The organism is Bradyrhizobium sp. LTSPM299 (genome assembly GCF_000938235.1).
In the GTDB taxonomy this organism is placed as follows: Bacteria; Pseudomonadota; Alphaproteobacteria; order Rhizobiales; family Xanthobacteraceae; genus Bradyrhizobium.
This window is the reverse complement of the sequence record NZ_JYMU01000013.1, coordinates 283,704-340,249: the sequence shown is the minus strand read 5'-3', so window position 1 is coordinate 340,249 and position 56,546 is coordinate 283,704. Positions and strand designations below refer to the sequence as shown.

52 protein-coding genes and 1 other RNA gene (2 of these 53 cut by a window edge) are annotated in these 56,546 nt (G+C 65.0%); 23 read left to right on the top strand and 30 right to left on the bottom strand.

The features are described from left to right. The 7 genes from murD to rsmH form a co-directional block, all read right to left on the bottom strand. Positions 1-1,162, bottom strand: partial view of a UDP-N-acetylmuramoyl-L-alanine--D-glutamate ligase gene (gene murD, locus UP10_RS09625; protein WP_044587076.1) — the 5' portion only. 239 nt of this gene lie to the left of the window's left edge; 1,162 of the gene's 1,401 nt are visible here — the first part of the coding sequence; its start codon is at positions 1,160-1,162; the stop codon falls past the left edge of the window. Between the two features lie 107 nt (positions 1,163-1,269). After that, the gene (gene mraY, locus UP10_RS09620; RefSeq protein WP_044536051.1) at positions 1,270-2,376 is read right to left on the bottom strand and encodes a phospho-N-acetylmuramoyl-pentapeptide-transferase; all 1,107 of its coding nucleotides are present in this window, start codon (positions 2,374-2,376) and stop codon (positions 1,270-1,272) included. A 10-nt stretch (positions 2,377-2,386) separates the two neighbouring features. Continuing rightward, positions 2,387-3,820, bottom strand: a complete 1,434-nt coding sequence (locus UP10_RS09615) for a UDP-N-acetylmuramoylalanyl-D-glutamyl-2,6-diaminopimelate--D-alanyl-D-alanine ligase (protein WP_044587075.1) — start codon at positions 3,818-3,820, stop codon at positions 2,387-2,389. Continuing rightward, a complete protein-coding gene (locus tag UP10_RS09610) occupies positions 3,817-5,277 on the bottom strand; it encodes a UDP-N-acetylmuramoyl-L-alanyl-D-glutamate--2,6-diaminopimelate ligase (RefSeq protein ID WP_044587074.1) in 1,461 nt (486 codons plus the stop codon). The genes UP10_RS09615 and UP10_RS09610 overlap by 4 nt, the downstream gene beginning before the upstream one ends. Before the next feature lie 76 nt (positions 5,278-5,353). Then, complete coding sequence (locus tag UP10_RS09605) at positions 5,354-7,111, bottom strand: peptidoglycan D,D-transpeptidase FtsI family protein (RefSeq protein WP_044587073.1); 1,758 nt, start codon at positions 7,109-7,111, stop codon at positions 5,354-5,356. Between the two features lie 11 nt (positions 7,112-7,122). Beyond that, positions 7,123-7,560, bottom strand: coding sequence for a cell division protein FtsL (gene ftsL / locus UP10_RS09600; RefSeq protein WP_044587072.1), 438 nt, complete (start codon positions 7,558-7,560; stop codon positions 7,123-7,125). A 1-nt stretch (position 7,561) separates the two neighbouring features. Beyond that, positions 7,562-8,554, bottom strand: a complete 993-nt coding sequence (rsmH, locus tag UP10_RS09595; RefSeq protein WP_245321700.1) for a 16S rRNA (cytosine(1402)-N(4))-methyltransferase RsmH — start codon at positions 8,552-8,554, stop codon at positions 7,562-7,564. Between the two features lie 485 nt (positions 8,555-9,039). Here rsmH and UP10_RS09590 point away from each other — a divergent pair, with 485 nt between their 5' ends. Further along, positions 9,040-9,897: an N-acetylmuramoyl-L-alanine amidase gene (locus tag UP10_RS09590; protein WP_082077033.1), complete on the top strand. Its 858-nt coding sequence runs from the start codon at positions 9,040-9,042 to the stop codon at positions 9,895-9,897. A gap of 154 nt (positions 9,898-10,051) precedes the next feature. Here UP10_RS09590 and UP10_RS09585 read toward each other — a convergent pair whose 3' ends face one another. Continuing rightward, positions 10,052-11,287 (bottom strand): RNA polymerase sigma factor, encoded by a 1,236-nt coding sequence (locus UP10_RS09585; protein ID WP_044587069.1) that lies wholly within the window; start codon positions 11,285-11,287, stop codon positions 10,052-10,054. A gap of 138 nt (positions 11,288-11,425) precedes the next feature. After that, on the bottom strand, positions 11,426-11,776 hold the full coding sequence (locus UP10_RS09580; protein WP_044587068.1) for a YciI family protein: 351 nt from the start codon (positions 11,774-11,776) through the stop codon (positions 11,426-11,428). 149 nt (positions 11,777-11,925) lie between these two features. Here UP10_RS09580 and rnpB point away from each other — a divergent pair. Both rnpB and UP10_RS09575 read left to right on the top strand, forming a co-directional pair. Beyond that, positions 11,926-12,340, top strand: an RNA gene (gene rnpB / locus UP10_RS42000) — RNase P RNA component class A. 153 nt (positions 12,341-12,493) lie between these two features. Then, positions 12,494-14,149 (top strand): tetratricopeptide repeat protein, encoded by a 1,656-nt coding sequence (locus tag UP10_RS09575; protein WP_044587067.1) that lies wholly within the window; start codon positions 12,494-12,496, stop codon positions 14,147-14,149. A 183-nt stretch (positions 14,150-14,332) separates the two neighbouring features. On the opposite strand, the gene UP10_RS09570 is transcribed toward UP10_RS09575, so the two are convergent. The 3 genes from UP10_RS09570 to UP10_RS46475 all read right to left on the bottom strand — a co-directional run bounded on the left by UP10_RS09570 (position 14,333) and on the right by UP10_RS46475 (position 16,178). Next, the gene (locus UP10_RS09570; RefSeq protein ID WP_245321699.1) at positions 14,333-15,187 is read right to left on the bottom strand and encodes an SDR family NAD(P)-dependent oxidoreductase; all 855 of its coding nucleotides are present in this window, start codon (positions 15,185-15,187) and stop codon (positions 14,333-14,335) included. A gap of 285 nt (positions 15,188-15,472) precedes the next feature. Further along, entirely contained in the window at positions 15,473-15,961 is a 489-nt protein-coding gene (locus UP10_RS09565) for an alpha/beta hydrolase (RefSeq protein ID WP_349643961.1), read from the bottom strand. A 16-nt stretch (positions 15,962-15,977) separates the two neighbouring features. Next, entirely contained in the window at positions 15,978-16,178 is a 201-nt protein-coding gene (locus UP10_RS46475; protein ID WP_349643960.1) for an alpha/beta fold hydrolase, read from the bottom strand. 157 nt (positions 16,179-16,335) lie between these two features. Between UP10_RS46475 and UP10_RS09560 the strand changes: the two genes are divergently transcribed. Together UP10_RS09560 and UP10_RS09555 are read left to right on the top strand one after the other, a co-directional pair. Next, entirely contained in the window at positions 16,336-17,079 is a 744-nt protein-coding gene (locus UP10_RS09560) for a sulfite exporter TauE/SafE family protein (RefSeq protein WP_044587066.1), read from the top strand. Between the two features lie 74 nt (positions 17,080-17,153). Further along, positions 17,154-18,065, top strand: coding sequence for a DMT family transporter (locus UP10_RS09555; RefSeq protein ID WP_044587065.1), 912 nt, complete (start codon positions 17,154-17,156; stop codon positions 18,063-18,065). Here the strand turns inward: UP10_RS09555 and UP10_RS09550 are convergent. The 5 genes from UP10_RS09550 to UP10_RS09530 all read right to left on the bottom strand — a co-directional run bounded on the left by UP10_RS09550 (position 18,010) and on the right by UP10_RS09530 (position 25,368). After that, a complete protein-coding gene (locus UP10_RS09550; RefSeq protein WP_063775370.1) occupies positions 18,010-18,810 on the bottom strand; it encodes a class I SAM-dependent DNA methyltransferase in 801 nt (266 codons plus the stop codon). The genes UP10_RS09555 and UP10_RS09550 overlap by 56 nt on opposite strands. Beyond that, positions 18,803-20,200, bottom strand: a complete 1,398-nt coding sequence (locus tag UP10_RS09545) for an MATE family efflux transporter (protein WP_044587064.1) — start codon at positions 20,198-20,200, stop codon at positions 18,803-18,805. The genes UP10_RS09550 and UP10_RS09545 overlap by 8 nt, the downstream gene beginning before the upstream one ends. A 63-nt stretch (positions 20,201-20,263) precedes the next feature. Continuing rightward, positions 20,264-22,066 carry an ABC transporter ATP-binding protein gene (locus UP10_RS09540; protein ID WP_044587063.1) on the bottom strand — a complete coding sequence of 601 codons (1,803 nt, stop codon included), beginning with the start codon at positions 22,064-22,066 and terminating at the stop codon, positions 20,264-20,266. A gap of 341 nt (positions 22,067-22,407) precedes the next feature. Continuing rightward, the gene (locus UP10_RS09535; protein ID WP_044587062.1) at positions 22,408-23,997 is read right to left on the bottom strand and encodes a DHA2 family efflux MFS transporter permease subunit; all 1,590 of its coding nucleotides are present in this window, start codon (positions 23,995-23,997) and stop codon (positions 22,408-22,410) included. Between the two features lie 51 nt (positions 23,998-24,048). Next, positions 24,049-25,368, bottom strand: coding sequence for an HlyD family secretion protein (locus UP10_RS09530; RefSeq protein ID WP_044587061.1), 1,320 nt, complete (start codon positions 25,366-25,368; stop codon positions 24,049-24,051). Between the two features lie 190 nt (positions 25,369-25,558). Here UP10_RS09530 and UP10_RS09525 point away from each other — a divergent pair, with 190 nt between their 5' ends. Both UP10_RS09525 and UP10_RS09520 read left to right on the top strand, forming a co-directional pair. After that, the gene (locus tag UP10_RS09525) at positions 25,559-26,200 is read left to right on the top strand and encodes a TetR/AcrR family transcriptional regulator (protein ID WP_044587060.1); all 642 of its coding nucleotides are present in this window, start codon (positions 25,559-25,561) and stop codon (positions 26,198-26,200) included. Between the two features lie 173 nt (positions 26,201-26,373). Continuing rightward, a complete protein-coding gene (locus UP10_RS09520; protein ID WP_044587059.1) occupies positions 26,374-26,667 on the top strand; it encodes a hypothetical protein in 294 nt (97 codons plus the stop codon). Positions 26,668-26,747: 80 nt separating this feature from the next. Here UP10_RS09520 and UP10_RS09515 read toward each other — a convergent pair whose 3' ends face one another. The 4 genes from UP10_RS09515 to UP10_RS46330 form a co-directional block, all read right to left on the bottom strand. After that, the gene (locus UP10_RS09515) at positions 26,748-29,423 is read right to left on the bottom strand and encodes a flavin-containing monooxygenase (RefSeq protein WP_044587058.1); all 2,676 of its coding nucleotides are present in this window, start codon (positions 29,421-29,423) and stop codon (positions 26,748-26,750) included. A gap of 145 nt (positions 29,424-29,568) precedes the next feature. Beyond that, positions 29,569-30,273, bottom strand: coding sequence for an SDR family oxidoreductase (locus UP10_RS09510; RefSeq protein ID WP_044587057.1), 705 nt, complete (start codon positions 30,271-30,273; stop codon positions 29,569-29,571). Positions 30,274-30,366: 93 nt separating this feature from the next. Then, on the bottom strand, positions 30,367-30,561 hold the full coding sequence (locus tag UP10_RS09505; protein ID WP_156179728.1) for a hypothetical protein: 195 nt from the start codon (positions 30,559-30,561) through the stop codon (positions 30,367-30,369). Positions 30,562-30,697: 136 nt separating this feature from the next. After that, entirely contained in the window at positions 30,698-30,829 is a 132-nt protein-coding gene (locus tag UP10_RS46330) for a hypothetical protein (RefSeq protein WP_283807646.1), read from the bottom strand. On the opposite strand from UP10_RS46330, the gene UP10_RS09500 reads away from it, so the two are divergent. Genes UP10_RS09500 through UP10_RS09490 form a run of 3 tightly spaced genes read left to right on the top strand, consistent with a single transcriptional unit; the run spans position 30,821 to position 33,733 of the window. Next, entirely contained in the window at positions 30,821-31,468 is a 648-nt protein-coding gene (locus UP10_RS09500; protein WP_082077032.1) for a MarR family winged helix-turn-helix transcriptional regulator, read from the top strand. The two genes, UP10_RS46330 and UP10_RS09500, sit on opposite strands and share 9 nt — an antisense overlap. A gap of 17 nt (positions 31,469-31,485) precedes the next feature. Beyond that, positions 31,486-32,700 carry an ABC transporter substrate-binding protein gene (locus UP10_RS09495; protein ID WP_044587056.1) on the top strand — a complete coding sequence of 405 codons (1,215 nt, stop codon included), beginning with the start codon at positions 31,486-31,488 and terminating at the stop codon, positions 32,698-32,700. A 25-nt stretch (positions 32,701-32,725) separates the two neighbouring features. Then, positions 32,726-33,733 (top strand): methyltransferase, encoded by a 1,008-nt coding sequence (locus tag UP10_RS09490; RefSeq protein ID WP_044587055.1) that lies wholly within the window; start codon positions 32,726-32,728, stop codon positions 33,731-33,733. A gap of 39 nt (positions 33,734-33,772) precedes the next feature. On the opposite strand, the gene UP10_RS09485 is transcribed toward UP10_RS09490, so the two are convergent. The 4 genes from UP10_RS09485 to UP10_RS42870 form a co-directional block, all read right to left on the bottom strand. After that, positions 33,773-34,156: a response regulator gene (locus UP10_RS09485; RefSeq protein ID WP_044587054.1), complete on the bottom strand. Its 384-nt coding sequence runs from the start codon at positions 34,154-34,156 to the stop codon at positions 33,773-33,775. 112 nt (positions 34,157-34,268) lie between these two features. Further along, positions 34,269-35,483: an extensin-like domain-containing protein gene (locus UP10_RS09480; RefSeq protein WP_044587053.1), complete on the bottom strand. Its 1,215-nt coding sequence runs from the start codon at positions 35,481-35,483 to the stop codon at positions 34,269-34,271. 494 nt (positions 35,484-35,977) lie between these two features. Next, positions 35,978-36,319: a hypothetical protein gene (locus UP10_RS09475; protein ID WP_156179727.1), complete on the bottom strand. Its 342-nt coding sequence runs from the start codon at positions 36,317-36,319 to the stop codon at positions 35,978-35,980. Between the two features lie 102 nt (positions 36,320-36,421). Continuing rightward, a complete protein-coding gene (locus UP10_RS42870; protein ID WP_156179726.1) occupies positions 36,422-36,991 on the bottom strand; it encodes a DUF2147 domain-containing protein in 570 nt (189 codons plus the stop codon). Here UP10_RS42870 and UP10_RS42865 point away from each other — a divergent pair. The 8 genes from UP10_RS42865 to UP10_RS09435 all read left to right on the top strand — a co-directional run bounded on the left by UP10_RS42865 (position 36,984) and on the right by UP10_RS09435 (position 45,356). Then, entirely contained in the window at positions 36,984-37,301 is a 318-nt protein-coding gene (locus tag UP10_RS42865) for a hypothetical protein (RefSeq protein WP_156179725.1), read from the top strand. The two genes, UP10_RS42870 and UP10_RS42865, sit on opposite strands and share 8 nt — an antisense overlap. Positions 37,302-37,428: 127 nt before the next feature. Then, positions 37,429-38,172 (top strand): DUF2147 domain-containing protein, encoded by a 744-nt coding sequence (locus tag UP10_RS09465; RefSeq protein WP_044587050.1) that lies wholly within the window; start codon positions 37,429-37,431, stop codon positions 38,170-38,172. A 321-nt stretch (positions 38,173-38,493) separates the two neighbouring features. Further along, positions 38,494-39,477: a helix-turn-helix domain-containing protein gene (locus UP10_RS09460; RefSeq protein WP_502692173.1), complete on the top strand. Its 984-nt coding sequence runs from the start codon at positions 38,494-38,496 to the stop codon at positions 39,475-39,477. 92 nt (positions 39,478-39,569) lie between these two features. Beyond that, positions 39,570-40,649, top strand: coding sequence for an alpha/beta hydrolase family protein (locus UP10_RS45725; RefSeq protein ID WP_245321698.1), 1,080 nt, complete (start codon positions 39,570-39,572; stop codon positions 40,647-40,649). Between the two features lie 4 nt (positions 40,650-40,653). Further along, on the top strand, positions 40,654-42,543 hold the full coding sequence (locus tag UP10_RS09450; RefSeq protein WP_050043606.1) for an outer membrane protein assembly factor BamB family protein: 1,890 nt from the start codon (positions 40,654-40,656) through the stop codon (positions 42,541-42,543). Positions 42,544-42,604: 61 nt separating this feature from the next. Continuing rightward, the gene (locus tag UP10_RS09445; protein WP_044587047.1) at positions 42,605-43,219 is read left to right on the top strand and encodes an inner membrane-spanning protein YciB; all 615 of its coding nucleotides are present in this window, start codon (positions 42,605-42,607) and stop codon (positions 43,217-43,219) included. Between the two features lie 160 nt (positions 43,220-43,379). Next, a complete protein-coding gene (locus tag UP10_RS09440; RefSeq protein ID WP_245301717.1) occupies positions 43,380-43,706 on the top strand; it encodes a hypothetical protein in 327 nt (108 codons plus the stop codon). 165 nt (positions 43,707-43,871) lie between these two features. Next, positions 43,872-45,356 carry a FecR domain-containing protein gene (locus UP10_RS09435; RefSeq protein WP_349643959.1) on the top strand — a complete coding sequence of 495 codons (1,485 nt, stop codon included), beginning with the start codon at positions 43,872-43,874 and terminating at the stop codon, positions 45,354-45,356. A gap of 13 nt (positions 45,357-45,369) precedes the next feature. Here the strand turns inward: UP10_RS09435 and UP10_RS42525 are convergent, their stop codons facing one another. Both UP10_RS42525 and asd read right to left on the bottom strand, forming a co-directional pair. Continuing rightward, positions 45,370-46,131: an NUDIX hydrolase gene (locus UP10_RS42525; RefSeq protein WP_063775369.1), complete on the bottom strand. Its 762-nt coding sequence runs from the start codon at positions 46,129-46,131 to the stop codon at positions 45,370-45,372. A gap of 81 nt (positions 46,132-46,212) precedes the next feature. Then, complete coding sequence (gene asd, locus UP10_RS09425) at positions 46,213-47,082, bottom strand: archaetidylserine decarboxylase (protein ID WP_044587044.1); 870 nt, start codon at positions 47,080-47,082, stop codon at positions 46,213-46,215. Positions 47,083-47,116: 34 nt separating this feature from the next. Between asd and UP10_RS09420 the strand changes: the two genes are divergently transcribed. Continuing rightward, positions 47,117-48,781: an aminotransferase class III-fold pyridoxal phosphate-dependent enzyme gene (locus tag UP10_RS09420; protein ID WP_044587043.1), complete on the top strand. Its 1,665-nt coding sequence runs from the start codon at positions 47,117-47,119 to the stop codon at positions 48,779-48,781. 333 nt (positions 48,782-49,114) lie between these two features. Here UP10_RS09420 and UP10_RS09415 read toward each other — a convergent pair whose 3' ends face one another. The 3 genes from UP10_RS09415 to UP10_RS09405 all read right to left on the bottom strand — a co-directional run bounded on the left by UP10_RS09415 (position 49,115) and on the right by UP10_RS09405 (position 51,678). Then, a complete protein-coding gene (locus UP10_RS09415; RefSeq protein WP_044587042.1) occupies positions 49,115-49,732 on the bottom strand; it encodes a hypothetical protein in 618 nt (205 codons plus the stop codon). A 174-nt stretch (positions 49,733-49,906) separates the two neighbouring features. Beyond that, a complete protein-coding gene (locus UP10_RS09410; protein WP_044587041.1) occupies positions 49,907-50,596 on the bottom strand; it encodes a class I SAM-dependent methyltransferase in 690 nt (229 codons plus the stop codon). A 26-nt stretch (positions 50,597-50,622) separates the two neighbouring features. Next, positions 50,623-51,678, bottom strand: coding sequence for a glycosyltransferase family 4 protein (locus UP10_RS09405; RefSeq protein ID WP_044587040.1), 1,056 nt, complete (start codon positions 51,676-51,678; stop codon positions 50,623-50,625). 138 nt (positions 51,679-51,816) lie between these two features. Between UP10_RS09405 and UP10_RS09400 the strand changes: the two genes are divergently transcribed. The 4 genes from UP10_RS09400 to UP10_RS09385 all read left to right on the top strand — a co-directional run. Beyond that, complete coding sequence (locus UP10_RS09400) at positions 51,817-53,211, top strand: TAXI family TRAP transporter solute-binding subunit (protein WP_044587231.1); 1,395 nt, start codon at positions 51,817-51,819, stop codon at positions 53,209-53,211. Positions 53,212-53,308: 97 nt separating this feature from the next. Then, positions 53,309-54,091 (top strand): sulfite exporter TauE/SafE family protein, encoded by a 783-nt coding sequence (locus UP10_RS09395; protein ID WP_044587039.1) that lies wholly within the window; start codon positions 53,309-53,311, stop codon positions 54,089-54,091. Between the two features lie 177 nt (positions 54,092-54,268). Beyond that, positions 54,269-54,955 (top strand): L,D-transpeptidase, encoded by a 687-nt coding sequence (locus UP10_RS09390; RefSeq protein WP_044587038.1) that lies wholly within the window; start codon positions 54,269-54,271, stop codon positions 54,953-54,955. Positions 54,956-55,158: 203 nt separating this feature from the next. Beyond that, positions 55,159-56,546: the 5' portion of a DUF4403 family protein gene (locus tag UP10_RS09385; protein WP_044587230.1), read on the top strand. It continues 181 nt past the right edge of the window; only the first 1,388 of its 1,569 coding nucleotides appear in the window; it begins with the start codon at positions 55,159-55,161; its stop codon lies off the right edge, out of view.

The following is a 56,546-nucleotide window of genomic DNA, read 5'->3' as shown; positions in this document are numbered from 1 at the left end:
CGCCAATCAGATATGCCTTGCGGATGCGCGGGAAGTAGCCTGACAGGCCCGTGATGCCCCCAGCCTTCGGCTTGCCGCCGGCGATCCAGAAGATGTCGTTGAACGACGACAGCGCATGCGCGGTCGCATCGGCATTGGTGCCTTTGGAGTCGTTGACGAACAGCACATTGCCGCGGCGGCCGACCTGCTCCATGCGATGGGCGAGGCCGGGAAAGCTGCGCAAGCCCTTCTGCAGCACCTCGGTGGAGATTCCCATCGCGAGCGCGCAGGCCGACGCACACGCCGCGTTCTGCGCGTTGTGCAGGCCACGCAGCGAACCGATGCCGCCGAGCCGCGCCACCTCGCTGCGCGCCGCGCCCGATGCGCGCACGATGGTCTCGTGCTCGACATAGAGGCCGTCGGGCAGCGGGTTCTTCACGGAAATGCGGACCACGCGCTTGCCATTGCGATCGAGCCGGTCGGCGATGTCGCGGCACCAGCCGTCGTCGACGCCGACAATGGACGTGCCATCCGCCTGCACGCCGCCGACCAGCCGCTCCTTCACTGCGGCGTAATGCTCCAGCGTGCCGTGGCGATCGATATGGTCTTCGCTGACATTGAGCAGGATGCCGACCGACGGATCGAGCGAGGGCGCGAGATCGATCTGGTAGGACGACATCTCGACCACATGCACCCGTCCTATCCGTGGCGGCTCCAGCGACAGGATCGCGGTGCCGATATTGCCGCCCATCTGGGTGTCGTAGCCGGCGACCTTCATCAAATGCGCGATCAGCGCCGTGGTGGTCGACTTGCCGTTGGTGCCGGTGATGGCGACAAACGGCGCATTCGGCGCGTGACGCCGCCGCTCACGACAAAACAATTCGATGTCGCCGATCACCTCGACGCCGGCCTGGCGCGCCAGCAGCACACTCCAGTGCGGCGCCGGATGGGTCAGCGGCGCGCCGGGAGTCAGGATCAGCGCGGCGAAATCCGTCCACGACACCGTGCGCAGGTCGGCGATGATGAAGCCGGCCTCGGCTGCCTTGGCGACATTGTCGGCATTGTCGTCGGCAGCGATCAGTTCGGCACCGCCGGCCTTCAGCGCATGGCAGCTCGCAAGGCCGGAGCCGCCGAGGCCGAACACTGCGACCGTCTTGCCCGCGAAGGAGGTGACGGGGATCATGGTTTACCTCGTCATTCCGGGGCTCGCGCAGCGAGAACCCGGAATCTCGAGGTTCCGGGTTCGTGCTTCGCACGCCCCGGAACGACAAATGGTGGGAGGTCGCATCATCAGCGCAGCTTCAGCGTGGAGAGGCCGGCCAGCGCCAGCATCACCGCGATGATCCAGAACCGGATCACGATCTGCGGCTCGGTCCAGCCCTTCTGCTCGAAATGATGGTGCAGCGGCGCCATTCGGAACACGCGCTTGCCCGTCAGCTTGAACGACGCGACCTGCACGATGACCGAGACCGCCTCCAGCACGAACAGGCCGCCGATCACCGCGAGCACAATCTCGTGCTTCACCGCGACCGCGATGGCACCCAGCATGCCGCCGAGCGCGAGCGATCCGGTATCGCCCATGAAGATCGAGGCCGGCGGCGCGTTGAACCAGAGGAAGCCGAGGCCTGCGCCGAGCACCGCGCCGCAGAGCACCGCGAGTTCGCCGGTGCCGGCGACATAGTTGATCTGCAGATAGTCCGAGAATACCACGTTGCCGGTCAGATACGAGATCATGCCGAAGCTCGCCGCCGCGATCATGACCGGCACGATGGCAAGGCCATCGAGGCCGTCGGTCAGGTTCACCGCATTGCCGGCGCCGACCATCACGAAGGCGCCGAAGATCACGAAGAACCAGCCGAAATTGATCACGGTATCCTTGAAGAACGGGATCGCAAGCGAGGTCGAGGACACGTCGCGCCCGAGCCGGACCAGCGCATAGCAGGCGGCGAGCGCGATCACCGCCTCGATCAGCAGCCGCAGCTTGCCGGCGAAGCCGTTGTGTGACTGCTTTGTGACCTTCAAATAGTCGTCATAGAAGCCGACAAAGCCGAAGCCGAGCGTCACCGCCAGCACGATCCAGACATAGGGGTTGAGCGGATTGGCCCAGAGCAGCGTCGACACCACCAGACCCGACAGGATCATCAGGCCGCCCATGGTCGGCGTGCCCTTCTTGGAGATCAGATGCGACTGCGGGCCGTCGGTGCGGATCGGCTGGCCCTTGCCCTGCCGCAGCCGCAGATGATCGATGATCCAGGGCCCGAACAGGAACACGAACAGCGCGCCCGTCACCATCGCCCCGCCGGTGCGGAACGTGATGTAGCGGAACACATTCAAACCGCTGCGGAATGCCCCGAAACCTGGAACGGTATTGGAGAGATCAATCAGCCAGTAAAACATTCAAAAAGCCCTATACCGCTTCTTCGTGCGCGGCTTTGCCGGGGAAACGCTTTTCCAGCGCGCTGACGATGATTTTCATCTTCGAACCCAGCGATCCCTTGACCATGATCGCGTCACCGGCGCGGACCGCGGCGACCGCCTGCGCCTCAAGCGCCGCCGAACTCTCGGCATAGCCTCCCCGCTTGCCGCTGGAAAGGGCATCCCACAGATTCCGCATCAGCGGACCACAACAATATACGAGATCGACACGGTTGGCGGTGATGGCCTCGAGCACGCCGTGGTGCAGCGCGGGACCGGTCGGCCCGAGTTCGAGCATATCGCCGAGAACGGCGATGCGGCGGCCGTGCGGGCCGATCCGGGCCTGGCCAAGTACGTTGAGCGCAGCCGCCATCGAAGCCGGATTGGCGTTGTAGCTTTCGTCGATCAGCGTCGCCTCGCCCTGGCCGACCTCGAGCGCGCGGCGGACGCCGCGTCCCGACGGCGCCTCGAGTTGCGACAGCGACAGCGCCGCGCGCGCGATGTCGGCGCCGAGCAGCGAGGCGCCCGCCAGCACGGCCAGCGAATTCATCGCCATGTGGCGGCCGGGCATGCCGAGCTTGTAGGTAATGTCGTGGTCAAGAATGTCGGCATGCACCGCCGAGCAGGTCGCATGCAGCGAGACGTCGATCAGCCGCGCCTCGGATTTCTTGTGGGTCCCGAACGTGACGATACGGGAGATGCCGGCCTTTTTGGCGCGCCGCTGCAGCCGCGCGAACTGCGCATTGTCGCGGTTGAGCACGACCGCGCCGCCGGGCTCGACGCCTGTAAAAATCTCCGCCTTGGCATCCGCGATCGCCTCGATGCCGGCGAAGAATTCCAGATGCACCGGCTCGACCGTGGTGACGATGGCGACATGCGGCCGCACCATCTTGACCAGCGGCGTGATCTCGCCAGCATGGTTCATGCCGATCTCGAACACCGCAAAGCGTACGTCCGCCGGGCAGCGCGCCAGCGACAGCGGCACGCCCCAATGGTTGTTGAACGAGGCAGCGGAGACATGCGTTTCGCCCTGCGCCGAAAGCACGCAGCGCAGCGCCTCCTTGGTCGAGGTCTTGCCGACCGAGCCGGTCACCGCGATGATCTGCGCGCCGAGCCGCGCGCGCGAGGCATGCGCCAGCTCGACCAGCGCGGCGAGCACGTCATCGACAACGAGCAGCGGCGCATCGGCGGGAAATTTGGTGCGTTGCGCGGCCTCGACAACCGCGAGCCCGGCGCCGGCCTTCAGCGCGGCCTCGACAAAATTGTGGCCGTCATGGACGTCGCCCTTGATCGCGAAATAGGCCTCGCCGCGCCCGATGGTGCGGCTGTCGATCGAGAGACCAGTGACGCCCTCCGGCAGCGCGCCTTGGGTGGCGGCGCGTATCGCCTGCGCCATCGCATCCGACGTCCACAATAGTTTGCTCATGCGCCCCTCGCTGCGAGTGCGGCAGCCACCGCATCGTGATCGCTGAACGGCAACGTCGTGTCGCCAATGATCTGCCCGATCTCGTGGCCCTTGCCGGCGACCAGCAGCGCATCGCCGGGCTCAAGCTGCGCGATGCCGGCGCGGATCGCCTCGGCGCGATCGCCGATCTCCCGCGCGCCCTTCGCAGTCGCAAGGATGGCGGCGCGGATCGCTTCCGGTTTCTCGCTGCGCGGATTGTCGTCGGTGACGATGACGGTATCGGCGTTCTCGGCCGCGATTGCGCCCATGATCGGGCGCTTGCCGGCATCGCGGTCGCCGCCGGCGCCGAAGATCACGACAAGCTTGCGTTTTGCATAGGGCCGCAGCGCCTGTAGCGCCTTGGCGAGCGCATCGGGCTTGTGCGCGTAATCGACGAAGATCGGCGCGCCATTGCGTTCGCCGACGTGTTCCAGCCGGCCCTTGGCGCCTTCGAGATGTTCGAGGCTGCCAATGACGTCGTCCGCGACGCTGCCGGTGCCGATCGCAAGGCCGGCTGCGACCAGCGCGTTCTCGATCTGGAATTCGCCGACCAGCGGCAGCCGGATCGTGTGCGTGCGGCCGCGATGTTCGATCACGAGCGTCTGCGCAAAGCCCTTGATCGTGGCGTCGACCAGCCGAATGCCATCACCGGCACCGTCCGCGTTGCGACCGACCGCGATGATCCGGAGTTTTCGCGCACGCGCTGTATCGACTACGGCCTGCGAGCAATCATGATCGGCCGAGATGACGGCGGCGCCGCCGTCGTCGACGAGGTCGCGGAACAGCCGCAGCTTTGCATTGAGGTAATGCGCGACGTCAGGATGATAATCCATGTGGTCGCGCGACAGATTGGTGAAGCCGCCGGCGGCGATGCGCACGCCGTCGAGACGGTACTGGTCGAGGCCATGCGAGGAGGCCTCGAACGCCAGATGGGTGACGCCGTCGGCCGCGATCTCGTCGAGCTGGCGATGCAGCGCGATTGGATCGGGCGTGGTCAGCGAGCCGTAGACGGTGCGCTTGTCCGACACCAGGCCGATGGTGCCGATGCTCGCGGACGTGAGGCCGAGCCGCTGCCATATCTGGCGCGTGAAGGCCGCGACCGAGGTCTTGCCGCTGGTGCCGGTCACCGCCGCGATCGTCTGCGGCTGCCGCGGATAGAATTTTGCCGCCGCCAGCGCCAGTGCGCGGCGCGCATTCGTCGTAATGACGAAGGGCACGCGGGCCTCGCCTTGCGGCAGATGGTCGCTGGCGACGGCGACCGCGCCGGCCTTGATCGCAGCATCGATGAAGCGCGCGCCGTCGGTCCTGCTGCCGGTCAGCGCAAAGAACAGATCGCCCGGCTTCACCGCGCGGCTGTCGACCGCAAGTCCGCCGACGACAACAATATCGGCACTCGGATCGATCGTGGCGTCATCGCTGAAGAGGTCGCGAAGTCTCATGATCTTCCAGTTGGCTGGCGCTGCTGACGCCGTGGTTCGAGCATGAACGTTTCCGGATCATGCTCCGGGGTACGCCTTACTGGGTTGTCCTGGATGCCGCAAGAATAAGGCGGTCGGACGGCGGCAGGTCGAATCGCGGTTCGATGCCCAAAAGCGGCGCAATTCTGGCGATCACCTTGCCCCCGGTCGGCACCGCGTTCCAGCCCGAGGTGATGAAGCCGTAGGTCTCCTTCAGCGACTGCGGTTCGTCCAGCATGATCAGAAGCTGGTATTTCGGATTGTCAGCCGGCAGGATCGCGGTGAAGGCCGTGAGCACCTTCTTCTTGGCGTAGCGGCCGTTGATGACCTTTTCGGCCGTGCCGGTCTTGCCGCCGATATAATAGCCTTTCACATCGGCCTTCCGCGCGGTGCCGACCTCGGCATTCAGCCGCATCAGGAACCGCATCTTCTCGCTGGTTTCAGGCTTGATGACCCGCTTGGCGATCGCCATCGCTTCCTGCTCGGTGCGCTTCATGAAGGTCGGCGGAATCAGATAGCCGCCATTGACCAGCGCATCGATGCCCATCACCGCCTGCAGCGGGGCCACCGCGACACCATGGCCGAACGCGATCGTCACCGTGTTCAGTTCGCTCCAGCGTTTCGGCAGGATCGGCGAAGCGCTCTCTGGCAGCTCGGTGCGCAGCCGATCGAGTTGGCCCATCTTGCGCAGAAATGCCTTATGCGCCTCGACGCCCTGCGACAGCGCGATGCGCGCCGCGCCGACGTTGGACGAAAACGTGAAGACCTCCTTCATGCTGATGAAGCGGCCCTTCGGCTCGTCGTCATGGATCGTGAACTTGCCGTAGTGCAGCGGCCCGCGCGCGTCCCACAGCGAGTTGAGATCGGATTTGCCGGAATCCAGCGCCATCGCCAGCGTGAACGCCTTGAAGGTCGAACCCATCTCGTAGACGCCGGTGGTCAAGCGATTGATGCGATCGGGGTCGTGCGCTTCTTTCGGATCGTTTGGGTCGAAGTCGGGCAGCGACACCATCGCAACGATTTCGCCGGTCCTGACATTGGAGACCAGGCCTGAGGCCGCCTTGGTGTGGAATTTTTCCTTGGCCTTGAGCAGTTCGTCGCGCAGCGCGTGCTCGACACGCAGGTCGACCGACAGCTCGATCGGCTTTTGCAGCCGGTCGGTGGCGAAGCCCGCGCGATGCAGATCGGCCAGACCGTTATTGTCCAGCCACTTCTCCATGCCGGCGATGCCCTGGTTGTCGATATTGACCAGGCCGATCAGATGGGCGACTTCCGAGCCGGTCGGATAGACGCGCTTGTTCTCGCGCACGAAGCCGATGCCGGGAATGCCGAGGCGATGGATGTCGAGCTGCTGCTTCGGCGTGATCTCGCGCTTCAGCCAGACGAAGCCCTTGCGCGACGCCACGCGGTCGCGGACCTCGCCGGTGTCGAGATCGGGCAAGGTCGCGGTGAGAAGCTCGATCGCCTCGTCCTTGTCGATGATGCGGCGCGGTTCGGCGAACAGGCTCGGCGCCTTGACGTCGGTGGCGAGGACCGCGCCGTTGCGGTCGATGATATCGGGCCGCGCGGTCGCGATCGCGTCCTGAGAGGCGGCGCGGCGCGCGCCGTGGCTGTCGGCGCCGACCGCGAACAGCACGAGGCGTCCGGCAAGCACGGCATAGATGGCGGCAAAGGCCAGGATCGCGAAGCCGACGCGCGCGCGCGCCTTCGCGGCACGGTCGACATTGCGCCCGTACAGCAAGGTGCGGATCAGCCGCTGGCGCCAGGGCTCAGTGGGCTTCCCGGCGGGCTTTTTGGCGGTTGCCGGATCGGTCATTGCTGATCCGGTCATTGCTGGTCTCCCGGGTCCTGCTCGGGCTCTGCCGCTTGTGCCGGCTGCTGCGTCGCGGGCGCGGCAATCGAGCCGGTCGCGCTGTCCGGCTCGGCGGCGGCCTCGATGGTGTCGAGCATCGCGCCGATCGGATCGCGTGCGCCGGGCCGGGTGAAGTTCGGCGGCCGCTCGGGCAGGTTCTTCAGGCTGTCGTACTGGTTGGCATTGACCGGCTTGAGCGGCAGATGCCGCTCGGCAAGGCCCTGCAGCCGTAACGGCGCGTCGAGCTTGGCCCATTGCGCGCGCAGCGTCGCGATCGCGTCGCGCTGCTCGCGAATCTCCGCATTCAGCCGCAGCACGCGCTCGACGCGCGCCGTCGATTCCATCTTGATGCGATAGACGTAGGACGCCGCGAAGATCAGCATGCCGATAACGAGGATATGGAGGATGCGCATGTCAGCCTCCCCGCATCACATCGGCGAGACGCGGCCATGACGGCAAGGTGTTCGCCTCGTGCACCGGCGCGTCGGTCCGTTCGGCGGCGCGCAGCTTTGCCGACCGCGACCGCGGATTGGCTGCGACCTCGGCATCATCTGCTGTGACCGGGCGCTTGGTCAGGATCTGGAAGCTCGGCGCTGATTGCGCGACCTCGGGCCGATGCCGCGATCCGGTACTTGCCTTGCCGCGCGCGATGAAGAAATTCTTGACGATGCGGTCTTCCAGCGAATGGAACGACACTACGACAAGCCGGCCGCCCGGCTTCAGCACGCGTTCTGCGGCCGACAGCGCCAGATGCAGCTCGTCGAGCTCTTCATTGACGAAGATGCGCAGCGCCTGGAAGGTCCGCGTCGCCGGATGGATCTCGTTCGGCTTGGCGCGCACCACCTTGGCGACGATGCCGGCGAGCGCTTCGGTCGTCGTGATCGGCGCCTCTTTCCGCGCAGCCACGATGGCGCGCGCGACGCCGCGCGAATGGCGCTCCTCGCCGAAGATGTAGATGATGTTGGCGAGATCGCTCTCGGAGGCCTTTGCGACCACGTCGGCGACGGTCGGTCCGCTCTGCGCCATCCGCATGTCGAGCGGGCCGGCGAGCCGAAACGAAAAGCCGCGCGCCGCCTGGTCGATCTGCATCGAGGAGACGCCGACGTCCATCACGACGCCGTCGACCGCCTCCAACCCCTGCGTGGCGCAGACATCGGCGAGATTGGAGAAGCGGTCCTCGACCAGCGTCAGGCGGCCGTCGGAACCATCGACCAGATCGAATCCATCAAGGATCGCGGTGCGGTCGCGGTCGATGCCGATCACGCGTGTACCGGCAATATCGAGGATCGCGCGGCTGTAGCCGCCGGCGCCGAAGGTGGCATCGACATAAATACCGCCGATGCGCGGCGCGAGAAAATCCACCGCCTCGCGGCCAAGTACGGGAACATGACGGGCATGCGCGCTCATGCGCCGCCCCCGACCGGGACTGCGCGGATCAGATCGAAAATGGACGCGCGCAGGCTCATTGCGCCTCGAATCCTCGCGCCTTGCCAGGCTGTTCCGGTCAGAAAGCCGCTGCGAGATGCGTGCGCTGGTTCCCATCGTCGGCGGCAAACCCTGATGTCCGACCGGAATTTGCTGGGCTTCCATGGAATTTCGCGCAAAAGCGGACCTCGCCGTCCCCAAACCGGTTCGGCTCTTCACCCCTCAGTAACGGCACTTAGCGTTAAGAAAACGTTGATGATCCGTTAGCGGAATCCGGTGCCTTTTAGCCATTCCCTGTTAGCCGTTCCCTGGGTGATGCGCTCGGCACACACCCCGGCAAAAAATGCGCCTGATGGAACCGGCGGACGATTGCGCGGGGCACAGGGTAAAGGAATAGTAAACGCATATCGTTTACCAATCGTATTACCGCTCATATTGCCGCTCTCTTGCCGGGTTTAGGTTATCCAATGGCATCTGGTGCCGACTCTGATTCGAAGCGTCAACGCGCCCTTCCCATTCCAAGGGCTGTTGCCGACATGAAGACGTTCACGCCCGATTCCTCGATCGCCTCGGACGTGATTCCGTCGACGAATTTCGGCGAGCGCGCCGGCGGCCGGCAGCCCGACATGATCGTGCTGCACTACACCGGGATGCCCGATGTCGAGGGCGCGATCGCGCAGCTCGTTACCGCCGGCACCGAAGTCTCCGCGCACTACATCGTGCTCGAGGACGGCCGCATCGTGCAGAGCGTACCCGAGAGCAAGCGCGCCTGGCATGCCGGCGTATCGCATTGGGCCGGCGAAGACGACATCAACTCCTGCTCGATCGGCGTCGAGATCATCAACCGCGGCCACGACTGGGGCTATCCAGATTTTCCGCTGCGCCAGATCGCAGCGGTGATCGCGCTGTGCCGCGGCATCATGCTGCGGCGCAAGGTGCCCTCGCATCGCGTGCTCGGCCATTCGGACGTGGCGCCTGGCCGCAAGAAGGATCCCGGCGAGAAATTCCCGTGGCATTCGCTGGCCAATTCCGGCGTCGGCCACTGGGTGCAGCCGGCGCCGCTCGTGCGCGGCGACGCGCTGAAGTTGGGCGCGATCAGCGACGACGTCGCCAAGATGCAGACGGCGTTCGCGCGCTACGGCTACGGCATCCCGACCCACGGCAAGTTCGACGGTCCGACGATGGAGGTGATCACCGCCTTCCAGCGCCACTTCCGCCCCGAACGCGTCGACGGCGCCGCCGACTACTCCACCATGGCGACGCTGCACGCGCTGCTGGCGAGCCTGCCGGAAGATGCGGTGATGCCGGTGGTGGCTACGAAGTAGGCAAGCGACAGCCTCTCCACCGTCATTGCGAGCCAACGGGTCGCGCGAACGCGCGCTCGATGACATGCTCCGCGAAGCAATCCATGCCTCGCCTCGGGAACAGATGGATTGCTTCGTCCCTTCGCTCCTCGCAATGACGGCGGAGACGTCTCGCTCACTCCATCTCCGCGATCCTTCGGGCATAGAGCCGGCGCAGCGGCTCGAGTTGCGTCGCCGCGCTCGCCGCCAGATACGCCTGCCGCGCCTCCGGCTTCCGGCCAAGCCGGCGCAGCAGGTCGGCGCGCACCGCGGGAAGCTGGTCGTAGCCCTTCAAGGTGCCGCGCGCGGCCAGCGCATCGATCAGATCGAGGGCGCGCGCCGGGCCGTCGACCATCGACACCGCGGCGGCGTGGTTGAGTTCGATCACCGGCGACGGGCTGATCCGCAGCAGCACCTCGTAGAGGCCGGCGATCTGCGGCCAGTCGGTATCTTTATAATTGGGCGCCCGCGCATGCAGCGCGGCGATTGCGGCCTGCACCGCGTAGGATTGCGGCCGGCCCGGCATAGTCAGCGCTTGCTCGACCAGCTTGAGACCTTCGGCGATCTGCTGAAAATCCCACAGCGTGCGGTCCTGCTCCTCGAGCAGCACGATATCGCCGCCCTCGGTCTGTCGACCGGCGCGGCGCGCATCATGCAGCAGCATCAGCGCCAGCAGGCCCTTGATCTCGCCACGTGCAGGGACCAGCGCATCGAGCAGGCGCGCCAGCCGGATCGCTTCGCGCGCCAGATCCGGCCGCATCAGATCCGCGCCGGCCGTCGCGGCGTAGCCTTCGGTGAAGACGAGATAGATTACCGCGAGCACACCGGTGAGCCGCGGCTGCAGCGCCTCGCGCTCCGGCACCTCGTAGGGAATGCCGGCAAGCTTGATCTTCTGCTTGGCGCGCAACAGCCGCTGCGCCATCGCGTCTTCGCTGGCGAGGAAGGCGCGCGCGACCTGCCCGGTCGTGAGGCCGCAGACCGTGCGCAAGGTCAGCGCGACCTGAACCTCCACGGCAAACGACGGATGGCAGCAGGTGAAGATCAGCCGCAGCATGTCGTCGTCAAGCGTCGCATCGGACGGTTCGGCCGACGGTGCCGCATCGAGCAGCAACTGATGCGTCAGCTCCTGCTCCTTGCCGCGAAATGTCACCGCGCGCCTGACACGGTCGATCGCCTTGTTACGGCCAACATTGACCAGCCAGGCGCGCGGATTGGACGGCAGTTCACCGATCGGCCAGCGCTCCAGCGCCACCGCGACCGCATCCTGCAGGGAATCTTCGGCGAGATCGAAATCGCCGACGAGGCGGATCAGCGTGGCCAGCGCCCGCCCCGCCTCGTCACGGAATATTTTTTCGATGTCGCTCGGGGTCATGGGCTTCCACACTGTCATTCCGGGGCGTCCGAAGGACGAACCTCAGATGCGCAATTGCGCATCGGGGAATCTCGAGGTTCTCAGGTGCGCAATTGCGCACCATAGTTCACGCTTCGCGCGCCCCGGAACGACGACGCGTCAATTGTAGATCATCACCGGCCGGACCTCGATCGAGCCGGTCTTGGCGCCGGGGATCCGCGCGGCGAGGCCGAGCGCGGTGTCGAGATCCTTGGCGTCGACCAGATAGTAGCCGCCGAGCTGCTCGCGGGTTTCCGCGAACGGACCATCCGTCGTCAGCGTCTTGCCGTCGCGGACCCGCACCGTGGTCGCGGTCGTCACGGGCTGCAGCCCGTCACCGGCCTTGAAATGGCCGCTCTGGATGATGGACTGGGTGTAGGCCCCGTATTCGGCCGTCACTTGCTTGCGGTCTTCAGCGGTCATGCCGCCATATTCCGCGTCGCTCCGATAGATCAACAACAGGTACTGCATCTGACATCTCCTTGTGATCGGCTGGATCGCCGACACCCAGTCGAACGGGCGACCGGCAAAACGACATCTTCAGGATAGTTTATTTTGGTCCCCTTTTGCGGTCCGTTATCCGCTTGACGGATCGCGCGGAAACCCCCATGCCATGGGCGTCAGTCGGCCGGACGGCCGCTCCCGCAAGTGTCGAAAGGCCGCGGGGGAGGAAAGTCCGGGCTCCATCGACATGCGGTGCCGGATAACGTCCGGCGGGGGCGACCCCAGGGAAAGTGCCACAGAGAACGAACCGCTCCCTCCTCGGAGGAAGTAAGGGTGAAAAGGTGCGGTAAGAGCGCACCGCGTGTCCGGCAACGGAGACGGCATGGCAAACCACACCGGGAGCAAAACCGAATAGGGACGGCAACGCGGTCAGTTCGCGCACGCGCGATAACACCGCAGGGCGATGTCAGGCTCGCCGTCCGGGTAGGTTGCTCGAGGCAAGGTGCAAACCTTGTCCCAGAGGAATGGCCGTCACGTACCATTCGCAAGAATGGTGCCCTACAAAACCCGGCTTACAGGCCGGCTGATGCTTCTACCATGAAGGGCTCGGCGCACCACGCCGGGCCCTTCGCCTTTATGGCGGTGCCGGCGTCGCATCCTCGCGCTGTAAAGGAGCCGGCCTTTTTGGTAGATTGCCGAACCGGCGTTTGCTCATGAGGATAAAAGGCTTGGAGGACAAAAGGCATGACCTATTTTGATCTCGGGCCGTACAGCCGCAAAGTCACCACATCGTCGCCTGACGCGCAGCTTTGGTTTGACCGAGGACTGAACTGGGTGTTCGGCTTCAACCATGCCGAGGCGATCAAGTGCTTCCAGAAGGCGCTCGCGCACGATGCCGAATGCGCGATGGCGCATTGGGGCATCAGCTACGCCGCGGGACCCAACTACAATTTGCCCTGGGTTCGCTATGACGCGCAGGGACGGCAGATGGCGCTGTCGGCATCTTACGACGCGATGCAGCAGGCGCTCGCGCATGCCGGGAAAGCAAGTCCGGTCGAACAGGCGCTGATCAAGGCCCTGCCCGCGCGCTATCCGCAGCGCGAGGCGGTCGAGGACATGGCGCCGTGGGACAAGGCCTATACGAAAGAAATGCGCAAAGTCTTCGCAGCCTTTCCCGACGATCTCGAGGTCCGCGCGGTCTTTGCCGAATCCATCATGAACGAGACCCCGTGGCAGATGTGGGACCTGCCCTCCGGCAAGCCCGCCGCGGAAGCCGGCACCGAGGAATGCAGGGCGGTCCTTGAACAGGCGTTCGAACGCATTCCGGCGGCATGGAACCACCCGGGGCTGCTGCACCTCTATGTCCACCTGATGGAGATGTCGCCGTTCCCGCAGCGCGCACTGCGGGTCGGCGACCGGCTACGCGAGATCGCGCCCGACTGCGGTCACCTGATCCACATGCCGACTCATCTCGATGTGCTGTGCGGGCAATACAACGACGTCCTGCTCTACAATCAGAAGGCGCTAAAGACCGACCGCAGGTTCCTTGCCTATTCCAGTGATCCCGGCGTCTACCTGGTCTACGTCATCCACAACTTCCACTTCGCGATCTACGGCGCGATGTTCCTCGGCCAGTACACGCCTGCGATCGCGGCAGCCGAGGAGCTGATCGCGACAGTCCCCGAGCCGGTGTTGCGCGTCGCATCGCCGCCGATGGCTGATTTCCTCGAGGGCTATCTGACGATGAAGCAGCACGTTCTGGTGCGCTTCGGCAAATGGCGGGAGATCATCGAACAAAAATTGCCTAGGGATCGCGACCTCTACTGCTCGGTGACCGCGATGATCCATTACGCCAAGGCGGTCGCGCATTCGGCGCTTGGCAATGTCACGGAGGCCGAGGCAGAGAAGGATCTGTTCGCGGCGGCGAAGATCCGCGTGCCCGAGAGCCGCCTCGTCCACAACAACAAGGTTGTGAACCTGCTCAACGTCGCCGAGGCGATGCTGAACGGGGAGCTGGACTACCGCAAGGGCGACCATGACGCTGCGTTCGCGCAGCTGCGCAAGTCAGTGGAGCTCAGCGACGCCTTGCCCTATGACGAGCCCTGGGGATGGATGCAGCCGCCCCGCCATGCGCTCGGCGCGTTGCTGCTCGAGCAGGGCCGCCTCGAGGAGGCCGAGGCGGTCTACCGTTCCGATCTCGGTCTTGATGGCAGGCTGAGCCGGGCCTGCCAGCATCCCGATAATCTGTGGTCGCTGCACGGGCTGCATGAATGCCTGGTTCGCCGCGGCGAAAAAGTCGAGAGCGCTCTCATCAGTCAGCGGCTCGATCTCGCGCAAGCGCGCGCGGAGATCCAGATCAAGGCCTCCTGCTTCTGCCGCCGGACGGCGTTGGCGGCGTAGACCATGATGAATTCAGGTTAAATCAGTCGCGCGGCAAACCAGAGCGTTTTCGAGCGAAGTGGACACCGGTTCGCGTCAAGAAAACGCGTCAAAACAAGAATCTAGAGCTTCGGTTCTGATTCAATCAGAACCGAAAGTGCTCTAGGACGCGGACTCAATCAGGCTGGTGGAAGGGCTGCGCGCTCAACGTTTCGGGGTGCGCCCGCGGATGTGGTCAAAGCCTTGCTTGATTGCGGCGAAGCGCGCTTCGATCATCGGCTCAAATTCGAGGTCGGTGAAGATATATGGCAAGTCCTTTTCGACGCCTTCGCGGACGAGTTCACCGACATAGTTGGGTTCTATGCCCTGAGAGATGCGTTCCCGAAGCATATTGATCCACTCGGCACGTGGGCCCGAAGTCGGCAAGGCAGGGAGCGCCCCCTCGAAGCGCTTGGGGAGATTGCGTCTTGAGTCCACGATTTGAGTGCGGATGAACCCGGGACACAGCACCGATACGCCAATCCCTCGGGGCGCGAGTTCACGCCGCAGTCCCTCGGACAGCGCGACAACGCCATACTTGGAGACGTTGTATGCATTGCTCTCCCCTGAAATAAGGCCAGCGATCGAGGCTGTGGAGACGATGTGTCCACCCTCGCCATGCTGCTCGATCAAAGGCCCGAAAATCTCGATCCCCCAAATGGTCGCCATCAGGTTGACGCCCATGGTCCAGTTCCACGCCGCCTCGGTCCAGGCGCCATAAGGCCCACCGCCGCCGACGCCTGCGTTGTTGACGAGGATATGCACCTTGCCGTAGCGGGCAGTCGTGGCTTCGGCGGCCGCCACGAGTTCGGCTTTGAGTGAAACGTCCGCTTTCACGCCGTCGACATCGACGTTGGTGAGCCTCAGTTGCTTGAGCGCTGCGGACAGAGCCACTTCTTCAATGTCGCAAAGCATGACTTTCGCCCCCGCTTGGGCGAAGGCGGTCGCGATCCCCAGTCCAATGCCTGACGCTGCACCGGTCACGAACACAGTCTTTCCAGCGAGTTCCTTCACGCGCATTCTCCCCCGTGCAAGCGGACACCCTCGCCCCAAAACGCCAAGTGTCACCGGACGCCATATGACCGCACTTTCAAGCGATTGGGAAGCGTGCGGGATGTCCGCTCTTGGCCCTTCGCGTCTTTTGCTGCGCCAGCACAAAGGTGGTCGCTGTTGGAGCGAAGCAGACGTAGTCGAAATTTATGAGTACGCGCCCTAGCTGCACCTTCCCGCTTGCGAGGGAGGGAGCGCACCGCCTTCGCGACGACGATTCAACGCAATCTCATCGCTTTAGCCGTTCGCCGCCAATCAGGCTACGATCGTCTCCAGCAGCGCCATCAGCGCCTCGGGCGCGGTGACATTCGGCGAATGGCTGGCGTCGATGTCGAACGCGCGCCATCCGGCCTCGGCTCTGGCGCGCTTGGCAAATTGGCCGAACGTGTCAGACGGCGTGGCGCGGGTCGCGTAGATGTAGCTGCGCGGCAGGGTCGGCTCGCCATATTGCAGCTTCAATTTCTGCTCGAAGCATTTGATCGGCATGTTGACGCGGCGCGGGGTCAGCCATTCGATATCGGCAGCCGAGGTGTCCGGCGGGATCGATATCGGCGGGACGCGCCAGCCGTCGCCATTCCGCGCCGCCTCCCGCATCTGCGCGACGGCGGGCTCGAACAGGTCGAACAGCGATTGGCCGTCGCGCGGCACGAAAGCATCGATATAGATCAGTTGCGCGACGCGGGCGCGTGCGCGATCGGCCACACCGGCTGCGACCATGCCGCCATAGGAGTGGCCGACCAGCACGATGTCGCTGATGTCTTCATATGTAAACGTCCTGGATGTGGGCCTCGAGATCGAGCGACTGGGTGGCAAGATGCGCCCGCTCGCCGAGCCCGGTGTAGCTCGGCGTGATCAGCCGGTGCCCGGCAGCCCGCATCAAAGGATGCATCTTCTTCCACGCCCATCCCGCCGACCAGGCGCCGTGACAGACCAGAAAGGTTTTGGACGAACTCGCAGTCATGGAGACGCTTCCATTTCGATTGTCGTTGAAGGTTCGCGATTTCGAAGTGTACCCGCCGCCAACGTCGTGTAAACGTCGCAATAAACACACCCGTGTCGCGATAAGCACACCCGTCGTTCCAGGGCGCATCGCCTGGCATGACAACAGAAAGACAACGATGACCGCAGCGAGCTATGCGCTTCTGTTCTTCGGCGCGCTGGCCGGCGGCTTCGTCTCCGGCCTCGCCGGATTCGGCACCGCGCTGATGGCGCTCGGCATCTGGCTCTATGTGCTGCCGCCGACGCTCGCAGTACCGCTGGTGCTGATCTGCTCTGTGATTGCGCAGGTCTCGACGCTGCCGTCGATCTGGAAGACGATCGATTTCCGCCTGGTCCTGCCCTTTATTGTCGGCGGCCTTGCCGGCGTACCGATCGGCATCCTGCTGGTCGCCCGCGCCGACCCGACCGTCTTCAAGCTGACCATCGGCATCTTCCTTCTGGTATTTCCGATCGCGCTGTTCCTGCAGCGCAAGCCGATGTCGATCAGCTTTGGCGGCAAATGGGCCGACGGTGCGATCGGATTTGCCGGCGGCATCCTCGGCGGGCTCGCGGGACTGTCCGGCCCGCTGCCGATCCTGTGGGCGAGCGTGCGCGGCTGGGGCAAGGAGCAGCGCCGCGGCGTGTTCCAGACCTTCAACTTCACGATCCTGGCCGTCGCGCTCTGCGTCCAGATCGGAAGCGGCCTGGTAAAGCCAGAGATCGTCTGGCTGACGATCTGCGCATTTCCGGGAACGCTGCTCGGCGCCTGGCTCGGCGCACGGGTCTACCACGCGCTGAACGACCGCAATTTCTCCGACGTCGTGCTGGTGCTGCTGTTCCTGTCCGGTGTCGGACTGGTGTGGAGCGGAATTGCTCCGAGATAGCGCGCGCATAGCCGCCATGTGCTCCGAGCACGTTGCTTGTCGAAGCCCCGACAAAGCAGCTAACCACCTAAACTATGTCCACTTCCCATTCGCGCGAACGTCTCGGCCTGCTGCTCGGCTTTGTCGGCATGGTGATCTTCGGCGGCACGCTGCCGGGCACACGGCTTGCGGTCTCGGCGATTGATCCGGCTGCACTGACCGCGATCCGGGCCGCGATCGCCGGCGTCTGTTCGCTGGCGGTGCTGATCGCGTTGCGGCGTCCGCTGCCACCGCGCGTGCTATGGCCGCAACTGCTGCTGACGATGGTCTGCGTCGTCGTGCTGTTTCCGCTGCTGATGGCGATGGGCATGCAACGCGTCGACGCCTCGCATGGCGGCGTGGTGTTCGGCGGCATGCCGATCGCAACGGCGCTGGTCGCCGTCGCGGTCACCCATGAGCGTCCGCGACCGCTGTTCTGGATCGCATCACTGGTCGGCGCCGCGCTCGTCGTGGCGTTTGCGCTGCGGCAAGGCGGCGGCACGCTGTCGGTCGGCGACCTGTTCCTGTTCGCCGCCGTCGCGGTCGCAGCGGTCGGCTACGCTTTCTCCGGCAAGCTCACCGCCTCGATGCCGGGCTGGGAGGTCATCAGCTGGGTGCTGGTGATCGCACTGCCGTTCTCGGTGCCGGCCGCGGCTCTGACCATGCCGGCCGATCTTCTCGACATCCCGCTCAAGCCGCTGCTCGGCCTGCTCTATGTCGCGCTGTTCTCGCAGTGGATCGGGTTCTTCGCCTGGAACGCCGGCATGGCGATGGGCGGCATCGCGCGGGTGTCGCAGGTGCAGTTGCTGCAGCCCTTCGTCACCTTCGCGCTTGCCGCCCTGTTCAATGGCGAGACCATCACCTGGCAGATCGTGCTGTTCGCCGCCGCCGTGGTGGCGACGGTGGCGATCTCTACACGGACGCGGGGGCAGAAGGCGCCGCCTCCGGCCCAGCTCGTTCCGGAGTAACTTTACCCCCCGTGGGAAGCCGGTATGTCGAGACGTGCGACCGTGACTCGGCGGTAAATGGCGCGCCGCTCCAATCCGCAGACCTGTTCTCAAGTTCGAAACCGGCCAACTGAGCCATCAAGTCAAGTTCTGCCGGCCAGATGTAGCGATGGGTTGAGCGCACCGAGGTCGCCTGCCGATCATTACCAAATCTGATGTGGTGCGACACCACATGCTGGCTCACCACATCATAGGTGTCCAAGCCGATGTAGCCGGGCTCCGACTGCCAGACGACCGCCTCCACGGTGGGCGGCAATTTGCGCAGTTCAGGGACCCAAAGCTCGATCACGAATCTGCCGCCGGGATCAAGGTGCCGCGCAGCGTTGCGAAAACACTCCACCTGCGCGTCCTGCGTCAACAGGTTCGAGATGGTGTTGTAGACGAGATAGACCAGCGCATAGCGCCCCGGGACCGACGTCGTCGCCATATCACCCATGGCGACCGGTATCTTCGATGCGTCGGCTTTGATGCGCAACTGGTCGATCATCGCCCTCGACATTTCGATGCCCGCCACGGAAACGCCTCGCTCGCTGAGCGGGATGGCGACACGCCCCGTGCCAATGGCAAATTCGAGCGCGCGCCCGCTACCGGCCAGCTCAGCGAGCCGATCAACCGTTGGCCCGAGCAGCTCTGGCGCAAACATTCCGGTGCCAGGGGTGTCGTAGGTTTTGGCCGTCTCGGCGTCCCAGACATCGTCCTTACGCATGCTCCCTCAACGTCGGGCTGGTCGCTTTGACGGGGCTACGGACATCGTCCGGCTCATGTTCGAGGCGTTTGCCGAACTCACGGCGCAGCAGCCACAGGCTCAACGTGGCCTGCAGCGTGGTGGTCGCGATCGACAGATACCAGACGTGCTCGATCCGGAAGCCTGACTGCGTCGAAAGCCAGACCACCGGCACAGCATAGGTGAGCAGGCGCGTCGCCGAACTCACCAGCACCGGCCTGGTGTTGCCGAGCCCCTGGAACATGCAGTTGCAAGTGAAGACCAGCCCCTGCGCCACGAGATTGAGCGAGACGAACTGCAGGAACATCGCCGCGACCCCCATGGTCTCCCGATCGTTCGAGAAGTTGCCGAGCAGCCATTCGGGCTTGCATTGCGCCAGGATCGTGAAAGCACCCATCACAATGGTGGCGAGCGCCGCCGCCTTGACGAACGTCTCCCGCACGCGCGCGAAATTCCCGGCGCCGAAGTTCTGGCCGGCGATTGGACCTGCGGCGAGCGCGACCGCGAGCGCCGGCATCTGGATCAGGCCGAGCACGCGCGTGCCGATACCGAATCCGGCCTGCGCCGCCGGGCCGAAATCGCGCAACACATAATAGATCACGCCCATCCAGGCGAAGATGATCGCGAACTCGCCGCCGGCCGGCAGGCCGACATCGAGGATGCGCTTCCACACAAGGAGTTGCGGACGCCACTGTGCGGAATCGAAGCCGACATAGCGCTCGAGCATGTGGAAGTACACGAACAGCATCACGACGGCGACCAGCACCGCGATCGAGCTCGCAAGGCCTGCGCCGGCGACGCCGAGCGGATGGCCAGTGCCCCAGCCGGCGATCAGGACCGGCGCCAGCGCGATATTGATCAGCACCGCAAGCACCTGCACCAGCATGCTCGGCCGCACGATACCGGTGGCCCGGAGCCCCGACCCCATCACCTGCGTGATGAATTGCAGCGCCAGCGCCGGCATGAACCACAGCAGATAGGTCGTGCCGGCCTCGATGGTGGCCTGGTCGGCGGCAACCGCGCGCATATAAGGACGCGACAGCATGGCGCCCGCGACCAAGGTCAGCAGCCCGCACAGCACCGACAGCACGATGGCCTGGTTGAACACCAGATTGGCGTCGAGCGGGTCCTTGCGTCCGACAGCCTGCGCGATCAGCGCGACCGAACCGACGCCCAGCACCTGCATGAACCCATTGATCAGGAATCCGGCGTTGCCGGCCGCCGCCACGCCGGCGACGGCGGCGTCGCCAAGGCCCGCGACGAAATACAGGTCGACCAGCTGGCAGATCATGATCGTGATCATGCCGACGACGATCGGTGGCGCCATTGCCAGGATGTGGCTCACGATGGAGCCGTGCGTCAGGTCCTTCATTGCAAATCCAATCTCAAGATCAATTGCTGGCGCGTGGCGATCGTCAGCCACGCGCCAGCATTTTCACTCCGCCGCGTCGATCCGGCCGAACTCGGTCACCTGACGCTCGAACAGGCCGCGATAGATGCCGCCGGCTCGCGCGGCCAGCGTCTTGTGGGTGCCCTGCTCGACGATCGCGCCGCGATCGAACACCAGGATCCGATCCATGCTGCGCACCGTCGACAGCCGATGTGCGATCACGATCGAGGTCCGGCCCTTCATCAGCCGCTCCATCGCCTGCTGGATCAGCGCCTCCGATTCCGAGTCGAGGCTCGAGGTCGCCTCGTCCAGGATCAGCACCGGCGCATCGGCCAGGAACGCGCGCGCCAGCGCCACGCGCTGCCGCTCGCCGCCCGACAGCTTGACGCCGCGCTCACCCACCAGCGTGCCGTAACCCTTCGGCAGCCGCATGATGAAGTCGTGCGCATTTGCAAGCCGCGCCGCCTGTTCGACCGCCTCCATGCTGGCTCCCGGCCGGCCGTAGCCGATGTTCTCCGCCAGCGAGCGGTGGAACAGGATCGGCTCCTGCTGCACGATCGCGATCTGGCTGCGCAGCGATTGCTGCGTCGCCTTGGCGATGTCCTGACCGTCGATCAGGATTTTGCCGCCGGAGACGTCGTAGAGCCGCTGCACCAGCTTGACGAAAGTCGTCTTGCCGGAGCCGGAGCGCCCGACCAGGCCGACGCGTTCGCCCGCGCGGATGTCGACCGACAGGCCGTCATAGAGCGGCAGCCGATGGCCGCCATAGTGGAACGTGACGTCGTCGAACACGATACGGCCGCCCTCGATGTCGATCGGCGCGGCATCATCAGCGTCGACAATGCCGAGCGGCTCGCCATGGATCGCCACCAACTCCTCCATGTCGTTTACCGAACGCTGCAAATTGTTGATGTGCATGCCGACATCGCGCAAGTACGCGTGGATGATGTAGTAGCTGGTCAGCACATAGGTGACGTCGCCCGGCGTGGCGCGGCCCGCCGCCCACAGCAGGATCGCGCCGCCGATCACCGACGCGCGGAAGCACAGCAGCACCATCAATTGCGCAGCCGAGGTGTAGTTGTAGCGGAACCAGGTCCGCCGCACCCGCCTGCGCCAGCGCCCGATCACGCCGCCGAGCCTGATATCCTCGCGCGCTTCCGCGCCGAACGATTTCACGACGGCGTTGCAGGTCAACGCATCCGCCAGAGTGCCTCCGACCTTGGTGTCCCACGCGTTGGAGATGCGCGCGGCCGGCGCGACGTAGCCGATCGACAGCCTGACGGTCATCGTGACATAGATCACCGAGCCGATCGCAATCACCGCCCCTAACTGCGGCCAGTGCAGGCCGAGCAGGATCATCGAGCCCAGCAGCACCACCATCGAGGGCAGCAGCGCCATCAGGATCGTGTCGTTCAACAGGTCGAGCGCCCACATGCCGCGCGTGACCTTGCGCACGGTGGACCCGGCGAACGAATTGGCGTGCCAGTCGGTCGAAAAGCGCTGCACGCGCATGAAGGTCTGCTGTGCGACGTCGGCCATCGTCTTCAGCGTGAACGGCACGATCGCCTGCAGCCCGCACATGCGCAGGATCACCGACACGAGGCCGAGCGCGACAATCGCGCCGAACGCGATCATCGCCGCATGGCGCGCGGCGGTATCAGAGGCGCCGGAGGTCAGCGCATCGACCAGATGGCCGGAATAGACCGGCATCAAAAGGTCAGCGACGGTCGCGCCGAGGAATCCCGCGATCATGGCGGAACCGAGCAGCGGCTGCTTCAGCCAGTGGCGGAACACGAACGGAAGCACAATCCGTATCGCGGCGGGTCGTTTGGTGGTTTGAACGGTCATGGCACATTCCGGTCACGCATCAGCAGCGCCGGCCGGCTCCATCTGAAGTGACGCACGGGCGGAATCCGGCCACGAGCGTCGTTGGAAACAATCGGTAACGTGTTGGAAGTCTTGACGATCGGGGATCAGGCCCGATCAGAGCTGGTGCTCAATACGCTGTCGCGTCCAGCAAGAGCCTCGAACGCGGGCGCGCGATCTGTGTAAACGACGAAATCATGCACATCTCCCCGGTTCGAGTGACAATGCGCTGCTTATAAATGCGTCACGCGCGATTTGCAAGATGACATCGGCGTGAGCGCGTCATCTCGCGATTCAAACCGCGCGAGTGTGGCCGCCAGGACTCAATGCGCGTCGCCGCCGCCTGCGGCCATTGACGGCGGCTTGTTGACCAGCAGCACCAAGAGGCTGAGGCCGACATAGAACAGCGACAGCATGAAGAAGGCGTCGCCATAGCCCATCACCGCGGCCTGGCGGTGCACGATCTGCGAGAGCTGCTTCATCGCCATGACGGCGGAATCGCCCATGCCCTGCATGCGCTGGGTGAAATTGTTGAGCGTCTCGACCGCGGTGGCGTTGCCCCAGGTGACGCGGTCCTGCAGCCGCGAGATGTGCAGGTCGGTGCGGTCGTTGAGCACCTGGTTGATGACGGCAAGCCCGACCGCGCCGCCGAGATTGCGCATCAGATTGAACAGGCCGGAGGCATTCTTGACGCGCTCCTGCGGCAGCGTGGCAAGCGCGATATTGTTGGTCGGCACCATCGCGCACATCATGCCGATGCCGCGCAGGATTTGCGGGATCAGTAGCTCGTAGAAGTCATATTCGCGGGTGATCCAGGTCATCTGCCAGGAGCCGAGCGCGAAGGTAACGAGGCCGAAGGCGATGATGTAGCGCAAATCGACTTTCTGCATCAGGCGGCCGACCACGGGCGCCATCAAGAACATGGTCACGCCGGAGACGAACATGGTCTCGCCGATCATCAGCGCGCTGTAGCCGCGGATCTCCGCGAGATAGCGTGGATAGACGTAAGTCAGGCCGTAGAGCCCGACACCGATGCAGAACTGCAGCACGCAGCCGACCGCGAAGTTGCGGTTCACGAAGGCGCTCAGGTCGACGATCGGCTCCTGCGTCGTCAGCACGCGCCAGAAGAAGGCAATCGCCGAGACGAAGCAGATCACGGCGCAGATCGCCACCGAGGTGTCCTGCAGCCATTCATATTGCGGGCCTTCCTCCAGCACATATTCGAGCGAACCGAGGAAACCGCCCATGAAGATCAGGCCCCACCAGTCGAAGCGATCCAGCAGCGCGAAATTGGGCTGGTCGAAATCGATCAGCGCCAGCGCGCCGATGGTGATGCCGATGCCGGGCACGATGTTGATGAAGAACAACCAGTGCCAAGACATCAGGTCGGTGATGTAGCCGCCGACCGTCGGGCCGACGGTCGGCGCCAGCGTCGCGACCAGGCCGATGATCGGAGCTACGATGTAGAACTTGCTGCGCGGGAAGATGGTGTAGGCGGAGGCGAACACCGTCGGGATCATACCAGCGCCGAGAAAGCCCTGCAGCGCGCGCCACAGGATCATCTGCTCGATCGAAGATGCGAAACCGCACAACAGGCTCGAGGCGGTGAAACCGAACGCCGAAATCGCAAACAACAGCCTTGTGCCGAGCGCGCGCGACAGGAAGCCGGACAGCGGAATCGCGATCACTTCGGAGATCAGATAGGCGGTCTGCACCCACGACACTTCGGTCGAACTCGCCGACAGTCCGGCCTGGATGTCGGACAGCGATGCCGAGACGATCTGGATGTCCAGGATCGACATGAACATCCCGAACACCATGATGATGAAGGCAACCAGCCGCTTCGGCTGAATGCGCTCGGTCTCCGAGGCGCCGGTCATCATCGAAGGGGAAGCAGTGGTCGCGTTGGCCATGGGCTCATCGGGCTCCGAGCTTCAAACCGATGGTTCGAAGCTTCAAGGCAATCACTGCGGATGGATCATCATCGGCGCGTCGAGATCGGCGCTGCTGTCGGCATCGGTCGCGCCCTCACTGGTGTCGACGACAGTGTAGACCGACATGCCGGCGCGCAGCATGCCCTGCTTGGCGACGCTGGCAGGCACCCGGATGCGGACCGGCAGGCGCTGCACGATCTTGGTGAAGTTGCCGGTGGCGTTGTCGGGCGGCAGCAGCGTGAATACCGAGCCAGCCGCCGGGGAGATGCTGTCCACAATACCGGTGAATTTGCGGAAGCCGTAGGCGTCCACCTTGATGGTCACCCTCTGGCCCGGGCGAATGCGCTTGAGCTGGGTTTCCTTGTAGTTGGCGTCGATATAGACGCCCTCGAGTGGCACCACGTTGCCGAGCCGCTGGCCGAGCGTGACGTAGTCGCCGGTATTGACCAGGCGATTGGAGAAAGTGCCGTCGACCGGGGCGCGGACCGCGGTGAAACCGAGATCGCGTTCGGCCTTGGCAAGCTGGGTCTGCAGTTCGGCGAGTTGGGCGCGAGCCTCGACCTGCTGCGCCTTGGTGACATCGACATTGCTGTTTGCGGCGTCGTAAGCCGCCTGCGACGACCGCACCGCGGCTGCGCCCTGGTCCCGGCCGGCTTCGGAGACTTCGAAGGTCGCGCGCGACGCAAAGCCCTTGTTGCTTAGCGCCTGCTGGCGATCGAAATCGAGATCAGCTCGCTTCATGCCGGCTTCCGCAGAGACGAGCTGCGCCTTGGCCTGCTCGACCGCGCTCTCGGCCGCCGTGATCTGGCGGCCGATGCGTTCGATGGTTGCCTGCTGGGTTGCGATCCTGGTGCGCGCGGCGTCGACCGCGATGCGATAGTCGCCGTCATCGATCCGCAAGACCACGTCGCCGGCACGCACCAGCGCATTGTCACCCGGCAGGATCGCGGCGATGTGGCCCGCAACGCGAGCGCCGAGCATGGTGTTGTTGGCGCGGACATAGGCGTCGTCGGTCGCGATGTAGAAGCGTCCGACCATCAGGTAATAGGTAGCGTAGCTCGCGGCGGCGAGCGCCAGCAGGCCGACCACGCCGGTCATCACGAATTTGCGCTTGCCGGATTTCGGTGCCGCAGCGGCGACGGCAGCAGGCGCAGCCGCTGGTTTGTCCTCGGGCGTAGGCACGATCGGCGCCTCGGCGGGACCGCGCTTGGCTTCTTCAGCAGCATGAGCCGCAATTTGAGCTTTGGCCTGCTCGCCTGGATTGGCGGAGGCGTCGCGTGGCGACACGTCCTCGGCCGTCTCCGGCCCGGAACGGACGATGCGCGCGGCCTGGTCTCTCGCTGCGGCCATAATTGGCTTCCCCACAAAAAAATCCCGATGCGCGCACGGCCGAAACTCCGGCTTCGCGGGTCATCGTCGCGTCGAAAGGTAGCATTGACCGAACGGTTCGGTCAATCTATATTCCCGTGCAACGAACTATAATGCTTCGATTCTTACCCCGCGTATTTTGGGTTGAATTCTTTCCCGAGAAGCTAAACCAATGATTGCACCGTCCCCAAAGCCCCTCCAGCTCGTCGGCGAGGAAGACTCGTCGAAGCGCCGCCAGATCCTGGATGGCGCCCGCAAGGTCTTCATGGACCTCGGTTTTGACGGCGCCAGCATGGGCGAGATCGCGCGTGCCGCCGGAGTCTCCAAGGGCACGCTGTACGTTTACTTCCCCGACAAGGCCGGGCTGTTCGCGGCGATCGTCGAGGAGGAAAAGCTCGAGCAGAGCAAGACCGCCTTCAATTTCGATCCCGAACGCGACGTCGACACCACCCTCCCCGAGTTCGGCCGCGCCTATGTCGCGGTGCTCTGCCGTCCCGGCGGCGGCTCGGCGGTCCGCACCGTGATGGCGATCGCCGAGCGGATGCCCGAGCTCGGCAGCCGGTTCTATGAGCACGTGATCGCTCACACCATCGATCGCTTCGCCGCCTATCTGGAAGCGCGCACAACGCTCGGCGAACTTGCGATCGACGACTGCCAACTCGCAGCCTCCCAGTTCATGCAGATGTGCCAGGCGACGCTGTTCCAGGCGTTCATCTTCCAGGCCAAGCCGTCGCCGTCGCCCGAACAGATCTCCAGCGTGGTCGATAGCGCCACGCGCGTGTTCTTCGCGGCGTACCGGCCGAAGATGGGGTAACGCACCTAACGCTGCTCGCGAAGACATGCGCGCAATTGACGCACGGTCGCCGGCCGTTGCTGTGAGACGGCTCATACCGCGATCAGACATCGAACTATTACACCTCTGGTTGAACGGCCAGGAGGCCGGTTCGACAGCGCATCACGCGTCGCGCACAGCACCCGAGGTGTCACATGGCTTTCCTCTTCGCCAATACCCGCAGCATGAGTCTCAGCGATGCCCTCGCCAATATCGGCGAGCTCAAGGGCGTCATTGCCAACACGCTGAAGCAAAGCGGATTCACCGACGTCATCAACAACCCGTCCGAGGTCGCCGGAAACAAGAATGGCGTGCGCCTGTCGGTCCTGCATTTGCACATCGCCGGCCGGCAGTTCTGGCAGGTGTTCATGGCGGGCGGCGACACCGCCGCCACCCAGCAGACACTTAACGACGTCGTGAACAAGGTCGAACACCTCGCCTTCCTCTGAAGCAGAATCGAATTCGGTCGCGTCCGCGACCACGGTGCGCCCCCTCTCCCGCTTGCGGGAGAGGTAAGAGCGAGCCCCCCTTAGTTCGCCGCCGCGTTGATCTGCGCCGGCGCGCTCCGTTCGCCCTGCTCCAACTCCTCAGGCAGCCCCGCAAAACGGCGCAGCGCCTGCGCCATCTTCACGCGGCCGCCGACGCCGGTGATGATGACGTCGACCATGGTGTAGGACGAGTGGAATTGGCCGTGCGCCTTGAGCTGCTCGACCGGCACGCCAGCCTTTGCGAGCGCCTCGGCATAGGCGATGCCCTCGTCGCGCAGCGGATCGAACTCGCAGGTCACGACATAGGCCGGCGGCAGGCCCTCGAGCTTGCCGCGCAGCGGCGAGACGCGCGGATCGGTGCGATCGGCAGGCGAGCAGTACATGTCCCAGAACCAGAACATCAGCCCGCGCGTCAGGAAGTAACCCGTCGCATTGTCGACATAGGACGGCCGATCATAGCTGCAGTCGGTGACCGGACAGACCAGCAACTGTCCCGCGATGTCGGGCCCGCCGCGATCGCGCGCGAGCTGGCAGGTGACCGCAGCGATATTGCCGCCGGCACTCCACCCCGCGACCAGCACCGGCCCGGCGCGGCCGCCGAGTTCGGCGGTATGCGCGGCGATCCAGCGTGTCGCAGCGTAGCCGTCTTCGGCTGCGGCCGGGAAACGATGCTCGGGCGCGTGGCGGTAGCCGACGCTGACCACGATCATGCCGGTGCGCCGGCACATGTCGCGGCAGAACGGATCGTCTGACAACTCGTCGCCGAGCACCCAGCCGCCGCCGTGGAAATAGACCACGATCGGATGCGGCCCCGGCGTCGCCGGCCGGTACAACTTGTAAGGCAGCGGGCCTTCGGCCCCCTGCAGCATGCCGGTGCCGGTCTCGCCGACCGGCCGGCCGGCGGGTCGGCCCTTGTTGAACTCGTTGAGGAAGTCGCGCGCACCCTGCGCGCCCATCGTTTCGATCGGCGGCAGGTTCATTTCGCCGAGCATATTGAGCACCAGCCGCACGTCGGGCTGCAGCCGCACCACCTCGCCGTCATTGCATTGCGCAGCGACGCCGGGACCGCTCAGCTTGAAGCCCAGCATGCCGCGGCTCGCGACCTCGTTGCAGATGCTGCGGTACGGACCGACACCGCCGGTATAGGGCATCACACCCTGCGGCTTGCCGGGCACGTTGGCGCCCGTGTACCAGGTGTTGGCGAGCCGATGCAGCGTCAGCGTCGCGCAGTCGGCCATGTGCCGCTCCCAGCCGGCCTGCGCCGTCTCGGTCGCTTCCATGGTGGTGAAGCCGGCGTTGCGCACCTCAGCCAGACGATCGACCACCCAATCGACATGCTGCTCGATCGAGACCGCCATGTTCGACAGCACCGACGGGCTGCCGGGACCGGTGATCATGAACAGATTCGGGAAGCCTGAAACGGTGAGCCCGAGATAGCTCTGCGGCCCGTGCGCCCAGACATCGGACAACGACTTGCCGCCGCGGCCCGAAATCGGATGCACCGCCATGATCGCACCGGTCATCGCATCGAAGCCGGTGGCGAACACGATGACGTCGACATCGACGCTGCGTTTATCGGTGGTGATGCTGCCAGACGTGATCGCCTTGATCGGCTCCTGCCGCAGATTGACCAGCGTGACGTTGGGACGGTTGTAGGTCGCGTAGTAATTGGTATCGAGGCAGGGACGCTTGGCGCCGAACGGATGATCGTGCGGGCTCAACGTCGCGGCGATCTCCGGATCCTTCACGGCGCTGCGGATCTTCTCGCGGATCAGCTCGCCGACCAGCCTGTTGCCGTCGACGTCGACGCCCTGGTCGGCCCAGAGTTGTGTCAGGATGTGGACGAGGTCGCCGGCCGCCCACGCCTTCTCGAAGCGCGCGCGGCGCTCGGCGTCGCTTAACTGCCAGCTCACATCCATCTGCTGCGGATACGGCACGCCGGCCATCGACCAGCGCGCCTGCTCGCGATAGGCGGCGCGATCGGTCTCGAAGAAGCCCTTGCGATCGTCCGGCGCCGGGCCGTTGCCCGCGGGCAGCGCGAAGTTCGGCGTGCGCTGGAACACGGTGAGCTCTGCGGCTTGCTCCGCGATCAGCGGGATCGACTGGATGCCCGACGAGCCCGTGCCGATCACGGCCACGCGCTTGCCCTTGAGATCGACGCCGTCATGCGGCCAGCGGCCGGTGAAGTAGATCTGGCCCTTGAAATCCTTGACGCCGTCGATCTCCGGCGGTTTCGGCGACGAAAGGCAGCCGGTCGCCATGATGTAGTCGCGGCACGAGACTGGCGCACCATGGCTGGTCGCAATCTGCCAGCGCTCGCTGGAATCATCCCATGTCGCCTGGGTGACCCTGGTGCCGAAGCGGATGTCGCGGCGCAGATCGTAGCGGTCGGCGACGAAGCCGAGATAGCGCAGGATTTCCGGCTGGGTCGCGTATTTCTCCGACCAGGTCCAGGCCGTGTCGAGTTCCGGATCGAACGTATAGCTGTAGTCGATGGTCTGGATGTCGCAGCGCGCGCCGGGATACCGGTTCCAGTACCAGGTGCCGCCGACATCGCCGCCTTCCTCGAGCACAACGGCCGAGAAGCCGGCCTTGCGTAGCCGATGCAGGAGATAGAGCCCGGCGAAACCGGCGCCGACGACGGCGACGTCGACCTGTTGCGCGGTTCCGCTGGGCGTTGAGTCCGAAGCGCGTGCTGCGACTGCTGCGTCTTGCATGCCATATCCTCCCATGCGTTTTGATTTTGCCGGAAGGCTAGTCCTGCGCTTTCAGTTTGTCATCATGACAAATGCAATCTCCGGTCACCACATTTGTGGCGACCGGAGATTGCAACGCGGGATGCAGCGTGTAGACGCAACTGCACTACACCGACCGCATCAATCCGCCGTCGACACGGATGTTCTGGCCGGTGATGTAACCGGCGCCATCGGACGCGAGGAACGCAATCGTCGCCGCGATCTCCTCGGCCGTGCCGTAACGCTGCATCGGCACGCTCGAGCGCCGCTCTTCGTTTGCCGGCAGGCTGTCGATCCAGCCCGGCAGCACGTTGTTCATGCGGACATTGTCGGCGGCATAGCTGTCCGTAAACAGCTTTGTGAACGCCGCAAGGCCCGCCCGGAACACCGCCGAGGTCGGAAACATCGCGGTCGGCTCGAACGCCCAGGCGGAGGAGATATTGATGATGGTGCCTGATTTCTGCGCCTGCATGATCAGCGCCACGAGACGCGTCGGGCGGATCACGTTCAGCAGATAGACGTCGAGACCGGTGTGCCACTGCTCGTCGGTCAATTCCAGCACCGGCGCGCGCGGGCCGTGGCCGGCGCTGTTGACCAGCGCGTCGATGCGGCCCCAGCGCGTCATCACGCCGTCGACGGCGCGCTTCAGGTCGTCATTCGACCGGTTCGAGCCGGTGAAGCCGACCCCGCCAAGCTCATTCGCCAGCGCCTCGCCCTTGCCCGACGACGACAGGATCGCGACGTGGAATCCGTCCGCCGCGAGCCTGCGCGCCGCCGCGGCTCCCATGCCGCTACCGCCTGCGGTGACGAGCGCGACTTTTCCTGCTGCCATGATCGATGATCCCCGTTGATGACGAACCTGACGCAAGGTCTATCATCAGGGATCGCGAGGCGCGACACCCGGCCTGCCACGCGATATCAGCAGCTACTTCCTGACGATCTGCTTTGACGCGGCGTCGAACCTGGCGACCGGCCGGTCCATCTGCCAGAGTTCGACATCGTGGCTGTCGACGAGACGACTGGCGGACCTGATGGCGGCGTCATCATCGCCGCAGTCCATATTGACCACTGCAATCGGTCGGCTGTGCGCCCCGACGATATACGCACGATAAGCCATCATCTTCGCCTCCATAGGGCACGAACGTGGAAATGTTCGTCTCGAAGATGAGCGGAACGCCGTATGAATTCGAGAAGGGGCGCTGCGATACTTTGTAAAGATGGAATAAGTGCCGGCGCGCCGATCAGGACCGCCGCGATCACGCGCGCGGCGCATCCTTTAGCAGCTTGGTCACCGCTCTGACCAGTTGGTCGGGCGAGAACGGCTTTTGCAGCAGCACACTGTCGGACACGCCGCTGCCGCGTCCGCCAGAGATCGGATCGTGGGTCATTTTGCGCTTGACAAAATGCTCATAATTATTATTATCATAATTATGACGAAACAACCCCGTGCAGAGCGGCCCAGACCAGCCACCGGAGAGCCGCCGGCGCGGTCGGTGCGCCCGGATCCGAATATTTTCAAGATCGGCAAGGACGGACTTCCGTTGCCGCGTGTGGCTGCGCCGCTGGCGCGCCGGCTTCAGCAAATCTGCGCGTCCCTGATCGCCGAGGAGCTCGAAGGCAGCGGCGTCGTGCAGCTCGAATTCGCCATGTTGCGCTTCGTTGTCGATATGCCGGGCATCGAACAACGGCGCGTGGCCGATGCCATCGGCATCGATCGCAACAGCGCCAGCCTGATCAGCGACCGGCTTGAGCGCCAGGGACTGATCGTCCGCCGGATCAACGACACCGACCGGCGCGCCCGCGAGCTGCATTTGACCGGAAAGGGAACGCAGGTTTTTGAAACCCTGCTGCCAAAGATTCGGGCCGCGAATGACCGAATCCTATCGCCGCTCGCGGCGCACGAACGAACGCTGCTGATCGACTTGCTCGCCAAGCTGGTCGAGGGAAACGGCGTTCATGCACGACCCGGCGCTGGTCGCCGCAAGCGCGGCAGCGAAAGAGAAGGCCAGTTCGACGAATTTGCGTGAAGTGCGGGAGGCTCGACATGCGTCTATTGTCTCGCAGGCATTTCCTGGTTGGTACTGGAGCGGCGCTTGCAACCGGAGGCCGCGCACGGGCGAAACCGAGCGTATCCGGCATCGCAGCCAATGAGATCAAGCTCGGTACTACGGCATTCTACAGCGGTCCCGCCTCCGGCTCGGCGGCCTACGGACTGGCCCAGGCGGCCTATTTCCGGATGGTCAACGACCGCGGAGGCATCAACGGCCGCGAGGTCAACTTCATCTCGCTCGACAACGCCTTCAATCCCGCCAAGGCACTCGAACAGACTCGCAGGCTCGTCGAGGCCGACGAGGTCTTTGCCATCGCCGGCTCGATCGGAACGCCGACCAATGCCGCGACACAGAAATATCTGAATGATCGCGGCATCCCGAATCTGTTCCTGACCTCGGGCGCGGAACGCTTCAACGACCCAATCGCGTTTCCCTGGATCGTGCCCTTCTATCCGACGTTCATATCGCGTGGCATCCTGTTCGCGAAATTCGTTCTCCGCGAACGGCCCAGGGGAAGGATCGCGGTTCAATACGAGAACGACGATTTCGGCCGCGACTACCTCAAGGGTTTCGAACGCGGACTGGGCGATCGCGCGCAGCAGATGATCGTCCGGAAGACAAGTCATGAGCTGACCGAGGCATCGATCGACGCCCAGATCATGGACTTGAAGTCAGCGGGCGCGGACGTCCTGGTCCAGTTCACGCAAGCGAAATATAGCGCCCAGGGCATTCGCGCAGCTGCGGCGCTGGGATGGCACCCTCTGCACATCGTTGCGATCGGCTCTGCGGGGTCGACATTCGTTCCCGCCGGGGCCGCCGCGTCGAAAGGCGTCGTGACGGCGATCTGGGAGCGCCAGCCGACGGATCCGACTCAGGCTAACGAGATTGCCGTGGTCGACTATCGGGCGTTCGCGACCAAATACTTGCCGAATGTCGACCTCGACAATCTGTCGGCCGTGTCGGGATACGACAACGCCTGCATGATCGAACTCGTTCTGAAACGGTGCGGCGACGACCTCACGCGCGAAAATCTGCTGCGCCTGGCGACGTCATTGAATGGCGAGACGCCGCCGATGTTCATGGCAGGCATTGGCGCCCGCAATTCGCCGCGCGACTACCGTGCAATCCATCATCTTCAGTTGGCCCGTTTCGACGGTGTCGGCCTGGCCCCGATCGGCCGACCTGAACCGATCGACGGCGGCGACTAGGAAAGCGACAGGGAGACCGATCGCCATGACAACAAGTCCATCGGCCGAGATGTATCGCCTCATCAACGGCTACCAAATCACGCAGGCGATCTACGCCGCCGTGCACCTCGGCGTGGCCGACCAGCTGAAGGACGGTCCGCGTCCGAACGATGACCTGGCTGCCCGGATCGATGTCCACGCCGGTGCACTTTATCGTCTGCTTCGCGCGCTCGCAGCGGCCGGTGTCCTCCACGAGCATCCTGCGCGCAGCTTTTCGCTGACCCCAATGGGCGATTGCCTGCGGTCCGATTCATCCACGCCGGTCGGGGCATGGGCGGCGTTCGTCGGGCGGCCCTACATGTGGGGGGCCTGGGGCCATCTGCTGCACAGCGTGCGAACTGGAAACAACGCATTCACCGATCTCAACGGCAAGTCGGTCTGGCAATTCCGCGCCGAACATCCCGAAGAAAGCGCGATCTTCGATCAAGCGATGACGGCTCTTTCGAAGAACGCCACCGACGCGATCCTCAAGGCCTACGACTTCTCGCCGTTTCGGCTGATTGTCGACGTCGGCGGCGGACGGGGACAGGCGCTCGCCGGCATTCTCGCCGCGAATCCCGACATGCACGGGATCCTGCTTGACCAGCCCCATGTCGTCGAGAAGGCGAGGCCTCTTCTTGCGTCAGCGGGAGTGGCAGACCGATGCGAGATCGTTGCGGGCAGCTTCTTTGAAGCCGCTCCTTCCGGAGCGGATGCTTACATATTGCGGGCAATTCTGCATGATTGGGAGGATAATGAGGCGATCCTGATCCTGAGGGCCTGCCGTCACGCGGCGCGCGCGACCAGCAGGATTCTGATCATTGACCGCGTCATCGCGCCGCCGAACGAAGGGCTTATCGGCAAATGCTCCGACCTCAACATGCTGGTTTCGCCAGGTGGCCGCGAGCGAACGCGTGAAGAGTTTTCCGATCTTTGCAGCGCCACCGGCTTCGCGGTGGCCGGCGTGACGCCTGCTGGTCCCATGCTGAGCATAATCGAGGCACGCCCCTCTTGATCCAACCGCAAAAGCGCCGCTGCGCGCCGGAGATCGAAATCACACCCGCGGCGCATCCTTGAGCAGCTTTGCTACCGCCGCGACCAGTTGGTCGGGCGAGAACGGCTTTTGCAGCAGCGCGCTGTCCGGCACGCCCCTGGTCGGCCACTCCTCACCGCCACCGCCGGTGATGTAGAGCACGGGAAAGGCCGGATCGACCTCGCGGGCGCCGCGCGCCACGCGCCAACCATCGAGCCGGCCGAGCAGGCGGATATCGGTGACCAGCGCCGAGTATTTGGTCCGGAACGCTTTCAGCAGCGTCAGTGCTTCCTCGCCTGAGCCTGCGATCGCCGGCTCAAAGCCGCCGTCCTTCAGGGCGTCCTCCACCATCATCTGAAGGTCACGATCGTCTTCAATGACGAGAATGATCGGAGCGTCTTGCAAAGCTACCCCCAAAGGAAATCAGCCGGGCCCATCCGGCTCCGCAATTATATGCAGCCAAAAGTGGCCACCGTTTGCGCGGCGGCCCGGTAAAAATACGGATACGAGAGGCGCCCTACTCGTCCGTCAACTCGTCCTCTTCGTTGACCCCGGGCTTGCCCCGCGGGGCGAGCGGCCGGCGGCCAAGCGATCCTGTGGCATACGGTTCGCGCGCTGCATAGGGGCCGCGGCCACCGGCACGGGAGGCAACTTCCTCGCCCGAGACGGCTGACGGTTCGCAGATGATGCGGCGGCTGGCGCGGCGCATCAGGTCCACATGGATATGGTCGTAGTGATATTTGTTGGAGCCCGGCGCCAGCACCGTATTGAACTCCCGGCAGGCGGCGGCCTGGACGTCGCGCAGAAAGCCCTGCTCCTCCGGCATGCCCTTCCAGCCGTCCTTGACGCTGATCCGCCGGCCGTCGGCGAGCGTGAAGGCGGCGATATCGAGCGCGTTACCGAAGGCGTGCTCGGAAATATGCGCATTCGGATTGCCGTTCATGCCGCGGCAGGAATAGGCCGAGATCTGCTTGATCTCGACCACGCGCGCGCCGAACCAGCGCTGCGCCGCCGGCTGCACGGACTCGGCGAGCCAGTGCTCCAGCACCGAGACGATCGGGCACGCCAGCGTCGCCGTCGGCTTCACCGCGACCGGGCCGACCGCCATCACCTGGTTGCCGACGGGCGGACCGAGCCGCGGCGGCGGTGCCGCGTCCTGCGGCTGCTGAGAATAGGGCGCCGGTGAATAGGGCGCGGCCGCGCTGTCGCGCTGCGGATTGGCCGGCAGGCCCGGATAATACGGTCTGCCGCCTCTCGGCTCGGGCGCGCCTTCCGCCGGCAGGTCGATCTCTTCCTGCTGCGGGTCGACGCCGGGCGCAGTCAGCGAGACCGGCCCGTTCGGCTGAGCGCCATAGCCTGGCTGGCTCACGGCCTGGTTGGAATAAGGCGCCTGCGCGGGCGGCGGGCTCGCTTGCGGATTGATCGGCCAGCGCGGCTGGTTGCCGATCGGCGCTGGCGGACGCAAATCGTCGGCAAAGCCGTAACTCGAGCTGGCCTCCCCGAGCGCGGCAACCTTGAGCGGGAATTCCGCACCGCAGACGCCCGGACCTGCGATCGGGTCGATCCGAACGAGGTCGGCGCTCTCCTTCACGGCGCCGGATTTCAGGCATGCGGCCTCTGCCTCGGCCCGCCACGGCTCGCGCTCGGCGGTCTGAAACAGACCGCGCCCGCAACCAGCCAGCGAAACAAGGACAAGGGAGCCGACGAGATACAAACGAACTCCACGCGTCATGCGCGCAGGTTCACCGAATTTATTTAAGGACTCTTCAACGCATTGAATTCACGTCTCTTTAACCATGCGGCGGAACCCGGCGCCGCATTAGAGATGGCAGGATGGACAGCAGTGCTGACTTTTTTGGCCGGGAACGTCTTGCTAACTTCGTGGTTAATACGGGCAGCGTGTGAGCCAAGGGAGCTTCCCAATGGATTTCGCGAGTCCTCTGCTGAACAAGCTGGGCATTGTGGCTGCGTACGTCGCGCTCGCCTTCGTCGGCGCCATCATCCTCGGCGTTTTCTAGAGGTCGGATCATATCTGGATTTTCGCGCCCGGCGGCCGCACCCGCCGGGCGCGTTGTTGTTTGGGCCACCCATCATTGCGAGGAGCTCGCGACAAAATTGCAAAGCAATTTTGCGCTGAAGCGACGAAGCAATCTATGCCTCCGCACGTGCGGCTCGATGGATTGCTTCGCGTTGCTGGCAATGACAGGGATAGATCTGCGCAGACAATCAAAAATTCGAGCAGCTCGACCCGGTGATGCCGCCGATCTTGAAGTCGTGGCACACCAAACCTGGATCATCAGGATCGGGATAGCCATCGTCGGGCTTGGCACGCTCGCGCACCGTGTGGCTGAAGCGCCAGCCGCGGGCGCGCATGCAGGTCTTGTATTGGATTGACGTCGCCGTGCCGTTCTGTGGGGCGCCGACTTGCGCATCGCAGGATGCGGTATCGACGTGCAGCGCGTCGTCGCTGCGTTTCTGCTTCAGCATGTCGGTGTAGATGTCGTTGTCGGCATGGGCGGCGACGGCGCTGCCGAGCAGCAGCAGCGCAATCAGGCTCAGGCGTTTCATGTTGGCCTCCATCGCTTCGGAAAATGCGTTGACCTCTATCGGTCGCGCGCGACGGAGCCGCCGGTTCGAACCCGGTCGATTACAAATTGGACATTTGCCAGGTCAGGACCGCGGCTCGGGCTGGCTCTGCCGCTGCGTGATCACGCGCTGCTGCTGCGGTGTGCGCGAGACGCGGGTCCAGTCGGCCGTTGTGCAATAGAAGCGGCCGAGCGCGCAGGCTGCGACCCGCATCCTGTCCGGATCAGTCAATTCGATCGTGCCGTAATAAGTGTTGCCACTATCATGGCTGTAGATGTTGCCGCTCCACTGCGCATCCTGCTTTGGCTTCATGTTGATCAACACCGCTTCGCCCAAATCGCGCGTCTCGCGATCGACCGCGTAGCCGCACAGCGCACGGCCGCAGACGCGGATGCGCACCAGGTTGCTGGCTTCGGTCTGCCAGTCCCCGATCGGGCCTTCGACCGGTTCGTCCTCGGGCTCGCGCGACACGCGCACGACCTGCGGCACCGGCCGCGCGGGCTCCGCCGGTCGCGCCAACGGCGGTGGAGTTGGTGGTGGTGGTGGCGGCGGAACGACAACAGCGGGCGGCGGAGCGATGACCACGCGCGGCGGAGGTGCAGGCGCCGGTGGCGCGGCGATCGGCGGCAATGCGACAGGAGTGGGCTTGTCCACGACGACCGGCGGCGGATTGCTTGCAGGCGGCACGGCCGAAATCGCTTCAGTCGCTGCAGATGCCGCCGTCGGCTTCGTCACGCGAGCATCATCGCGCCTGAATGCGCCATCGACCGATACGCAAGAGAGCGAGCGGCACCGCACCGAGTCGATATGGATCCGATGGCCGCCGATCGAAAACGAGATGCCATTGCCGGCATGGGCGGACGGACTGAACAGTATCAACGCGGCGAGCAAACAGAAGCGCTTCATCGAGGCCTCCTCGGGTATCGGTCAACACGCTAGCCGCGAGGCGCTCACGGTGCTGTGAGCTGAGTCACGCGCCCATTTGTCCGACGAGCGCGGCCCTGTGACTCGGGTCACAGAAGACGGCGCCCACGGCGCGTAGCGTCCGCGCAGATCAATGCACCCCGCCGTTCACGCCGAAGGAGGCTCTCATGAAAAGGCTCGTTGCAATCGCTGCGCTGCTGATGGCCACAACCTCCGCTTATGCCGGCGGCTCCGGCATCACCGTCCAGATCGACGGCCAGCGCATCCGCGTCGAGGCGCCCAGCAACTGCAACGCGCTGTCCTGCATCCGCATCTCGGCGCCGGGCTACAACGGCACGATCGGCAACATCAATCTCAAGGGGCTCGGCTCGAAGAGGGACGACGACGACGATGCTGCGTCGGCGCCGCCGCCTCCGGCCGCGTCGGCGCCGGTTCAGGCTGCAGCGCCGCAACCGGCCGCACCGGTTGCGTCCTATGTCGCGCCGCCCCCTCCTTCTGCTCCAGCCGCGAGGGTCGCGACCGCGGCACCTGCGCTGGTTGAGGCCGCGCCCGCACCTGCCCCTGTCGCAGCGCAACCCGCGCCGCTGCCGCAACCTGCTCCCGTCGCCGCAACAACGGCACCAACTCCGACCGGACCGATCGGCATTTGGGCCACCGAAGAGAACAAGGGCAACGTCCGTGTCGAACAGTGCGGCGTCAATCTCTGCGGTTATTCCGTCAAGACCAACGCGCGAATCCTGATCAACATGAAGCCCGACGGCAACAAGTGGAGCGGCCGCATCCACGATCCCGACTCCGACCGCAACTACGACTCGACGATCGCGATGAAGGGCCCCGACGCGATGCGCGTACAGGGTTGCGCCTTCGGCGGCATGTTCTGCGGCGGCCAGACCTGGAAGCGGGTCAGCTAAGGTGCCAATTCCGGACCGGCCGGTGTCGGCTTCCAGCCGACAACAGCCGGTAAGCGGGCATCGAATGTGAATGCCGGCCCTGACGACCCAATGAAGCAGTCCGGTCCTGACTGTCGCCGCTTCATGCGGATCACCTGAAGCAGTATAAGAGTCGCACTGTCGAGGTTGAATTGAACCTGCGGAGCGGCTGCGATGGCGTTGACGGCTCTTGATCTTGGCCTCCGCGGTGCGGTGGTTGGGCTGTTCCTGGTGGTTTGCGCGGTCCTGCTGCTGCGCTACACCACGGTCCACCGTGCCGCGAGCCTGGGTGCGGCGATGGGCTTGGCCGGCGCGGCCTACGCGATTTCGACTGCGCCCTTTTTCCCCACCTGGTCGTTCGGCTGGAGTTCACCGTTCGTCGCGCTCGGCATGAGCTCTCCCGTGATCCTGTGGCTGTGGGCGCGGATGATCTTCGACGAGCATTTTGCGTTGCGCCCCTGGCATGCGGCCATCTGGGTGCTGATGGCCGGCCTCGGCGTCGTGGCCTTCAACGGCTGGACCAGTTGGCCCGACCTTGCAGCGACGTGCGGACGCCTGCTGGCTGCAGCGTCGATCGCCTTCGCCGTTCTGGCGATTGCGCAGACGGCGAAGGGATGGCGCAAGGCGATCACGACAGCACGCGGCCGGCTGCTGGTCGCGCTGCTGATCGGCATCAGCAGCCAGATCGTGCTCAGTGCTTCCGCAGGGCTCGCTGGAATTCCAAACCGGTCGATCAGCCTGACCGTCGCCTGCGGCCTCGGCGCGTTCGCGCTGCTGTCGATCTGGATGATGCTGTTTGAGCCGCCCGAAAGCCAGCCGGCCGTGGCTGGCGCGGGCGGCGGAAGCGGCGAAGTCGGCCGGACATCCGGGTCGTTCGTACGCATTAGCCCGCAGGCAACGGACCGCGCCTCGCTCCATCGCCTGGAATACCTGATGACAACCGAACGGACCTACCGACAGGAAGGGCTGACCATCGGCGTGCTGGCGGTCCGGCTCGGAGTGCCGGAATACCGGCTGCGAACACTGATCAACGACGGCCTCGGTCACCGAAACTTCAACGCCTTCCTCAATCGCTATCGCATCGACGAGGCCAAGGCGGCGCTGGCCGATATCGGCCAGGCCGAGGTTCCGGTGCTGACGATTGCCCTGGATGCCGGGTTCCAGTCGCTCGCGCCGTTCAACCGGGCGTTCAAGGCGGACACCGGATTGACGCCGACAGAATTTCGCCGAAAGGCGGCTACCGGGCAAAACATCCACGGCGAAGCGAAAATCGCCCGTATGAACTGACAATTCGCTCCTCGATTTCAGAATTCAATAGGCCTGCAGCCGCGCGATCTGCCTAGGGTGTGCCGTAACGAATCCGCTTCGGGACCTCGCAGGTGAATAGGGTTGCAGTATTGGCCGCAATGACGCTGGGCCTTATGGCTCAGCCTTCCGTGGCCATTGCGGCCGCGGCCGCGGTGACGTGGCAATGTCCTGACGGCTATCAGGTCCATGACGGCCTCAACGTCGATTTTCCCCACAAGGGGATGAAGCGGTCGTTCTGGGTCTACCCTCCAGCCGAAGCCATGGCCCCCGCGCCGGTATGGGTGCCGCTGACCGGCACGGTCGAATCCACCAACGACAACCTCACTGCGCCGCGCAGCGGCGCCAACGCGCTGATGGCGCAACAGGGTTTCATGGTGATCGGGCCGGTGCGGCAATGCGCCGACGGCGATCCGACCTATGCCGGTCCGCGCTGCAACGGCCCCGGCGCCGACGGCTGGAATTGGAAGCCATGGAACGAGGGCCGCGCGGCCAACGCTAGCGGCGAACCATGGAAACAGGACGCCGGTCCCGACGCCAGCTTCTTCCAAGCGGCGATCCAATGTGTCGGAACCAGATGGAAGCTCGATCCTGAGCGTTTTTATATCGGCGGCATCTCCTCCGGCGGCACCATGACAAACCGGGCGCTGCTGTTCGATTCAAACTTCTGGGCCGGCGGCATGCCGATCTCGGGCGAATGGTATGTCACGCGTGCCGACGGCACCGGCCTCGCCTTCAACGACGCACGCGATTTCGTAGCCGCCAATCCCACAAAGATCATGCAGGGCCGGGTCGGCCCCTACCCGCTGCCGGCGCGGCTTAGACCGATGATCGTCATCACGGTCTGGGGCGGCGACAAGGATCTGTGGAATTGCGGCCCGTCGATCGGCCTGTGTGCGGACTACCGCCCGTCGACCCAGGCGAGCTCCAACTTCTTTGCGAGCCAGCCTGATGTGGTTCATGTCGCGTGCAGCTCGACCCACGGACACATGTGGCCGCAGATCAATACCCAGGCCTTCAATGCCTGGGCCCTGAAGACGATGGCGTCACATCCAAAGGGCGCGAGCCCAAAGGATTTCGTCCTCACGCCGCCTCCGGACGGCTATCAATGCCGCATCGGCGCCTTCACCGATCACTATCCGGAGCGGGGTTGATCGCATGGGCATCTCGCGCGTGAGCAAATGGTTGTCGACACTGTTGGCGTTGGGCGGCTGCGTGGTGCTGCCTGTCACTGCGGCTACCGCCGACGCGCGGGGCAAGGCGCTCTACGAACAGCGTTGCGCCGGCTGTCATGATCGCGCCAGCGATCGCACGCCATCGCGCGAGATCCTGTCGCGGAATCCGCCCGCCTTCATCCTCAGCGCCATGAGCCAAGTCATGGCGCCGATGGCGGCCGGCCTGTCGCAGGACGAGATGAAGGCCATCGCGCTCTACCTCAGCGCCGCCGCGCCTCAACCCGGCGATCCCAACCCGAACGCGATCTGGGGGCCTTCGTCCGCGCAACTGCCGCTCGACGGCCCCAAATGCGAGGGACCGCCGCCGCCAATCGATCTGTCCAGCCCGCAATGGAACGGCTGGTCGCCGCGGCCCGACAACGCCCGCTATCAGCCTGATCCCGGCTTCACAAAGACTGACGTGCCGCGGCTCAAGGTCAAATGGGCGTTCCACTATCCTGGCTCGAAGAACGGCCAGGCCACCGTGATCGGCAACCGGCTTTATGTTACCAGCATGTCAGGGGCGGTCTATGCGCTCGATGCGCGCTCGGGCTGCGTCTACTGGCGGTTCGACTCGCTGGCGGCGACGCGGTCGAGCGTCTCGATCGGCGGAATCGCGAACCGGCCGGGCCACCGCACCGCCCTCTACTTCTCGGACTGGACCAAGAGCGCGGTCGCCATCGACGCCGAGACCGGCGAGCCGATCTGGCGCGCCAAGGTCGACGATAGTTCCGGACTGCAGATGACGGGATCGCCGACACTCTATGATGGCGTCCTGCTGGTGCCGATCTCGACCGGCAACGAGGCGTTCGCCCGCAACGACGACTATGTCTGCTGCAAGTTCATCGGCTCGCTGGTCGCGCTCGACGCCAACAGCGGCGAGATTCTCTGGAAGACCTACACGACCGACAAGAAGCCTGAGCCCTATCGGCTGAACGCCAAGGGCAAGCAGATGTGGGGGCCTTCGGGCGGCTCGATCTGGAGCGCACCGACGATCGATCCGGCGCGCGGCCTGATCTATGTCGCGACCTCCAACTCGCATACCGACGCCTTCCATGACGGCGCCGATGCCGTGATCGCGATGGATATCAAGACCGGTGCTGTCAGGTGGAAGAACCAGCTCCTGAAGGACGACAATTACATCATCGGCTGCCCCGCCGCCGCCAACTGCCCGCATCCCGTCGGACCGGATTTTGCGCTGGGCGACTCCGTGATCCTGCATACGCTCAAGGACGGCAAGCAGATGCTGATCGCCGGCCAGAAGTCGGGCGACGTCTACGCGCTCGATCCCGACGCCGACGGCAGGATCATCTGGCGCCATCGTTTGAGCAGCGGCAGCTCGCTCGGCGGCGTGGAGTTCGGCTCGGCGGCGGACGGGGACAATGTCTATGTCGGCATTTCCGACGTGGTGAATTTTCGCGATCCCAAGCCCGGGCTGACCGCGATCCGCATCGCCGACGGCACAATCCTGTGGAACATTCCTGCGCCCCGAACCGCGTGCCGATGGACCAACATCTTCTGTTCGGGCGCCATCTCGATGGCAATCACCGCGATCCCCGGTGTGGTGTTCGCCGCCTCGATGGACGGGCACTTTCGCGCTTATGCCGCGGCGGACGGCAATGTCATCTGGGACTTCAACACGGCCGCCGACCCCATCAACGACGTGCTCGGCAAGCCGGCCTATGGCGGCGTGATGGATGGCGCGGGACCGACAATCGTGAACGGCATGGTCTATGTTCATTCCGGCTATGCCGGACGCTCGACCGCCAACATCTATGACCTCAAAGGCAGGGAAGGAAATTTGCTGATCGCGTTTTCGGTCGACGGCAAATGATCCAAGCATCGCGCGCGTGGCATGCGTGTCACGCGGCCAGCAGAACGGAGTCCAACGGCCCATGAAAAACTTCCTCAACGCGGCCAAGCTGCTGCTGCTCGACCTGGCGTCGACCTTTGTCTTTCTCGTCCTGTTCCTGCTGACGCACAATACGGCGCTTTCGGTCGGCCTCGGCATCGCCTTCGGCGTCGCGCAGATCGGGCTCCAGTTCGTCCGCCGAAAGCGGATCGAGACCATGGAGTGGCTGAGCCTGTTCCTGGTCGTCACTGCGGGCACCGCGACGCTGCTCACCCATGATCCCCGCTTTGTGCTGATCAAGCCGAGCGTGATCTACGCGATCGTCGGCGTCGTGATGCTCAAGCCCGGCTGGCTCAATCGCTATCTGCCCGAGATCGCAAAGACGGTCATCCCCGACGTCGCCGTCGTGGTCGGCTACGCCTGGGCGGGGCTGATGTTCGTCTCCGCCGCAGTGAATGCGTTCGTCGCGTTGACGAGCGACATCGCGACATGGGCCGTGGTGATGCCGATCTACGGCATCGTCAGCAAGGTGGTGGTGTTCCTCGGCGGATATGCCGCCATGCGCATGATCGCGCGGCGGCGCATCTACGCCATGCCGGCCGCCGAACGGGACGCCGTGCTGGCCCTCGACGGTCGCGCCGCCACCGCGTCGCCATGACGGGCGGGCTTCGCGCACGCGGCCGGTGCGTGGTTAATGAAACAAAGCAGCGTGCGACGAAACCGTTTTCCCCTCCCGACGAAGAATTGCGGAAACGAAACCTCCCTAGTGATCCCGTCCGACAGCGCGCCGCTCTGGCGCGATGACCAAGGGGGATATTATGGCTTTCACCGCGTCTGCGCTTCGTCACGGCAAATTGCTCGCCGCAACCGCCTTCACGCTCGGTCTGCTGACCTCGGCGTCCTATGCCTACACGGAGGAGCAGCAGCAGATGTGCACGGGCGATGCGATGCGGCTGTGCAGCGCCGAGATTCCCGACGTCGATCGCGTCACCGCCTGCATGGTCCGCCAGCGTGCGCTGCTCAGCGACGGCTGCAAGGCCGTGTTCCGCTACGAGCCGCCGGCAGCGGCCGCGCAGCCCGCGAATTATTCCCCCGCGGGCAAGCCCGCGAAGCCGCTCAACATCGCCCCGCACAAGCGCGGCTGAGCAATTCCTGCGACGGATCGAATAAGTACCGCGTTGCCCTGGCCGGGAACGCGGTGCTTGATCGTCACGGCCTGCCATGACAACAAGGCAATGCCGTTCATACGGCATTCAGCCTGACACGGCTCAATTGCCGTTCCGTCAGGGGCTTCCCGGGAATCGATGGTGATGCGGCGCAGGCTGTCTTTCGCGCTTCTGCTTGGTGCCGGCTTCATCATGGGCTGGCAGGCGCAAGCCGTCGCGGCGCCCGAAGTGATTCAACTGGCGCAAGCGCAGCCATCTGCACAGGCACCTTCGTCCACCACCCCGGCACCAAGCGCGACGCCGGCGACACCTGCACCCGCGACTCCGCCAGCGGCGGCCGCGACGCCCGAGCCGATCGGCAACGTCGCAACGTTGACCGGCACCGCCACGGTCACCCGCAACAAAATCACGACGCCGCTGCAAATCCGCGACGACATCTATGCCAATGACGAGGTCGCGACCGCGGCGACGTCGTCGCTCGGCATCACCTTCAACGATGCCACCACCTTCAACCTGCGGGCCAACGCCAAGATCACCATCGACAGCTATGTCTATGAAGACGGCGGCCAGCAGAACAACGCGCTGTTCAACGTCGCCAAGGGCACGGCGGCCTTCGTCGCCGCCGCCGTCGCCAAGACCGGCAACATGAAGATCTCGACGCCGACGGCAACGCTCGGCATCCGCGGCACCACGGGCCTCGTGGAGGTGCCGGAAGGCGCGACCGCGACCAGCGACAATATCGGCATCAAATTGTATCCCGACCCCGACGGACACGTCGGCCGCATCGAGGTCGCCGACCGCAGCGGCGCCTCGCTTGGCGTGCTGACGCGCGGCGCGAGCGGTTTTGCCATACGCCCCGGCACCGGCGGCGCCCGCTTCGCCGCGGTGCCGCTGACGATCTCGCCGCAGCAGATGGCGCGCGACCAGGGCTTTGTGCGCGCGGTGCACAGCGCGCAGACAGTGGGACGGCAGGTCGTCAGCGAACAGCGCGACTTCCGCCGCGCCAATCCGGACTTCCGTCGCGCCAATCCGGCCGCGCCCTATCCGAACCGCGGCCAGCCGGCGCAGCCGTCTCAGCAGCGTCAGAACGGATTGCCGGGCCAGAACCGCAACGCGCCACAACAACCGGGTCAGCCGAACCGTCCCGGCCAGCCGCAGCAACCGGGCACGCCCGGCCGGCAGGGCTCGCAGCAGCAGCCGGGCACGCAGCCACAAGGCGCCGCACAGCACAGCCTGCCCGGCCAGCCCGGCGGCACGGCGCTGCCGCGCACTCCGGGCGCGCAGCCTCCGGCGGGACAACAGCCGGCGGGACAGCAACCTGCTCGGCAAGAACCTGCTCGGCAGGGCAGTGCAACACAGCCGAGCGGTGTACAGCCGGGAAGCCCGCGCGCGCCGGCAGGCACGCAGCCGCCGGGCGGTGTGCGGCAGCCCGGTGCTCCGCAGCAAAACGGCGCGCTGCCACCATCGGTTCGCCCGCAAGGCCAGCCGCAACCATCAGGCATTCAGCAGGCTACACCCGGCGCACCACGGCCTGGCGTGCAAGGACCGGCCGTGCCACGACCCGGCGTGCAGCAACGGCGCCCACCTGCACCGAAGGCTGCAAAGCCTCCGCCAAAGAAGCGCAAATAAGAGAAAGTCCGGCTCAGACCGCGCGGCCCAGCCAGTCCCGGACCCGCTGAATGAGGTTTCGACGCACAGCGTTCGCCGGGGCGATCGCGACCGGCTCGACGGCAGGTGCGAATGATGGCGGCTCTGCAGGCGCGACCGCGTCGATAGCCTGCTCCGCCTCGATGATTTCGCCTGCCTCGACCACGTCGTCCGGCACCATCGCCGGCGCGTCCGGCTCGGTCAGCGCCGCGGGCATCTCCTCGACCGGAGGCGCTTCCTCGACCACGGGCGTCTCCCCAACGGCCGGTGGCACCACGGGACCGCGGCCGCGGCGCTTCTCCGCCGCTGCGGCCCGCGCGCGGGCACGCCGCACGCTCTCGTCACGCGCCGCGGCCTGCAGCGCGATCGGGCCGACATTTTCCAGGAAGGCGCGCTCATAGCCGCGCGACAGGCGGTCGAGCGCGTCCTTGAGCGGCAGCCAGTCGACCGCCCGGATGTCGTTCATCAGCTCGCGCACCGGCCTGTCGCCGGCATCCATCCGCCAATAATGCACCACCTTGGAGCGACCGCCGGACTCGTAGACCAGCGTGCCGATGAACTCGTGCACATCCACGTCGTGGCCGGTTTCCTCGAGTACCTCGCGCTCGGCGGCATCGCGCGGCGTCTCGCCGTCATCGAGCTTGCCCTTCGGCAGCACCCATTCATTGCGCTTGCGCAGGCGCACGACCGCAAAGCGCGGCGGCGCGTCTCGCCGCAGCACAATGCCTCCCGCCGCCAGAACAGGCGTCCGTGCCATCTCGTGTCCTAAGTGTTTGCGATCTTACAATCTTCTCGGACGATCGCGCCGATATAAAGACACGCGACAGAAAAATCGAGATCAGACCAGAGGTTTTCGCAGCAGCGGCTCACCGCATTTGATCCGCGTTCCCTCCGCGATCATGTCGCAGAATTCGAAATTGCCGGGCGCTAGCACGATGATGGTCGAGCCGTGCTCGAACCAGCCGAGTTCGTCGCCCTTCTTCACCTGCGCGTCGCAGGGAAGATCGACCGGGCCCCGCGTCTGCGCATTCAACGTGATGTCGAGGAAATGCAGGCGGAGGCTCGCCACCAGGATGGCGGCGACCGGAACCAGCGTCAGCGCCTCGCCGGTCGCAAGTTTCGCGCGCAGCACCGCGCGTTCGTTCTTGCAAAAGAGACGCTCGACCCGCTTCAGCGCGATCGGATTGACGTTCCAGACGTCACCATGAATAAACGTGACCTTGTCGATCGCAAGGTCCGCGGGCGCGTGGAAGCGGTGGTACATGCTCGAGGTCAGCCGCAGCGTGACGAAGCGGCCGTTTTTGTGCTGCTCGACCAGATCAGGATCGCCGAGCAGATCGAGCAGCGAATAGGGCGCGCCCTTGACCTGGAACAACTGCCCGTCCTCGATCCGCCCATGCGCGCCGACGATCGCGTCCGAGGGGCTGGCGATGATGGCAGGATCGGCTGCGACCGGACGCAGGCCGGGCTTCAGCTCGCGGGTAAAGCAGTCGTGCAGGCTCCTGAACTCGGTCTTTTTCGCCTCCGACAGGTCGAGGTCGGAGAATAGCCGCCAGCAGGCGATCGAGGCGTCGCGCACCAGGGGGTTCTCGATCTTGGAGAACCAGCCCATGAACCGGGTCACCGCCGCCCGCGGAATCCGGTTGGTCAACAGGAAATTGAGGTCTTCCTGCTGGGTGAACGCCGCGATCAGGCCCTTCGCTGTCATGAATTTGTTAGATGGTGACGCTAGCGCTTCTGTCATGGATTCATCCCTTCCGATTCTCTCGCTGTCCGCCGCCGCGCTTGCCGGCGCCGCCGCAGCCTTCCCCAAAGTCAAGGCACGGCTTGCCCTGTCGCGCGCCAAGCACCGCTCGCTGACCGGACATTCCAAGATGTCCAAGATGGTGGCGCGCCTGGTGCCGCACTACGAATTCGACATCGACGATTTCTTCCGCTCCGACGGTGCGCCGTCCGAGGTCGCAATGCAGCGCCAGGACGGCTTCTTCCGTCTCGCCGGCATCTACCAAGACCGATACCCCAAGGGCCGCGCGCTCACCGCCGAGGTCTCGGACCGCATCTCGGACCTGCAGTTCACCGAAACCTACCGCGTGCCGTTCCAGTACAGCCGCCTGGTGCGCGAACACCTGAACACCTCGGCCTTCGTGCAGGCCTCGAACGGCGTCACCGTCACCGACCCGGACGGCAATGTGTTCTACGACCTGACCGGCTCCTATGGCGTCAACATCTTCGGCAACGACTTCTACAAGGAGTGCATTGCCGAGGGCGAGAAGCGCGCGCAGGCGCTCGGCCCCGTGCTCGGCCCCTACCACCCTGTGATTGCCGACAACGTCAAGCGGCTCTGCGACATCTCCGGCCTCGACGAAGTCTCGTTCCACATGTCCGGCACCGAAGCGGTCATGCAGGCGGTGCGGCTGGCGCGCTACCACACCAAGCGAACGCATCTGGTTCGGTTCGCCGGCTCCTATCACGGCTGGTGGGGCGAGGTGCAGCCCGGCGTCGGCAATCCAGTCTCGCCGCACGAGACCTACACGCTGGCCGACATGTCGGACAAGACGCTGCACGTGCTGCGAACCCGCAAGGACATCGCCTGCGTGCTGGTCAACCCGCTGCAGGCGCTGCATCCGAATTCCAACGCGCCGGGCGATTCCGCCCTGGTCGACTCTTCGCGCTCCTCGCGATACGACCGCGCCGCCTACACCGAATGGCTGGCGAAGCTGCGCGAGGTCTGCACCGAGCGCGGCATCGTCTTGATCTTCGACGAGGTGTTCGTCGGCTTCCGCCTCGCCGCCGGCGGCGCCCAGGAATATTTTGGCGTCAAGGCCGACATGGTGACCTATGGCAAGAGCCTCGCCGGCGGCCTTCCCGTCGGCGCGGTCTGCGGCCGCAAGGATCTGATGCGGCGCTTCCGCGACGACCGCCCCGCCGACGTCTGCTTTGCCCGCGGCACCTTCAACTCGCATCCCTATGTGATGACGGCGATGGACGAGTTTTTGAGCCGGCTCGCCAGCCCGAACTTCCGCTCGATCTATAACGGCCTCGACGAGACCTGGAACGGCCGCGCCACCACGCTGAACGACCGCCTCGCCGCCGAGGGGCTTCCGGTGCGCGTCGGCAACATCTCGTCGATCTGGACCGTCGGTTACACCGAGCCGTCCCGCTACAACTGGATGCTGCAATATTACCTGCGGGCCGAGGGCCTGGCGCTGAGCTGGGTCGGCACCGGCCGGCTGATCTTCAGCCTCAACTACACCGACGCCGACTTCACCGAGGTTGCCGACCGCTTCGTCACAGCTTGCGACAAAATGAAGCGCGACGGCTGGTGGTGGCACCAGGAAGGCCTCACCAACAAGAACATCAAGCGGCAGATCCTGAAGGAGATGCTCGCGGTGAAGTTCAAGCGCTAGAAGCTCGCACCGCTGTCTCGCCCCCTCGCCCCGCCCTTGCGGGGAGAGGGTTGGGGTGAGGGGCTGTCTCCACAACATCGGTGACAGACGGACTCGCGGTGAGCCCCCCTCACCCGGATCGCATCTGACGATGCGACATAGCCGAAGCTTTGCTTCGGCGTCCTTTGAAACGGCCGCCAAAGGCGGCCTATGCCTCTCCCCGCACGCGGGGCGAGGTGAAGCGTGCGCGCTGGCGAAGAGATTCAAACCGAAGCTATCCTTGTGAAGCCCTAAGACGGTGATGCCCGGGACTAGCCCGGGCATGACGCAATTCGAAGACGTTGGGTTCAACGATCAGGCGTGCTTGACGTGCTTCTCGAGGCCCGGATCGATCAGCTCGCCCTTCATCAGGAAAAGCGGCGCCTTGTGATAGAGCTTCAGGTCGTGGAAGGGGTCGGTGATGATCTTGGTCATCCAGACCAGGCCGGTCTCGATGTCGCGGATGAAGAACAAGTGGATAGTGCGGAACAGCAAGCCGCCGACGCCGACCGCGAGCCAGATCTTGGCCACCTGACGGGCGAAGTCCGTCATACTCACCCACGGCTTGAACAGGCCGAACAGGGTCGGATCGAAATACAGCACCATCGGCGAAAGCGCCCAGATCGCCATCAGCACGACCTTGCGCTGCAGATTGTAGCCGACCTTGATGTCTTCCTTGTGCTCGTGGGTCGCGTGGTTGACGTGGTCGTAGCCCTTCGGCTCGAAGAAGAAGTGACCGGCCTGGCGCGACGTCATCGAGACCAGCCAGCCGACCAGCGCCGACACCACCGGATCGAAGAACAGCATCACATAGGCGAACAGGAAACTCAGCGCGCTGACGAAGTGCAGGCTCTGGTTGATCCGGCTGTGATGATAGAAGCGGTGGTCATCCCAACGCTGGGTACGCAGTTCTTGCAGGAAATTCTTGATCATTGGTTCCCCCAACATCTTTCGGAACTTGGTTTACAGGGATTCGATGTACGGCGTGTGACATCATCATAATGACATATAACGATGTGCAGCGACGCCTTGACGCAACGGGTGCGGCCTCATCGCGAGGCGCTTGCGTGAAGCAAGCCCCCCGCGGGGTGAGAGCCGCCGCGAACCTCAGGCCGCCTTGGCCACGTCCACCTTGCGGAAACGGACCAGCGAGAAGTGGCCGAGTGGCGGGATCAGGCGGCGCTCGGCGAGCTCCATGCCGTTGGTGCCGGCCAGCCATTTGGTGTAGCGCGACCAGGCGAACTCGGCGGTACGGAAGCCGAGCGGACGCACCACCGGCTGCAGCTTCTGCTCGATGAAGCGGCGCATGCCGGCGTCGGCGCTGACACGGGTCAGGATGATCAGCTCGCCACCCGGACGCACCACGCGGGCGAACTCATCGAGCGCCACTTCCGGGTTCGGCACCGCTGTCACGACATACTGCGCCATCACCACGTCGAACGAATTGTCGGGGAATTCGAGCTTCTCGGCGTCCATTACCGCGAGCCCCTCGACGTTCTTCAGGTTGTATTCAGCGACCCGCTTCTTGGCCTTGTCCAGCATCGCTTCCGAAATGTCGGTGCCGAAGATGCGGACGTTCTGGCTGTAAAGCGGCAGCGAGATGCCGGTGCCGACGCCGACCTCGAGCACGCGGCCGCCGATCTTGTTGGTGGCCTGGATCGCGGCCTGCCGGCCCTTGCTGAACACGCCTCCGAACACCAGGTCGTAAATCGGCGCCCAGCGGTCATAGGCCTGCTCGACCGTCTCGCGGTCGAAGTCCAGGGGACGGTTGGCGTCGAGTTTGATGATATTTGCCATAGATGGTCTCTCGTTCGGTTGAGGTCTTAATTCGGAACAGCAGTCCGGCCGGCGACGCGGCGGGCGGGCCGCGGGGCGCGGCTCGGCTGCAACGTGGCCAGATTGCCGATGAACTGACGCGCACTGTTTTCCCAGGAACGCTCGAGCGCGAAACTGCGGCAGGTCGCGCGCGACATCGTCAGCGCGCGCAGGCAGGCGCTGCGCAAATCGTTGTCGATGGCGCCGATCGGATGATCCGCGATCACGTCCTTCGGGCCGGTCACCGGGAACGCCGCCACCGGCGTGCCGCAAGCCAGCGCCTCGAGCTGCACGACGCCGAACGTGTCGGTGAGACTCGGGAACACGAAGACGTCGGCGGCGGCGAGATGCGAGGTCAGGTCCTGCCCCTTCTTCTCGCCGAGGAAGATTGCGTCGGGATATTTCAGCGCGAGCGCCGCCCTCTGCGGCCCGTCGCCGACCACGACCTTGGAACCCGGCAGGTCGAGCGACAGGAACGCGTCGAGGTTCTTCTCCACCGCGACGCGGCCCATGGTCATGAAGATCGGCCGCGGCAAATCAAGCCCGGCCGGCTGGTCCGGATGGAACAGCTGGGTGTCGACGCCGCGGGTCCAGAAGCCGAGCTTGCGGAAGCCGCGCTCGGTGAGCTCCTGCCGCAGCGAGTCGGTCGCAACCATCGTCATCGACGCCGCGGTGTGGAAGTGGCGCAGAACGGCGTAACCCACGCTGTCCGGAATCCCGGTGCGGACCGAGACATATTCCGGAAACCGCGTGGTGTAGGATGTCGTGAAGGCCAGCTTGTTGCGGCGGCAATAGCCGCGCACCGACCAGCCGATCGGACCTTCGGTCGCGATGTGGATCGCGTCCGGCGCAGCCTCTTCGATCCGGCGCGCGATCTCGCGGCGGTTCGGCAGCGCGACGCGCAAGCCCGGATAGGTCGGCACCCCGACCGAGCGAAAGCCGTCGGGCGTGAGGAATTCGATGTCGGCGCCGAGCCCAGCGGCGCTGCGCGCCAGCGAGGTCAGCGTCCTCACCACGCCGTTGACTTGCGGATGCCAGGCATCGGTCGCAACCAGTATGCGCATTGCAGGAGATCCAAATCGTTAATTTTGATTCTGCTCCCACGACGTTCTGACATGGATGTTTCAAACGTATGACGTCATCGAAATGTAAGGTTGTTTTTCGGGGCGTTCCGCCGCTTTTTGGTGTATCGTGACAGTAAGATGTCAGAGCAGAGCGAAAATCCCGGCGCCGCGCGCCGCAGGCTCAGGCGAAGAAACTCGTCGCTGCTGATCCTTGCGGCGGGCATCTTCGTGTTCGGCATCCTCGGCAGCACGCTCTATTACGCGATGCGTCCGGTGACGTTGCGGATTGCGGTCGGGCCGCCTGGCAGCGACGACCTGAAACTGGTGCAGGCGTTCACGCAGGCCTTTGCGCACAACGGCAGCACGGTTCGGCTGCGGCCGACCACGACCCTGGGCGCCGCCGAGAGCATCGCCCTGTTCACCGCCGGCAAGGTCGACCTCGCGGTCGCGCGCGGCGATCTCAATGTGCCGGCCAGCGCCGAGTCGGTTGCGATCCTGCGCAAGAATGTCGTCGTGCTGTGGGCGCCGTCGGGCGCACCGGCGAAGGGCGCAAAGCGGTCCGCGATTTCGAAGGTCAAGAGCATCGACGATCTCGCCGGCCACAAGGTCGGCGTGATCGGCCGCACCGACGCCAACGTCACGCTGTTGCGTGTGATCCTCACCGAGTCCGGCGTCAATCCGGACAAGGTTGCGGTGAGCCAGTTCGCCGTCAACCAGATCGCCGATCTGGCGCGCGACCCCTCGCTCGACGCCTACATGACGGTCGGGCCGCTCGACAGCAAGATCACGTCAGATGCGATCGCGGCAACGGCGGCCGCGCGCGGCGAACCGAAATTCCTGCCGATCGACGTTTCGGAAGCGATCGCGCAGAAGCATCCGCTCTACGAGTCCGAGGAGATCGCGGGCAGCATCTTCTCGTCGTCTCCCGCGCGGCCCGAGGACAAAGTCGAGACCGTCGGCGTCAATCATGTGATCGTCGCGCAGCATACCCTGAGCGAGGGGACCGTCGGCGCGCTGCTCCGGCAAATCTTCACGGTGCGCCCGCAGATCGCCCACGACGTGCCTGCTGCGACCAAGATCGAGAAGCCCGACACCGACAAGGATGCAGCGCTACCGGCGCACCCTGGCGCCGCCGCCTATATCGACGGCACCGAACGCACCTTCATGGAGAAATACTCCGACTACATCTGGGGCGGGATCCTGCTGCTGTCAGGCGTCGGCTCGGCAGGCGCCTGGCTGCGCCATTACCTCAAGCGCAACGAGCGCGAGCAATACATCACCCATCGCGACAATTTGCTCGAGTTGATCTCCAAGGTGCGCGGCGCCGAGACCACCGAAGAGCTGGCGGCGATGCAGGGCCAGGCCGACGATCTGCTGCGCGAGGCGCTCGACTGCTACGACGACGGCGCAATCGAGGAAGGCGATCTCTCGGTGATCGGCCTGACGCTCGAGCAATTCCACCACGCCATCGCCGACCGCCGCGCCGCGATCGGCGGTGCCACGCCGGGCGTGCCGCGGATGCGGGCCAGCTAAGGCCGGCCCATGCCATTGCACTGAGAGCAATGTTCGGGTTGCGCGTGCATACTCGCAGCGCCATGTTGCGCGCGAACGCAACGCTGCAAACGACGCCATGATCGCATCCGCCATCGCCGATCTGCCCGGGCCTTTCACGCTGACGATCGCACTCGCCGGCGTGTTCCTGATCGCCTTCATGAAGGGCGCGTTCGGCGGCGGCTTTGCGATCGTCGGCATCCCGCTGCTGTCGCTGGCGATGGACCCGATCGCGGCCGGCGCGTTGCTGGCGCCATTGTTCATCGTCATGGACGTCACGGCGCTGCGCTACTGGCGCCCGAACACCTGGTCGCGCGTCGACCTTGCGATGCTGCTGCCGGCGCTGGTCGTCGGCGTCGGGCTCGGTTACTTCGTGCTGCGCGACCTCGACCGGCATGCCGTCGAGATCGTGATGGGCCTGGTGACGCTGGCGTTCGCGGCGACGTGGTTTCTCGGCGGCGGCGAGATCAAGCCGCGTCCGCGCTCGACGGTCAAGGCCACGCTGGCCGGCCTCTCCTCGGGCGTTACCACGATGGTCGCTCATTCGGGCGGGCCGCCGCTTGCGATCTACCTGCTGCCGCTCGGCATGTCGAAGGCGCTCTATGCCGGCACCACCAGCCTGTTCTTTACGGTCGGCAACCTGCTGAAGGCCGGCCCGTGGCTCGTGCTCGCCACGCCCTCGAAGGGCCTGTGGCTGCTGATGGCGCTGTGCGTGCCGGCCGTCCCGGTAGGCGTCTGGGCAGGGTGGCGGCTGCACGAGCGTCTCGACCAGCGCGCGCTCTACCGGGCCTGCTACGCCATTCTGGTCGTCACCGCGGCAAAGCTGCTGTGGGACGGGCTGGCGGGATATGTCCGGGCCTGAGACCGCCCAGGCAACCCGCCGTTAACCGCCCCGACGAAACACGCACGAAACAATTCCCTAACGCCACGAAACCATTTTGGCGATTTCGTGCAAACGTCCTGAAACGCCTGACCTGTACTGGTTTGTCTCAACGACGCGCCGAATGGGCGCGCAGGGCGCAAACAACAGGGGTCGACAATGTTCAATTCCATCAGAGTGAACGCACGTGTCGCTGCCGCCGCCTTTGGCGCGCTGGCGCTTGGCACCGTTGCCTTTTCCGCTTCCGCCGCAGCCGCTCCGCTGCCGATATTCCCGTTTATCCTGACGCCGCCGACCGAGGCGGCCCCGCCGGTGCAGTCGATGCCGCAGGTTCAGGATGAAGACCGTTCCGCCGAACTGCCCGCGCGCCTGAAGCGGCAGGTCGTCAGCTATCCGACCCGCGAGGCACCCGGCACCGTCATCATCGACACCCCGCATACCTATCTTTACTACGTACTCGGCGGCGGCCAGGCGATCCGCTACGGCATCGGCGTCGGCCGCGAGGGCTTCACCTGGTCGGGCACCCAGACCATCACCAAGAAGGCGGAGTGGCCGGATTGGACCCCGCCGCCGGAAATGATCGCCCGCCAGCCCTATCTGCCGCGCCACATGGCCGGCGGCCCCGGCAACCCGCTCGGTGCCCGCGCGATGTATCTCGGCGGCACCGTCTACCGCATTCACGGCACCAACGCGCCGGAGACCATCGGCACCCACGTCTCCTCGGGCTGCCTGCGCCTCACCAATGAAGACGTCGCGGACCTCTATTCGCGGGTCAATGTCGGCACCAAGGTGATCGTGCTGCCAATGACCGATCGCCGCGCGGACCTCGGCTCGGCTATCCGGTAAACTGGACGCCTCCAGACACCGACGACGGCTCCGGCATCCCGCCGGGGCCGTTGTCGCGTTCGTGAGCGAGCGTGATCGTTAACCTCTTCGCCGCATTGACGGCGGCCGGCAATTTCCGCCCCTGAAGAAGCCCGATCCGGCCACACTGGCGCCCCCGTCGGCAGGCCTGTACAACCCGTCTGTTCATTTCAGCCGGGGGAATGATGCGTCTTCCGATGCATCCAAAGACAATATTGCTCGGGATCGCCGTCGTGGCGGTGTCGTTCGCGGTCAGCCTGCTGGCCATGAACTGGCTCGCGCCACGCGCCGCCGTGCAGCGGCCGCAGCTTGCGCAATTGCCGCCGCTGCCGGCGGCGGCGCGCTCCTCGACGATCGTGGCGCAGGTCGCCGTCGCGCTGTCGGCGATCCGCGATGCCGCCGAACGCGGCGCCCCAAAGACCTTTGCCGGCAAGGCCGACAACCCGGTGTCGCAGATCCTGCAGAACGCCGATATCGGCTGGACCGCGTCGCGCGGGCCGATCGCGGTCACCGGCGCGCAGGACGTGCTGACGCTAGCCACCCCGATCACCGGAACGCTCAAGGTCACCGGCTCGCTGTCGGCCAAGGCGACCGGCGCGGTCGGCGACGCGCTCGGCAGCCTGCTCGGCGGCAATGTCGCCAAGCAGATCGGCGCCGTGCACATCAAGCAGCTCAACGCCGACGCCGAGATCAAGGGCAACGTCACCCTCACTTCGCGGCCGAAGCTCGGCGCGTCCTGGCGGATCGAGCCGAACCTGCAGGCGCAGGTCAATCTCAATGACTCCAGCCTGTCGGCCGCTGGCGTCAAGGTCAGCGTACCCGCCCAGGTAAAGCCTGTGATCGACAAGCAGGTCGCCGATCAGATCGCCGCCGTGCAGGCGAGATTGCGCAACGACCCGACCTTCGAGAACAACGCGCGCGCCCAATGGACCAAGGCCTGCCGCTCGATCCCGCTGCAGGGCACCGGCGGAACCTCGTCGATGCCACCGATGTGGCTGGAGCTGCGGCCGACCCGCGCGATCGCGGCGCAGCCGAAGGTCGATGCGTCGTCGATGATCATCACGATGGGAATAGAGGCCGAGACCCGTATCACCGAAACCCAGACCGCCCCGACCTGCCCGTTCCCCGAGAAACTCTCGATCGTGCCGCCGATGCCGAGCAAGGTCGCGATCGGCCTGCCGGTCGACATGTCGTTCACCACGCTGACCCAGCTCATCGAGGCCCAGCTCAAGGGCAAGACCTTCCCCGAGGACGGCTCCGGTTCGGTCGACGTCACCGTCAAGCATGCGAGCGTTGCCGCCTCCGGCGACCGGCTGCTGATCTCGCTCCTGGTGCACGCCAAGGAAAAAACCAGTTGGCTCGGCCTCGGCGCCGAGGCGACCGTACATATCTGGGGCCGGCCGCGCCTCGACCAGCAGGCGCAGACGCTGCGGTTGACCGACGTCGAACTGGCGGTCGAATCCGAGGCCGCGTTCGGCCTGCTCGGCGCCGCCGCGCGGCCGGCGATCCCGAAGCTGCAACAGGCGCTCGCCGACCGGCTGATCGTCGACCTGAAGCCGTTCGCCAACAACGC

Excerpts from the sequence above, each read along its gene's own strand:
- mraY (WP_044536051.1), bottom strand. The coding sequence starts at position 2,376 with ATGTTTTACTGGCTGATTGATCTCTCCAATACCGTTCCAGGTTTCGGG.
- UP10_RS09615 (WP_044587075.1), bottom strand. The coding sequence starts at position 3,820 with ATGAGCAAACTATTGTGGACGTCGGATGCGATGGCGCAGGCGATACGC.
- UP10_RS09610 (WP_044587074.1), bottom strand. The coding sequence starts at position 5,277 with ATGAGACTTCGCGACCTCTTCAGCGATGACGCCACGATCGATCCGAGT.
- UP10_RS09605 (WP_044587073.1), bottom strand. The coding sequence starts at position 7,111 with ATGACCGATCCGGCAACCGCCAAAAAGCCCGCCGGGAAGCCCACTGAG.
- ftsL (WP_044587072.1), bottom strand. The coding sequence starts at position 7,560 with ATGCGCATCCTCCATATCCTCGTTATCGGCATGCTGATCTTCGCGGCG.
- rsmH (WP_245321700.1), bottom strand. The coding sequence starts at position 8,554 with ATGAGCGCGCATGCCCGTCATGTTCCCGTACTTGGCCGCGAGGCGGTG.
- UP10_RS09590 (WP_082077033.1), top strand. The coding sequence starts at position 9,040 with ATGGCATCTGGTGCCGACTCTGATTCGAAGCGTCAACGCGCCCTTCCC.
- UP10_RS09585 (WP_044587069.1), bottom strand. The coding sequence starts at position 11,287 with ATGACCCCGAGCGACATCGAAAAAATATTCCGTGACGAGGCGGGGCGG.
- UP10_RS09580 (WP_044587068.1), bottom strand. The coding sequence starts at position 11,776 with ATGCAGTACCTGTTGTTGATCTATCGGAGCGACGCGGAATATGGCGGC.
- UP10_RS09575 (WP_044587067.1), top strand. The coding sequence starts at position 12,494 with ATGACCTATTTTGATCTCGGGCCGTACAGCCGCAAAGTCACCACATCG.
- UP10_RS09570 (WP_245321699.1), bottom strand. The coding sequence starts at position 15,187 with ATGCGCGTGAAGGAACTCGCTGGAAAGACTGTGTTCGTGACCGGTGCA.
- UP10_RS46475 (WP_349643960.1), bottom strand. The coding sequence starts at position 16,178 with ATGACTGCGAGTTCGTCCAAAACCTTTCTGGTCTGTCACGGCGCCTGG.
- UP10_RS09560 (WP_044587066.1), top strand. The coding sequence starts at position 16,336 with ATGACCGCAGCGAGCTATGCGCTTCTGTTCTTCGGCGCGCTGGCCGGC.
- UP10_RS09555 (WP_044587065.1), top strand. The coding sequence starts at position 17,154 with ATGTCCACTTCCCATTCGCGCGAACGTCTCGGCCTGCTGCTCGGCTTT.
- UP10_RS09550 (WP_063775370.1), bottom strand. The coding sequence starts at position 18,810 with ATGCGTAAGGACGATGTCTGGGACGCCGAGACGGCCAAAACCTACGAC.
- UP10_RS09545 (WP_044587064.1), bottom strand. The coding sequence starts at position 20,200 with ATGAAGGACCTGACGCACGGCTCCATCGTGAGCCACATCCTGGCAATG.
- UP10_RS09540 (WP_044587063.1), bottom strand. The coding sequence starts at position 22,066 with ATGACCGTTCAAACCACCAAACGACCCGCCGCGATACGGATTGTGCTT.
- UP10_RS09535 (WP_044587062.1), bottom strand. The coding sequence starts at position 23,997 with ATGGCCAACGCGACCACTGCTTCCCCTTCGATGATGACCGGCGCCTCG.
- UP10_RS09530 (WP_044587061.1), bottom strand. The coding sequence starts at position 25,368 with ATGGCCGCAGCGAGAGACCAGGCCGCGCGCATCGTCCGTTCCGGGCCG.
- UP10_RS09525 (WP_044587060.1), top strand. The coding sequence starts at position 25,559 with ATGATTGCACCGTCCCCAAAGCCCCTCCAGCTCGTCGGCGAGGAAGAC.
- UP10_RS09520 (WP_044587059.1), top strand. The coding sequence starts at position 26,374 with ATGGCTTTCCTCTTCGCCAATACCCGCAGCATGAGTCTCAGCGATGCC.
- UP10_RS09515 (WP_044587058.1), bottom strand. The coding sequence starts at position 29,423 with ATGCAAGACGCAGCAGTCGCAGCACGCGCTTCGGACTCAACGCCCAGC.
- UP10_RS09510 (WP_044587057.1), bottom strand. The coding sequence starts at position 30,273 with ATGGCAGCAGGAAAAGTCGCGCTCGTCACCGCAGGCGGTAGCGGCATG.
- UP10_RS09505 (WP_156179728.1), bottom strand. The coding sequence starts at position 30,561 with ATGATGGCTTATCGTGCGTATATCGTCGGGGCGCACAGCCGACCGATT.
- UP10_RS46330 (WP_283807646.1), bottom strand. The coding sequence starts at position 30,829 with ATGACCCACGATCCGATCTCTGGCGGACGCGGCAGCGGCGTGTCCGAC.
- UP10_RS09495 (WP_044587056.1), top strand. The coding sequence starts at position 31,486 with ATGCGTCTATTGTCTCGCAGGCATTTCCTGGTTGGTACTGGAGCGGCG.
- UP10_RS09490 (WP_044587055.1), top strand. The coding sequence starts at position 32,726 with ATGACAACAAGTCCATCGGCCGAGATGTATCGCCTCATCAACGGCTAC.
- UP10_RS09480 (WP_044587053.1), bottom strand. The coding sequence starts at position 35,483 with ATGACGCGTGGAGTTCGTTTGTATCTCGTCGGCTCCCTTGTCCTTGTT.
- UP10_RS09475 (WP_156179727.1), bottom strand. The coding sequence starts at position 36,319 with ATGAAACGCCTGAGCCTGATTGCGCTGCTGCTGCTCGGCAGCGCCGTC.
- UP10_RS09465 (WP_044587050.1), top strand. The coding sequence starts at position 37,429 with ATGAAAAGGCTCGTTGCAATCGCTGCGCTGCTGATGGCCACAACCTCC.
- UP10_RS09450 (WP_050043606.1), top strand. The coding sequence starts at position 40,654 with ATGGGCATCTCGCGCGTGAGCAAATGGTTGTCGACACTGTTGGCGTTG.
- UP10_RS09445 (WP_044587047.1), top strand. The coding sequence starts at position 42,605 with ATGAAAAACTTCCTCAACGCGGCCAAGCTGCTGCTGCTCGACCTGGCG.
- UP10_RS09440 (WP_245301717.1), top strand. The coding sequence starts at position 43,380 with ATGGCTTTCACCGCGTCTGCGCTTCGTCACGGCAAATTGCTCGCCGCA.
- UP10_RS09435 (WP_349643959.1), top strand. The coding sequence starts at position 43,872 with ATGCGGCGCAGGCTGTCTTTCGCGCTTCTGCTTGGTGCCGGCTTCATC.
- UP10_RS42525 (WP_063775369.1), bottom strand. The coding sequence starts at position 46,131 with ATGGCACGGACGCCTGTTCTGGCGGCGGGAGGCATTGTGCTGCGGCGA.
- asd (WP_044587044.1), bottom strand. The coding sequence starts at position 47,082 with ATGACAGCGAAGGGCCTGATCGCGGCGTTCACCCAGCAGGAAGACCTC.
- UP10_RS09420 (WP_044587043.1), top strand. The coding sequence starts at position 47,117 with ATGGATTCATCCCTTCCGATTCTCTCGCTGTCCGCCGCCGCGCTTGCC.
- UP10_RS09415 (WP_044587042.1), bottom strand. The coding sequence starts at position 49,732 with ATGATCAAGAATTTCCTGCAAGAACTGCGTACCCAGCGTTGGGATGAC.
- UP10_RS09410 (WP_044587041.1), bottom strand. The coding sequence starts at position 50,596 with ATGGCAAATATCATCAAACTCGACGCCAACCGTCCCCTGGACTTCGAC.
- UP10_RS09405 (WP_044587040.1), bottom strand. The coding sequence starts at position 51,678 with ATGCGCATACTGGTTGCGACCGATGCCTGGCATCCGCAAGTCAACGGC.
- UP10_RS09400 (WP_044587231.1), top strand. The coding sequence starts at position 51,817 with ATGTCAGAGCAGAGCGAAAATCCCGGCGCCGCGCGCCGCAGGCTCAGG.
- UP10_RS09395 (WP_044587039.1), top strand. The coding sequence starts at position 53,309 with ATGATCGCATCCGCCATCGCCGATCTGCCCGGGCCTTTCACGCTGACG.
- UP10_RS09390 (WP_044587038.1), top strand. The coding sequence starts at position 54,269 with ATGTTCAATTCCATCAGAGTGAACGCACGTGTCGCTGCCGCCGCCTTT.